This is a genomic window from Sphingomicrobium arenosum (assembly GCF_026157085.1).
GTDB classification, from domain to species: Bacteria; Pseudomonadota; Alphaproteobacteria; order Sphingomonadales; family Sphingomonadaceae; genus Sphingomicrobium; species Sphingomicrobium arenosum.
In genome coordinates, this window is record NZ_JANPVN010000001.1 from 1,789,699 (window position 1) to 1,846,314 (window position 56,616).

Annotated in this window: 52 protein-coding genes and 2 tRNA genes (2 of these 54 cut by a window edge); 28 read left to right on the top strand and 26 right to left on the bottom strand. The window is 64.2% G+C overall.

Annotated features, from left to right (window positions below; all coding sequences use genetic code 11):
* The 3 genes from NUW51_RS09000 to NUW51_RS09010 form a co-directional block, all read left to right on the top strand.
* On the top strand, positions 1 to 847 hold the 3' portion of the coding sequence (locus NUW51_RS09000; RefSeq protein WP_265587187.1) for an MFS transporter. The gene continues 383 nt to the left of window position 1, outside the view; 847 of the gene's 1,230 nt are visible here — the last part of the coding sequence; its start codon lies beyond the left edge, outside the window; it ends in the stop codon at positions 845 to 847.
* A gap of 126 nt (positions 848 to 973) precedes the next feature.
* Entirely contained in the window at positions 974 to 2,410 is a 1,437-nt protein-coding gene (locus NUW51_RS09005; protein ID WP_265587188.1) for a sugar MFS transporter, read from the top strand.
* Positions 2,411 to 2,531: 121 nt separating this feature from the next.
* Positions 2,532 to 3,476 (top strand): ketopantoate reductase family protein, encoded by a 945-nt coding sequence (locus tag NUW51_RS09010; RefSeq protein WP_265587189.1) that lies wholly within the window; start codon positions 2,532 to 2,534, stop codon positions 3,474 to 3,476.
* Here the strand turns inward: NUW51_RS09010 and NUW51_RS09015 are convergent.
* From NUW51_RS09015 to NUW51_RS09050, 8 genes are all read right to left on the bottom strand, one after another.
* On the bottom strand, positions 3,473 to 4,801 hold the full coding sequence (locus tag NUW51_RS09015; RefSeq protein WP_265587190.1) for an ABC1 kinase family protein: 1,329 nt from the start codon (positions 4,799 to 4,801) through the stop codon (positions 3,473 to 3,475). The two genes, NUW51_RS09010 and NUW51_RS09015, sit on opposite strands and share 4 nt — an antisense overlap.
* Before the next feature lie 58 nt (positions 4,802 to 4,859).
* Positions 4,860 to 6,614: a methyl-accepting chemotaxis protein gene (locus NUW51_RS09020; protein ID WP_265587191.1), complete on the bottom strand. Its 1,755-nt coding sequence runs from the start codon at positions 6,612 to 6,614 to the stop codon at positions 4,860 to 4,862.
* A 145-nt stretch (positions 6,615 to 6,759) separates the two neighbouring features.
* On the bottom strand, positions 6,760 to 7,227 hold the full coding sequence (locus tag NUW51_RS09025) for a DUF4126 domain-containing protein (RefSeq protein ID WP_265587192.1): 468 nt from the start codon (positions 7,225 to 7,227) through the stop codon (positions 6,760 to 6,762).
* Positions 7,224 to 8,522, bottom strand: coding sequence for a fumarylacetoacetase (gene fahA / locus NUW51_RS09030; protein WP_265587193.1), 1,299 nt, complete (start codon positions 8,520 to 8,522; stop codon positions 7,224 to 7,226). The genes NUW51_RS09025 and fahA overlap by 4 nt, the downstream gene beginning before the upstream one ends.
* Positions 8,512 to 9,795 carry a homogentisate 1,2-dioxygenase gene (hmgA, locus tag NUW51_RS09035; protein WP_265587194.1) on the bottom strand — a complete coding sequence of 428 codons (1,284 nt, stop codon included), beginning with the start codon at positions 9,793 to 9,795 and terminating at the stop codon, positions 8,512 to 8,514. Before hmgA ends, fahA begins: the two co-directional genes overlap by 11 nt.
* A gap of 70 nt (positions 9,796 to 9,865) precedes the next feature.
* Positions 9,866 to 10,036, bottom strand: coding sequence for a hypothetical protein (locus NUW51_RS09040; protein ID WP_265587195.1), 171 nt, complete (start codon positions 10,034 to 10,036; stop codon positions 9,866 to 9,868).
* Positions 10,033 to 10,233 (bottom strand): hypothetical protein, encoded by a 201-nt coding sequence (locus NUW51_RS09045; RefSeq protein WP_265587196.1) that lies wholly within the window; start codon positions 10,231 to 10,233, stop codon positions 10,033 to 10,035. Before NUW51_RS09045 ends, NUW51_RS09040 begins: the two co-directional genes overlap by 4 nt.
* Before the next feature lie 11 nt (positions 10,234 to 10,244).
* Positions 10,245 to 10,637, bottom strand: a complete 393-nt coding sequence (locus NUW51_RS09050; protein WP_265587197.1) for a DUF202 domain-containing protein — start codon at positions 10,635 to 10,637, stop codon at positions 10,245 to 10,247.
* Positions 10,638 to 10,749: 112 nt separating this feature from the next.
* Here NUW51_RS09050 and NUW51_RS09055 point away from each other — a divergent pair, with 112 nt between their 5' ends.
* The 5 genes from NUW51_RS09055 to NUW51_RS09075 all read left to right on the top strand — a co-directional run bounded on the left by NUW51_RS09055 (position 10,750) and on the right by NUW51_RS09075 (position 15,458).
* On the top strand, positions 10,750 to 11,241 hold the full coding sequence (locus NUW51_RS09055) for a hypothetical protein (protein ID WP_265587198.1): 492 nt from the start codon (positions 10,750 to 10,752) through the stop codon (positions 11,239 to 11,241).
* Positions 11,242 to 11,322: 81 nt separating this feature from the next.
* Complete coding sequence (locus NUW51_RS09060) at positions 11,323 to 13,080, top strand: copper resistance system multicopper oxidase (RefSeq protein WP_265587199.1); 1,758 nt, start codon at positions 11,323 to 11,325, stop codon at positions 13,078 to 13,080.
* A complete protein-coding gene (locus NUW51_RS09065; protein WP_265587200.1) occupies positions 13,077 to 14,129 on the top strand; it encodes a copper resistance protein B in 1,053 nt (350 codons plus the stop codon). Before NUW51_RS09060 ends, NUW51_RS09065 begins: the two co-directional genes overlap by 4 nt.
* Before the next feature lie 5 nt (positions 14,130 to 14,134).
* The gene (locus NUW51_RS09070; protein ID WP_265587201.1) at positions 14,135 to 14,752 is read left to right on the top strand and encodes a DUF2231 domain-containing protein; all 618 of its coding nucleotides are present in this window, start codon (positions 14,135 to 14,137) and stop codon (positions 14,750 to 14,752) included.
* Positions 14,753 to 14,819: 67 nt separating this feature from the next.
* A complete protein-coding gene (locus tag NUW51_RS09075; RefSeq protein WP_265587202.1) occupies positions 14,820 to 15,458 on the top strand; it encodes a DUF305 domain-containing protein in 639 nt (212 codons plus the stop codon).
* 27 nt (positions 15,459 to 15,485) lie between these two features.
* On the opposite strand, the gene NUW51_RS09080 is transcribed toward NUW51_RS09075, so the two are convergent.
* Positions 15,486 to 15,560 (bottom strand) — tRNA-Thr (locus NUW51_RS09080).
* Positions 15,561 to 15,652: 92 nt separating this feature from the next.
* Here NUW51_RS09080 and NUW51_RS09085 point away from each other — a divergent pair.
* A complete protein-coding gene (locus tag NUW51_RS09085; protein WP_265587203.1) occupies positions 15,653 to 15,793 on the top strand; it encodes a hypothetical protein in 141 nt (46 codons plus the stop codon).
* 7 nt (positions 15,794 to 15,800) lie between these two features.
* On the opposite strand, the gene NUW51_RS09090 is transcribed toward NUW51_RS09085, so the two are convergent.
* Complete coding sequence (locus NUW51_RS09090) at positions 15,801 to 17,591, bottom strand: aminopeptidase P family protein (RefSeq protein ID WP_265587204.1); 1,791 nt, start codon at positions 17,589 to 17,591, stop codon at positions 15,801 to 15,803.
* A gap of 172 nt (positions 17,592 to 17,763) precedes the next feature.
* On the opposite strand from NUW51_RS09090, the gene NUW51_RS09095 reads away from it, so the two are divergent.
* From NUW51_RS09095 to NUW51_RS09120, 6 genes are read left to right on the top strand one after another with little or no spacing between them, the layout of a single operon-like run.
* Positions 17,764 to 19,845: a S9 family peptidase gene (locus NUW51_RS09095; RefSeq protein ID WP_265587963.1), complete on the top strand. Its 2,082-nt coding sequence runs from the start codon at positions 17,764 to 17,766 to the stop codon at positions 19,843 to 19,845.
* The gene (locus NUW51_RS09100; protein WP_265587205.1) at positions 19,842 to 21,266 is read left to right on the top strand and encodes a hypothetical protein; all 1,425 of its coding nucleotides are present in this window, start codon (positions 19,842 to 19,844) and stop codon (positions 21,264 to 21,266) included. The genes NUW51_RS09095 and NUW51_RS09100 overlap by 4 nt, the downstream gene beginning before the upstream one ends.
* A 45-nt stretch (positions 21,267 to 21,311) precedes the next feature.
* Positions 21,312 to 22,703, top strand: a complete 1,392-nt coding sequence (locus NUW51_RS09105; RefSeq protein ID WP_265587206.1) for a gluzincin family metallopeptidase — start codon at positions 21,312 to 21,314, stop codon at positions 22,701 to 22,703.
* Positions 22,673 to 23,077, top strand: a complete 405-nt coding sequence (locus tag NUW51_RS09110) for an acyl-CoA thioesterase (RefSeq protein ID WP_265587207.1) — start codon at positions 22,673 to 22,675, stop codon at positions 23,075 to 23,077. The genes NUW51_RS09105 and NUW51_RS09110 overlap by 31 nt, the downstream gene beginning before the upstream one ends.
* Before the next feature lie 32 nt (positions 23,078 to 23,109).
* Positions 23,110 to 23,751, top strand: a complete 642-nt coding sequence (gene maiA, locus NUW51_RS09115; RefSeq protein WP_265587208.1) for a maleylacetoacetate isomerase — start codon at positions 23,110 to 23,112, stop codon at positions 23,749 to 23,751.
* A gap of 26 nt (positions 23,752 to 23,777) precedes the next feature.
* A complete protein-coding gene (locus tag NUW51_RS09120) occupies positions 23,778 to 24,566 on the top strand; it encodes a class II aldolase/adducin family protein (RefSeq protein ID WP_265587964.1) in 789 nt (262 codons plus the stop codon).
* Here NUW51_RS09120 and NUW51_RS09125 read toward each other — a convergent pair.
* Positions 24,563 to 25,351 (bottom strand): hypothetical protein, encoded by a 789-nt coding sequence (locus NUW51_RS09125; protein ID WP_265587209.1) that lies wholly within the window; start codon positions 25,349 to 25,351, stop codon positions 24,563 to 24,565. The genes NUW51_RS09120 and NUW51_RS09125 overlap by 4 nt on opposite strands.
* On the opposite strand from NUW51_RS09125, the gene NUW51_RS09130 reads away from it, so the two are divergent.
* Positions 25,350 to 26,045: a type 1 glutamine amidotransferase domain-containing protein gene (locus tag NUW51_RS09130; protein WP_265587210.1), complete on the top strand. Its 696-nt coding sequence runs from the start codon at positions 25,350 to 25,352 to the stop codon at positions 26,043 to 26,045. The two genes, NUW51_RS09125 and NUW51_RS09130, sit on opposite strands and share 2 nt — an antisense overlap.
* A 243-nt stretch (positions 26,046 to 26,288) precedes the next feature.
* On the opposite strand, the gene NUW51_RS09135 is transcribed toward NUW51_RS09130, so the two are convergent.
* Together NUW51_RS09135 and NUW51_RS09140 are read right to left on the bottom strand one after the other, a co-directional pair.
* Positions 26,289 to 26,876, bottom strand: a complete 588-nt coding sequence (locus NUW51_RS09135) for a hypothetical protein (protein ID WP_265587211.1) — start codon at positions 26,874 to 26,876, stop codon at positions 26,289 to 26,291.
* Entirely contained in the window at positions 26,876 to 27,334 is a 459-nt protein-coding gene (locus tag NUW51_RS09140; protein WP_265587212.1) for a hypothetical protein, read from the bottom strand. The genes NUW51_RS09135 and NUW51_RS09140 overlap by 1 nt, the downstream gene beginning before the upstream one ends.
* 436 nt (positions 27,335 to 27,770) lie before the next feature.
* Here NUW51_RS09140 and NUW51_RS09145 point away from each other — a divergent pair, with 436 nt between their 5' ends.
* The 4 genes from NUW51_RS09145 (at position 27,771) to NUW51_RS09160 (ending at position 33,432) form a co-directional block, all read left to right on the top strand.
* On the top strand, positions 27,771 to 29,276 hold the full coding sequence (locus NUW51_RS09145) for a plasmid recombination protein (RefSeq protein WP_265587213.1): 1,506 nt from the start codon (positions 27,771 to 27,773) through the stop codon (positions 29,274 to 29,276).
* Between the two features lie 180 nt (positions 29,277 to 29,456).
* Positions 29,457 to 29,912, top strand: coding sequence for a very short patch repair endonuclease (locus NUW51_RS09150; protein WP_265587965.1), 456 nt, complete (start codon positions 29,457 to 29,459; stop codon positions 29,910 to 29,912).
* Between the two features lie 46 nt (positions 29,913 to 29,958).
* On the top strand, positions 29,959 to 31,749 hold the full coding sequence (locus NUW51_RS09155) for an McrB family protein (protein ID WP_265587214.1): 1,791 nt from the start codon (positions 29,959 to 29,961) through the stop codon (positions 31,747 to 31,749).
* Positions 31,750 to 33,432 (top strand): DUF2357 domain-containing protein, encoded by a 1,683-nt coding sequence (locus NUW51_RS09160; protein WP_265587215.1) that lies wholly within the window; start codon positions 31,750 to 31,752, stop codon positions 33,430 to 33,432.
* 1 nt (position 33,433) lies between these two features.
* Here the strand turns inward: NUW51_RS09160 and NUW51_RS09165 are convergent, their stop codons facing one another.
* The 6 genes from NUW51_RS09165 to NUW51_RS09190 all read right to left on the bottom strand — a co-directional run bounded on the left by NUW51_RS09165 (position 33,434) and on the right by NUW51_RS09190 (position 39,921).
* Complete coding sequence (locus NUW51_RS09165) at positions 33,434 to 34,606, bottom strand: DNA cytosine methyltransferase (protein WP_265587216.1); 1,173 nt, start codon at positions 34,604 to 34,606, stop codon at positions 33,434 to 33,436.
* The gene (locus tag NUW51_RS09170) at positions 34,606 to 35,904 is read right to left on the bottom strand and encodes a DNA cytosine methyltransferase (RefSeq protein WP_265587217.1); all 1,299 of its coding nucleotides are present in this window, start codon (positions 35,902 to 35,904) and stop codon (positions 34,606 to 34,608) included. The genes NUW51_RS09165 and NUW51_RS09170 overlap by 1 nt, the downstream gene beginning before the upstream one ends.
* A gap of 79 nt (positions 35,905 to 35,983) precedes the next feature.
* A complete protein-coding gene (locus tag NUW51_RS09175) occupies positions 35,984 to 37,978 on the bottom strand; it encodes a site-specific integrase (protein ID WP_265587218.1) in 1,995 nt (664 codons plus the stop codon).
* 96 nt (positions 37,979 to 38,074) lie between these two features.
* Positions 38,075 to 38,151, bottom strand: a tRNA-Pro gene (locus tag NUW51_RS09180).
* 81 nt (positions 38,152 to 38,232) lie between these two features.
* Complete coding sequence (locus NUW51_RS09185) at positions 38,233 to 39,543, bottom strand: FAD-dependent oxidoreductase (RefSeq protein ID WP_265587219.1); 1,311 nt, start codon at positions 39,541 to 39,543, stop codon at positions 38,233 to 38,235.
* A 54-nt stretch (positions 39,544 to 39,597) separates the two neighbouring features.
* The gene (locus NUW51_RS09190) at positions 39,598 to 39,921 is read right to left on the bottom strand and encodes a polyhydroxyalkanoic acid system family protein (protein ID WP_265587220.1); all 324 of its coding nucleotides are present in this window, start codon (positions 39,919 to 39,921) and stop codon (positions 39,598 to 39,600) included.
* Positions 39,922 to 39,989: 68 nt separating this feature from the next.
* Here NUW51_RS09190 and NUW51_RS09195 point away from each other — a divergent pair, with 68 nt between their 5' ends.
* Together NUW51_RS09195 and clpB are read left to right on the top strand one after the other, a co-directional pair.
* Complete coding sequence (locus NUW51_RS09195) at positions 39,990 to 40,649, top strand: hypothetical protein (RefSeq protein WP_265587221.1); 660 nt, start codon at positions 39,990 to 39,992, stop codon at positions 40,647 to 40,649.
* A gap of 106 nt (positions 40,650 to 40,755) precedes the next feature.
* On the top strand, positions 40,756 to 43,332 hold the full coding sequence (gene clpB / locus NUW51_RS09200) for an ATP-dependent chaperone ClpB (protein WP_265587222.1): 2,577 nt from the start codon (positions 40,756 to 40,758) through the stop codon (positions 43,330 to 43,332).
* A 136-nt stretch (positions 43,333 to 43,468) separates the two neighbouring features.
* Here clpB and NUW51_RS09205 read toward each other — a convergent pair whose 3' ends face one another.
* The 3 genes from NUW51_RS09205 to xseA all read right to left on the bottom strand — a co-directional run bounded on the left by NUW51_RS09205 (position 43,469) and on the right by xseA (position 48,563).
* Positions 43,469 to 46,492 carry a TonB-dependent receptor domain-containing protein gene (locus NUW51_RS09205; RefSeq protein WP_265587223.1) on the bottom strand — a complete coding sequence of 1,008 codons (3,024 nt, stop codon included), beginning with the start codon at positions 46,490 to 46,492 and terminating at the stop codon, positions 43,469 to 43,471.
* Positions 46,493 to 46,692: 200 nt separating this feature from the next.
* Positions 46,693 to 46,914 carry a DUF2093 domain-containing protein gene (locus NUW51_RS09210; RefSeq protein WP_407696355.1) on the bottom strand — a complete coding sequence of 74 codons (222 nt, stop codon included), beginning with the start codon at positions 46,912 to 46,914 and terminating at the stop codon, positions 46,693 to 46,695.
* Positions 46,911 to 48,563, bottom strand: a complete 1,653-nt coding sequence (xseA, locus tag NUW51_RS09215) for an exodeoxyribonuclease VII large subunit (RefSeq protein ID WP_407696356.1) — start codon at positions 48,561 to 48,563, stop codon at positions 46,911 to 46,913. Before xseA ends, NUW51_RS09210 begins: the two co-directional genes overlap by 4 nt.
* Between xseA and purD the strand changes: the two genes are divergently transcribed.
* From purD to NUW51_RS09235, 4 genes are read left to right on the top strand one after another with little or no spacing between them, the layout of a single operon-like run.
* Complete coding sequence (gene purD, locus NUW51_RS09220; RefSeq protein WP_265587967.1) at positions 48,562 to 49,833, top strand: phosphoribosylamine--glycine ligase; 1,272 nt, start codon at positions 48,562 to 48,564, stop codon at positions 49,831 to 49,833. The two genes, xseA and purD, sit on opposite strands and share 2 nt — an antisense overlap.
* 54 nt (positions 49,834 to 49,887) lie before the next feature.
* On the top strand, positions 49,888 to 51,645 hold the full coding sequence (locus NUW51_RS09225) for a vWA domain-containing protein (RefSeq protein WP_265587225.1): 1,758 nt from the start codon (positions 49,888 to 49,890) through the stop codon (positions 51,643 to 51,645).
* Entirely contained in the window at positions 51,642 to 52,079 is a 438-nt protein-coding gene (locus NUW51_RS09230; RefSeq protein WP_265587226.1) for a hypothetical protein, read from the top strand. Before NUW51_RS09225 ends, NUW51_RS09230 begins: the two co-directional genes overlap by 4 nt.
* A gap of 11 nt (positions 52,080 to 52,090) precedes the next feature.
* Positions 52,091 to 52,615: a hypothetical protein gene (locus NUW51_RS09235; RefSeq protein ID WP_265587227.1), complete on the top strand. Its 525-nt coding sequence runs from the start codon at positions 52,091 to 52,093 to the stop codon at positions 52,613 to 52,615.
* A 12-nt stretch (positions 52,616 to 52,627) separates the two neighbouring features.
* Here the strand turns inward: NUW51_RS09235 and NUW51_RS09240 are convergent, their stop codons facing one another.
* Positions 52,628 to 53,962 carry a hemolysin family protein gene (locus NUW51_RS09240; RefSeq protein WP_265587228.1) on the bottom strand — a complete coding sequence of 445 codons (1,335 nt, stop codon included), beginning with the start codon at positions 53,960 to 53,962 and terminating at the stop codon, positions 52,628 to 52,630.
* A gap of 157 nt (positions 53,963 to 54,119) precedes the next feature.
* Here NUW51_RS09240 and NUW51_RS09245 point away from each other — a divergent pair, with 157 nt between their 5' ends.
* A complete protein-coding gene (locus tag NUW51_RS09245) occupies positions 54,120 to 54,812 on the top strand; it encodes an OmpA family protein (RefSeq protein ID WP_265587229.1) in 693 nt (230 codons plus the stop codon).
* A gap of 103 nt (positions 54,813 to 54,915) precedes the next feature.
* Here the strand turns inward: NUW51_RS09245 and NUW51_RS09250 are convergent, their stop codons facing one another.
* Both NUW51_RS09250 and NUW51_RS09255 read right to left on the bottom strand, forming a co-directional pair.
* Positions 54,916 to 55,374, bottom strand: coding sequence for a nucleoside deaminase (locus NUW51_RS09250; protein ID WP_265587230.1), 459 nt, complete (start codon positions 55,372 to 55,374; stop codon positions 54,916 to 54,918).
* A 55-nt stretch (positions 55,375 to 55,429) separates the two neighbouring features.
* Positions 55,430 to 55,717 carry a hypothetical protein gene (locus tag NUW51_RS09255; protein WP_265587231.1) on the bottom strand — a complete coding sequence of 96 codons (288 nt, stop codon included), beginning with the start codon at positions 55,715 to 55,717 and terminating at the stop codon, positions 55,430 to 55,432.
* 170 nt (positions 55,718 to 55,887) lie between these two features.
* Between NUW51_RS09255 and rpmB the strand changes: the two genes are divergently transcribed.
* Positions 55,888 to 56,178: a 50S ribosomal protein L28 gene (gene rpmB / locus NUW51_RS09260; protein ID WP_265587232.1), complete on the top strand. Its 291-nt coding sequence runs from the start codon at positions 55,888 to 55,890 to the stop codon at positions 56,176 to 56,178.
* A 16-nt stretch (positions 56,179 to 56,194) separates the two neighbouring features.
* On the opposite strand, the gene NUW51_RS09265 is transcribed toward rpmB, so the two are convergent.
* On the bottom strand, positions 56,195 to 56,616 hold the final stretch of the coding sequence (locus tag NUW51_RS09265) for an esterase-like activity of phytase family protein (protein WP_265587233.1). Its footprint extends 514 nt past the window's final position; 422 of the gene's 936 nt are visible here — the last part of the coding sequence; its start codon lies off the right edge, out of view — the gene reads right to left on this strand; the stop codon is at positions 56,195 to 56,197.

A 56,616-nucleotide genomic window follows, 5' to 3' on the forward strand; every position in this document is an offset into this window, starting at 1 on the left:
CGCGCTGCTCGCAGACTATGTCGAGGATGCGCGCAAGGGCGTGGTCGCGGGCCTTCAAGGCGGGATGCTCCCGCTCGCCGGTTTCACCGTCAGCCTCGTCGGCTGGCTGTCGGTGCGCGATGCCGCCTGGCCCTTTGGACTCACCGCCGCCTTCGTCGGTCTGGCCATTGCCCCGCTGCTCCTCTTCTGGACGCGCCAGCCCGTGCTCGCCCACCCGCCGATCGGGGCCGAACAGGGCGCGGCGGCGTGGAAGCTCCTGCGCGGCGATTTCGCCCGCGCCTGGATCGCGCGGCTCCTCGTCCAGCTGGGCGCGGTTAGCGTGATTTCCTACCTCTTCCTTTATGTCGAGGCGATCGCCAGCGGCGCCGCCGGTTTCGGCACCCGCAGCCCCTCGGGCGCGGTCGCGCTGCTCACGCTCGTGTCCAACCTCTTCGCCATCGCCGCCGGTCTCGCGGCGGGGCGATGGAGCGACCGGCTGGGCGCGCGCAAGCCCGTGCTTGTCGTCACCGCCCTGCTCATGGCCGCCATGCTCGCGCTGCTCGCCTTCGCCCCGCACTGGCTGCTCGTCATCGCGGCGCACGCCATCTTCACCGCCGCGCTCACCGCCTTCCTGTCGGTAGACAGCGCCATGGTCGCCAGCCTCGTCGCGGGCCGCCGCCGCCGCGGCGCGCTCCTCGGCATGATGAACCTCACCAACACCCTGCCCTCGATCATCGCGCCCGCCATCGCCCTCGGATTGAGCCAGGCTGCGCTCGGCGGGCAGGCGCTGTTCACCCTCCTCCTGCTCGCTGCAGGTGCCACCCTGCTCGCCGCGCTCGCCGTGACCCGCATCCGCTCGATCGCCTGAGGCTCTTCCCAAGTCGCTCCATTCGCTGCACAAAGAGGATGGACGCCTTCTCTGTGATCGTTCACAGTCTCGGCTCTTTTCCCGGCAGGCCCCTGTCGGGGCATTCTCTTTGGGGGAGGATTTTTCATGGTTTCAGTGTCGCCCGACGCGGCCAGCAGCACCGACAGCCGGCCCGTCATCGACGACGATGCCGGCGTCCACGCGCCCGGCCTCAACTATTTCGTCTTCGCGCTTTTCTTCATCTTCGGCGGGATCACGTCCTTGAACGACGTCATCATCCCCAAGCTGAAGGAGCTGTTCACGCTCAGCTACACCGAAGCGATGCTGGTGCAATTCTGCTTCTTCACCGCTTATCTGCTGATCGGCATCCCGGGCGCCAAGCTCGTCAAGAAGATCGGTTACATGCGCGGCGCGGTGGCGGGTCTTGTCACCATGATGGCGGGCTGCCTGCTCTTCATCCCGGCCAGCCAGACAGCGACCTATCCGGTCTTCCTGCTCGCGCTGTTTGTCCTCGCCTCGGGCGTGGTGATCGTCCAGGTCGTCGCCAACCCCCTGATCAGCCTTCTAGGTCCGCAAAAGACGGCGCACAGCCGCCTTACCTTCGCGCAGGCCTTCAATTCGCTCGGCACTACGGTCTTCCCGATCGTCGGCACGATCGTCATCCTCGGCAGTCTCGCCACGGTGACCGCCGACCAGCTCTCGGGGCTCGAACTGCAGCAGTATCGTCAGGAAGAAAGCGCCGCGATCTGGAAGGGCTATCTCGGCCTTACCGTGCTCATCGGCATCGTCGCGCTGGCGGTCTGGGCGTTCCGCAACCGCTTGCCGCATGACGCCAAGAGCATGGGCGAGAACCGCCTCGTCTCGTGGAGCCGCTATGCCATCGGCATCGCGATCGTCGTCGTCGGCGGGCTCGTCGCTCTGAACGTCAGCCAGATCCTTGGCCTCGTGATCATTCTCGGTGCGCCCATCCTGTGGCTCTACGACAACGATCTCCTGAAGCGCACGCGCTTCGGCTATGGCGCCTTGAGCATTTTCCTTTACGTCGGCGCCGAAGTCGCGATCGGTTCGATCATCGTCAACTATCTCATGCAGGAAAGCGTCCTCGGCCTGCCCGAGAGCGAAGCGGGCAAGCTGATCGCCGTCTATTGGGGCGGTGCGATGGTCGGCCGATTCATTGGCTCGGGCCTGTTGCGCATCTTCTCGCCGGGCAAGATCCTCGCCTTCAACGCGCTCGGCGCGATCGCGCTCATCGCCATCTCGATGGCGTCGACGGGCGAAGTCGCGGCCTATTCGCTGCTGGCGGTCGGTCTCATGAACTCGATCATGTTCCCGACGATCTTCAGCCTCGCCTGCGAGAAGCTGGGGCCGCGCGCGGCCGACGGGTCGGGCATCATCAACATCGCCATCTTCGGCGGTGCGGTGGTCCCCGTCGTCTTCGGCATGGTCGCCGATGCCACCGGCTCGCTCAGCACCGCGCTCATCCTGCCGATCATCTGCTATGCGATCATCGCCGGCTTCGGCATTTTCGCGCGTCGCCCGGCGCAGGATGCAGTGACCGCCTGAGGCGTGGCTGCCGACTGAAAAAGGGCGTCGCGGGCCATCCCGCGGCGCCCTTTTCTTTTCTCCTCGCAGGAACCCGCGCCCGCCTCTTGGCGCTTGATGCACAAATGTTAGACGGGTGGATATGAGTAAGAAAACCTTCATCGCGATCATCGGTGCCGGCTCGATCGGCTGCTGGCTCGGCGGGCGGCTAAAGGATGCGGGCCACGAGGTCGCCATCCTTCGCGAGGAAAAGCGCATCGAGCGCGAAAATGAAATCATCGTCCTCAAGGAGGGCGAGGAGGAAACCCGCGTCGAACTGCCGGTCTGGGAGGCGCTCGATCCCAAGCCCGACATCATCCTCCTTGGCGTCAAGGCGATGTTCCTGCCGCAGGTCGCCCCGCTCATCGCCGCGAACATGAAGGACGACACGCTCGTCTTGCCCCTGCAGAATGGCGTGCCCTTCTGGTTCGGCGACGAGACCGTGATCGATGTCGATCCGGTAGGCTCGGTCCGCGCCGCGATGCCGATCGGCAATGTCATCGGCACCGTCGTCCACGCCTCGGCCAGTCGCAAGGGCGACTGGATCACCATCGGCAAGGCGGATAAACTTCTGCTCGGCGAACCCTCGGGCTCGCACAGCTCGCGCGTGGCCGACCTGGTGAAGCTGTTCCGCGACGCCGGCGTCCCCGCCGAGCAATCCGATCGTATCGGGCGCGACATCTGGTATAAATTGTGGGGCAATCTCACCATCAACCCGCTGTCGGCGCTGACCCGCCAGACGGTCGACCGCCTGCTCGACGACGAGGACGTCCTGTCCTTCATTCGCGCCGGGATGGAAGAATGCGCCGCCATCGGCGAGGCGATCGACTGCGCCATCACCGACAGCGTCGATGACCGCCTCGACGTCACCCGCACCCTGGGCGTGTTCAAGCCCTCGATGCTTCAGGATGTCGAAGCCGGGCGCCCGCTCGAATGGCGTGCGCTCGTCGCCGCGCCGCGCGCCATCGCCCGCCAGCACGGCATCGACACCCCCGCCATCGACGCCCTTCTCGGCATGATCCGCCAGCTGGACGGCGGCTTGGCCTAGCCGAGCGCCGCGTCGATCAGCGGCCTGAGCTCCACGCGCGCTTTCAAATTCGCCGCGAGCAGCGCGGTCCCCGAAATCTTGCGCTGGACGAACAGCGTCTCGGCGGGCGGCAGATGCCAGGCGGCGCGATCCTCGGCGATCCGCATGCCCTGTTCGCGTAAGCCAGCGACGAACCCCCGGTCGCCGAAGTCGAACGGCCCGGGCCGCGCAAATTCGGTGACGATCACGTCGATCATGCCGTCGATGAGTTCGCGATGCCGATCTGCCGCGACCGGGCTCACGAATCCTGCCGCCACTGCCGCCTCGCGCACGCCGTCCCGATCTTCCGCTCGCACGGCGGCAAGGATGCTGCGATAGGCCGCGACAACGTCGGGATCGAGCGCCCGCGCCGCACCGAAATCGAGCAGCACCAGCCGCCCCGTCTCGGGCTGGTAGCGATAATTGGCGAAATTGGGATCGGTCTGCATGACCCCGAAATCGAACAATTCGGCGAGCACCAGTTCGATCAACTCGCCCATCACCCGGTCGCGCACCTCTTGCGGCTCGCCTGACAGCGTCTCGATCGGCACGCCATGGACGAAATCCATCGCGAGGATGTTGGGGGTCGTGAAGTCCGCCACCAGCTCCGGCACGACATAGCGATCATCGCCCGCGAGCCGCGCCTTATAGGCGCTGAGCTGTGCGCCCTCGCGCTCGTAATCGGCTTCCTCGGCCAGCTGCACCTTGGCCGCCTCCAGAAGCGGCGCGATGTCCAGTTCCTTGGGCAACAGCCCCGACACGCGCAGCAGCGTCGCGACATTGTCGACATCGCTGTCGATCGAGGTGGCGACACCCGGATATTGGATCTTCACCGCAAGCTCGCGCCCGTCGGGCAGGGTCGCGCGATGCACCTGGCCGATCGAAGCCGCCGCCATCGGCGTGGGCTCGAACCGCTTGAAGCGGCGCCGCCAGTCCGCGCCCCATTCGGCCTTCAACAGCGTATTCAGCTGCTGCGGCGGCATCCGATGCGCTTGGTCGCGCAACCGCGCGAGGATCGCGGCCAGCTCGGGCGGCAGCAGGTCGCCCGCGTCCATCGAGATCATCTGCCCCAGCTTCATGGCCGCGCCGCGCAGGTGGCTCAATCGGTCGGTCACCCGTGCGATATTGGCGGGGGTCAGCATCAGGTCGCGCGCGCGCACCCCCTCGCCGCGGGCCAGTCGGCGGGCGCCCTCGCCGACCATGCCGCCGACGACGCCCAGACCCATGCGGGTGAATTGCCCGACCCGCGCCGCGCGCCCGGCGGGCACGGCACGTTCAGGCGGCGGCTTGTCGTCGGGGCTGTCCATGCGCCCTAGATGGGCGGTCGCCCGGCCGAACCCAACCCCCGCCCTTGTCCCGGGGCCCTCAGGCGGCGCGCAGATGCTCGAGGAATTCGCCGAGCTGATATTTCAGCTCTTCCGACTGATCCTGCAGCCCGCTGGCGGCGCCGAGCAATTGCTGCGCCGTCGCCCCTGAGGCCTGCGCGGCTTCGCCGACCTGGCTGATATTGTCGCTGACGAGCTGCGTCCCCCGCGCCGCCTCGTCGATCGAGCGCGCCACTTCCGAGGAGGCCAGCGATTGCTGTTCGACCGCGCTGGTGACGGCGAGGCTGACTTCCTCCAGATGGCCGACCTTCGTGGCGATCGCGCCCAGCGCCTCGGCGCTCTCGCCCGAGCCCGAGCGGATACTGCCCAGCAGCGCCGCGATCTCGCTCGTCGCGTCCCGCGTCTGGCCCGCCAGCGCCTTCACTTCGGCGGCGACCACCGAAAAGCCCTTGCCCGCCTCCCCTGCGCGCGCCGCCTCGATGGTGGCGTTCAGGGCCAGCATGTTGGTACGCGAGGCGATCGAGCCGATGAGGGTGATGATGTCGTCGATGCGCGCGACCGAATTGGCCAGCTCCTCGATCCGCACATCTGCCGCGCGCACGTCGTTCACGACCTCGCGGGTGATATTCGCCGCGCCCGCCATCTGGCGGTTAATCTCGCCGATCGATTCGTTGAGCTCGTCACCCGCCGAGGCGACCGTCATCACGTTGGACGAGGCCTGGTGCGAGGCGCTACCGACCAGCTGCGCCTGGTTCATCGTCTGCTCGGCACTGCTCGCCATGCCTTGCGCGGCGGCATGCACATCGCTCGATGCCTCGCTGACCTGCCGCGCCACGCGCCCGACATATTGTTCGAAGCGCGCCGCCAGTTCGAGCATTTCGAGACGGCGCTGTTCGTCGGCCGCGGCCTTCTCTTCTTCGCGCTGCTTCTGCTGCTCGACCTCGCGTTGTGCCGCCTCGGCGGCCTCGCGCTGCAGTTCCTCCATCTCGGCGGCATTGGCCTTGAAGACCTCCATCGCCCGCGCCATGTCGCCGACCTCGTCCCAGCGCTCCTGCTCGGGCACCTCGACGCCCTTGTCGCCGCGTGCGAGACGCAGCACTGCGTCGGTGAGGCGGCGCACCGCTCTCGACAGGTCGGCGGACGTGCTGAACGCCGCGCCCGCGCCGATCAGCATGACGATCGCCACCATGATCGAGATGCCCCATTCGGTCTGCGTCGCCAGCGTCTGCGTATGCTCGTGCAGCGCGGCTTCTTCTCGAGCCGCGATTTCCTCGACCTCGGCGATGTCGGCGGTGATCTTGGCGGCATCTGCCTCGACCCGCCCGAGCAGCGCCAGGGTCTCGGCGTCGATCTCGACCTCTTCCACGTCCATGGCCCCGAAGTGCGTCTGGGCCTCGTCCACTATGGCACCGAGATCATCGAGGCGGAGGCGGACGTCGGCGAGATCCTTTCGTTCGACCGCGTTATCCGCGAGCCCGAGCGCCTCGTCGACCAGCTGATAGGCGTGTCCCATCGACGCCAGCGCCTTTTCGCGGTCGGCGTCATGATGCGCCTCGAGATAGGCGGTGGTAAATCCGGTCGCGCGCGCGGCCTCGGTTTCGAGCCGCGAGGTGGTCAGCGCAAAATTGGCGGTCCTTGCATAGGCTTCGGCATCCGCATTGATCGAGATGACGCTGACACAGCTGGAGATGCCGAGAATGGCGGTGAGTCCGAGGACCGCACCGAAGCCGCTCCTCAGCTTGACGTTGATCGCCTGCCGCTCATACCAGCCAGACAGGACGGGAATCTTAAACATGATTTACAAATCCGCTACTAAACTACTGACGCGGAGTTAGCCCCCCTTGGCTCCCTCTTGGCCAAGGGGAAGTGATCACCGATGCTTAAAGCGCGGTAAATGTGAACGCTCCCGTACCGACTTTTGAAGGTAGTGGCGCGTTTTTTCAGGTGGCGAGGGCCACGATCCCGACGATGCCCGCAATGACGATCGCATCCTCGATTAGCGCGGCGGGCAAGTCGCGTCCGAATCGCTTGGCCAGCGCGAGCCGGAGCGGCAGGGTGGCGTAGGTGCCGATGACCGCGCCGGTCGCCCCCAAGGCCGCACCGAGCCAGCCCGAAGCCGGGTCGCTCGCCCCCAGCGCGATCGCCCCGCCGACCAGCGCGCCCATGGCGGCGCGGCCGATGACCGCCGGGACCCAGGTCCGCGAGCGTGTCGTGACCTTGTCACCATAAAGCTCGCCCAGCGCCAGCAGGGTGAGCAGCGCGGCGGGCGCGGGTGCGCCGAGCCAGCCGAGCCCGGTGCCCGCGATGTCGAGCCAACCGAAGGCCGCGCTCCACGCCACCAGTGCCACCGGCGCGAAGGTGCGCGGTCCGTTGAGGAAGCCCGCGATAAAGGCGAGCAGGAGGGTCATCCGCGGTTCGCCACGACGCGCCCGACGGACTCGCCCAGCGCAATACCGGGTTGGCCCTCGGCGATCGCCCGCGCGCGCAGCGTCACTTCATCGCCATCCTCGAGGAAGGTGCGGGTTTCGCCATTGGGCAGGCTGATCGGCGCCTTGCCGCCGTCCGACAGTTCCATCATCGAGCCGTAACCGCTTTCTTCGGCGGTCGAGAGCGTGCCAGTCCCGATGAGGTCGCCGGGCTGCAGGTTGCAGCCATTGCTGGCATGGTGGGTGACGATCTGCGCGGCCGACCAATACATCGCCGCCGCCGCATCGCCCTCGCTCAATCGATAGGGGGACTCGCCCGCATCGCGCATCTTCTGGGTCGACAGGAGCACTTCGAGCCGAATGCCGAGCGCCGCCTTGTCGGGTCCGCCCTTGAGATAATCGAGCGGCTCGGGGTCGCCCTCGGGACGCGGCGGCATGGCCTGCATATAGGGGCCGAGCGCCTGCGGGGTGATCACCCAGGGACTGACCGTGGTGAGGAAGCTTTTGGCGAGGAACGGGCCCAGCGGCTGATATTCCCACGCCTGCAAGTCGCGCGCGGACCAGTCGTTCAAGAGGCAATAGCCCGCGATGTGGTTCTCGGCCTCGCCGATCGGGATCGGTTCGCCAAGCGCATTGCCTTCGCCCACCCAGATGCCCATTTCGAGCTCGTAATCGAGCCGCGCGGAAGCGCTGCGCACCGGCGCCGCGCCCTCTTCGGCGGGGCGCTTCTGACCCGACGGGCGCACCACCGGATGGCCCGACACGCGCACGGAACTGGCCCGGCCATGATAGCCGATGGGCACATATTTATAGTTGGGCAGGAGCGGATTGTCGGGGCGGAACAGCTTGCCGATATTGGTGGCGTGATGGATGCCGACATAGAAGTCGGTATAATCGCCGACCAGCGCGGGCAGCTCCATCTCCACCTTGTCCATGCCGATGAGATGCTGGCCGATCGCGGCGCGATAATCGCTATCGGTGAGCAGCTCGGACAGGCGCATGCGCAGGGCCTGCATCGCCTCGGCCCCTAGCGCGAACAAGGCGTTAAGCATCGGCTGCTGCAGTGCCTCGCGCACATCCTCGTCCTCGATCAACTCGCCCTGCGCCAGCGCATCGAGGTCGAGGACATAATCGCCGATCGCGGTGCCGATCCGCGGCAGCCCGTCGTCGGTCGAAAAGACGCCGAGCGGCAAATTCTGGACGGGCCAGTCGGCATGGCCGTTGGCGCCATCGACCCAGCAGTCGAGATCGGGCGAATTGGTGGAATCAGTCTGCATCGGGTACCTCTGCCTTGGGGAAGCCCTGCCAGGCCTCGTCATAGTCGGGTTGCGCGCTCTGACACGCGAAGTCGGTCGGGCGATAGGGCCAGCAGGTCTCGACCATGAAGGCGAGCGTGCCGTCCATCTTCTGGGGCTTCAACGCCGCCTCGCTCGCTTTTTTCCATGTCTCGACGTCGGGACCATGCCCGCTCATGATATTGTGCAAGCTGATCCCGCCGGGCGAAAAGCCCTCGGCCTTGGCGTCATATTCGCCGAGGATGAGGCCCATCGCCTCGCTCATCACGTTGCGATGGAACCATGGCGGGCGGAACGTGTCCTCGGCCACCATCCAGCGCGGCGGAAAGATGACGAAATCGGCATTGGCGCGCCCCGGCACCTCCGACGGGCTGGTCAGCACGGTGAAGATGCTGGGATCGGGATGGTCGAAGCTGACCGTGTTCATCACGTTGAAGCGCGACAAATCGTAGCGCATCGGCGCGACATTGCCGTGCCAGGCGACGACGTCGAGCGGGCTATGATCGAGCGTGGTCGTCCACAGCCTCCCGCCATGCTTCTGGATCAGCTTATGGTCGCCGTCCTTATCCTCATAGGACGCCACCGGCATCTCGAAATCGCGCGGATTGGCGAGCCCGTTGGCGCCGATGGGCCCCAAATCGGGCAGGCGGAAGGGCGCGCCGTAATTTTCGGCGACATAGCCGCCCGCGCCCCCGTCAGGCACCTCGACACGAAAACGGATGCCACGCGGAATGAGCGCGATGTGCCCGGGTGGCACGTCGAGCCGCCCCATCTCGGTGACGAGATGCAGCGCGCCCCGCTGCGGGATGAAGAGCAGTTCGCCATCGCTGTTCATGAAGCTGCGATCCGCCATCGACACATCGGCGGAAAAAACATGCAGCGCCACGCCGCTGAGATCGGCGGGATCGCGCGTCGCCAGCATGGTCGCGAGACTGTCGACGAAATCCTGCCCCTCGGCCAGCGCGGGCGGGTCCCAGCGCAGCCGATTTGGCGCCAGCGGCTGCTCGCTGCCTATGGCGGTCAGCAGCGCATTGCCCTCATAGGGCGCATAAGGCGGATGATCGGCGGTGGGACGCAGGCGATAGAGCCAGCTGCGCAAATTTTCGGGCCGCGCCATGGTGAAGGCGCTCGCGGAAAACTGCTCGGCATAGAGCCCGAAGGCCGGCCGCTGCGGGCTGTTGCGCCCGATCGGCAGCGCGCCCTTCACGGCTTCACTTTCGACATGACTGCCAAAGCCCGTCAGATAGTCACCCATGACTGCTCCCTCCTGAGCGCGAACGGGTGGCGGCTGCGCACCCTCCTGTCAATCGCCGCGCTTGGCCGCGCTATGGCCGCGCCTCGCCCGATGGCACGAGCAACCCCGAGCTGTTCGCCTTCTGCTCTTCGTCAGCGATGAAATGATACCAGAGGAGAAAGACCCCGCAGAGCGTCAGGAGCGTGATCCACGCGCGCCTGGTGGTCAGGGGCTCGCCGTCATGCCAGCCCCAGTTGCTCACGCCACCCGCCCTTGCGCGGCGGAATAGGCGCCCGCCGGCACCTCGGTCGGCGCCTCGATCTCCACCTCGGGGACGACGATTCCCAATTCGACGCGGAACAGGAAGAGGAGCAGGAGCAGAAGGCAGGCGGCGGCAATGATCAGCGCGATCATCGAGCGCTCCGACCCTTCGACGTGGAGGCTATTGTCTTCGGTCATAGCAGCAAGCTCTAGCCGAAAAAGAGCCAGATGCCGACACCCACCATCACCGCGCCCGCCGAAATACCGGTGGCGACGACTTCCATGCCCTTGGTCGAGGGCTCCTTGACGAAATTGGCGTGCATCCGGTTGATCGCCCCGCACATGCGACGCTTGGCGCCCTGCACGACGACGATGGCGAGGATCATGAAGAAAGTCGCCATCAGCTTGGGCACCCATGAAGGCTCGAAGGCGCCGAACAGCGCGCGCAGGCCGAGCCCGAGACCGATCAGCCCCATGCCCGAGCCCATCCAGCTCGCCATCGTCCGCTCCACCGCCATGATCGTGCGATCCTCGGCGAGATCGGTGCGATCCTCCGCCAATTCCTGATTGTCGCGCTCGTGGCTCGAGACGCCGCCTACCATGTCCTTCTCCGCTGCTGTCCTTCCCTAACGGCCGGGCGCCGCGATCGTTTCGCCTCCGCCAGCACCGCAGGCTGCGATGGAACGGGCACCCGGCGGCCCTCGTTACGGCCCCATGCGTTATTGTCCCTGGTCCATCGCCGCTTTCTTTGCCTTCGTCCTGCTCGGCGGCGCCGCGCGTTGGGCGATCGGCAGCGTCTATTCCTCGGGCGAGGCGATCCAGTTGATGGACACGCTCGCCTCGTCGGGGCTCTATCTCGGCTCGGCGGCGGCCACTGCCTCGGCGACCATCCTCGCGCTGATGCTGACGCTGACCGGCATGATCAAGCGGCTCGATCGCGACTGGGACGCGCCGGTGTGGAAGACGATCGATCGCGTCAGCCAATTCTCCACCATATCGCTGCTCGCCAGCCTGACCCTGCTCCTCGCGCTGGTCTTTCCCATTGGCGAATTCGACAAGCTGCCGGCAGGCTGGTTCGCGACCCTTTACAATCTCCTGTTCGGCTGGACCGTGCTGGTGATCGCGCTGCTCGCCACCACCGTGACCATGCTCTATCGCACCATCCGCACGGTGATCGCCTCGATCACCCCGCACGAGGATGTGTGAGCCAATCGACCGAAGGACCGTCTTGAACCCGGGGACGGCGGCGACTAGCTCGGCGGGAACGATAAGGATTAGAGCTCCAGCATGACCGACCTCACCCGCCGCCACCTCCTGCGCGCCAGCCTCGCTGGCGGGGCGTTGACAGCGGCGCTCCCCGCCTGGGCGCGCGGACAGGACGTGTCGCACCATGGCAGCGTCATGGCGCGGCGCGGCTTCGACGAGGCGTCGGGTGAGCGCATCGACCTCACCGTCGGGCGCTCGATGTTCTCGACCGGCGGACGCACGGGCCATGCCGTCACCGTCAACGGCAGCGTCCCCGGCCCGCTGCTCCGCCTCAAGGAAGGCGAGGAGGTCTCGCTCAACGTCCACAACCATCTCGACGAGGACACGTCGATCCATTGGCACGGGCTGCTCCTCCCCTTTCACCTCGATGGCGTCCCCGGCGTCAGTTTCCCCGGCATCGCGCCCGGCGACAGTTTCGAGGCGCGCTTTCCCGTCCGCCAGTCGGGCACCTATTGGTGGCACAGCCATTCGGGTCTTCAGGAACAGATGGGGCACTACGGCCCGATCATCGTCGATCCCGCCGGCTCCGACCCGGTGCAGGCCGATCGCGACTATGTCGTGCTCCTGTCCGAATTCAGCCCGCTCCACCCGCACGACATCTTCAAGAAGCTCAAGCAGGGCGAGGGCTATTTCAATTTCCAACAGCGCACGCTGACCGACGATTATCCGCTGAGCGCGCAGGAGCGTCGGATGTGGGCGCGGATGCGGATGATGCCGACCGATATCCTCGACGTCACCGCCTCGACCTACACCTATCTGCTGAACGGCCATGGCCCCGCCGACGGGCTTGAATATGCCTTCCGCCCCGGCGAGCGGGTGCGCCTGCGCTTCATCAACGGCAGCGCGATGACCTTCTTCAACATCCGCATCCCGGGCCTGCCGATGACCATCGTGCAGGCCGACGGACAGAATGTCCGCCCCGTCGAGGTCGACGAATTCCAGATCGGCGTCGCGGAGACCTACGACGTGATCGTCGAACCGACGGGCGACGCGCATGCGCTCGTCGCCGAGAGCATGGACCGGTCGGGCATGGGGCTTGCCCATCTCGCCAGCCGCCCCGGCGCCCGCGCGCCCGTGCCGCCGTTGCGCGACCCCCCGCTGCTGACCATGAAGGACATGGGACATGGCGGGATGGACCATGGCGGCATGGATCATGGCGCGATGAATCACGGCGGCGAGACCACGGGCATGGGCGACATGGACATGGGCGCGATGGACATGCGCGACACCTCGCTCCTGCCCGATCATGTGAAGGTCGGGCCCGGGATCGACATGGTCGCGATGAACCCCGTGGACCGCATGGGCGACCCCGGCATCGGCTTGGACGACGTCGACCACCGTGTCCTGCGCTACACCGATCTTCGCGCGCTCAACCCCGACCATTCGGCCCGCGCGCCGACCCGCGCGATGGAGATCCATCTCACCGGCAACATGGAGCGCTACATGTGGTCGTTCGACGGCAAGAAATTCGCCGCCGTTGCCGATGCGCCCATCCGCTTCGCCTATAACGAGCGCGTGCGTGTCAAGCTCGTCAACGACACGATGATGGCGCACCCCATCCACCTGCACGGCCATTTCTTCGAACTGGTCAACGGCGCGGGCCATGGCGAACAGCCCTTGAAGCACACGCTCGTCGTCCAGCCCGGTGGCAGCGCGGTCTTCGACCTCACCGCCGACGAGCCGGGCGACTGGGCCTTCCACTGCCACCTCCTCTATCACATGCACGCCGGCATGTTTCAGATCGTCACCGTGGCCAATCCCGACGGGGGCGAGGCATGAGCATGATCGCCCTCGCCGCCGTGCTCCTCGCGCAGGACGCGCACCAGCACCACGCGCCGCCGCCGCCGCCGCCGCCGCCGCCGTCCGTTCAGCCGAAGCAGCAGCAGCAGCAGCAGCAGCAGCATGCCCATGACCATCATCAGCATGCCCCGACGGAGCCCGAGCCGGAGGTCGAGGTCGAGGCGCATCACGACCACCAGGCCATGGATCACAGCCAGATGGATCACGGCACGATGGATCACGGCCAGATGGACCACGCCGCCATGGGCCACGGCACCGACAGCGCCGACAAGCTCGCCGGCATCCCCAAGGGCCCGCCCCCGCGCAGCGCGGGCAACGGCCCCGCCCGCGCCGCCGAACGCCTCTTCGGCGAAGCCGCGATGCAGCGCGCCCGCGCCGCGCTCATCCATGAAACCGGCAACCAGGCCTTTTTCTGGTTCCAGGCCGACCGGCTCGAGGCGCGCTTAGGTGGCGAGGATGTGGGCTTTCTGTGGGACGCGCAGGCAAGCTACGGCGGCGACCTCGACAAGCTGTGGATCGAGAGCGAGGGCGAAGGCGATGTTGGCGAAGGCGTGGAAGACGCCGACATCGAGGCGACGTGGAGCCATGCCATCGCGCCTTATTGGGATCTGCAGCTTGGCGCGCGGCAGGATCTCGCGGGCTCCTCGCGCACCTACGCCACCGTGGGCGTGCAGGGCCTCGCGCCCTATCTCTTCGAAGTGGACGCCGCCGCCTATCTGTCGAGCGAGGGCGAAGTGACGGCCGAGATCGAGGCCGAACTCGACCAGCGCATCACCCAGCGCCTCATCCTCCAGCCACGCGGCGAACTCGTCTTGGCGGCGCAGGATATCCCGGACCTCGCGCTGGGCGCCGGGCTCGCCAAGGCCGAACTGGGCGTTCGCCTGCGCTACGAGTTTTCTCGCGAATTCGCTCCCTATGTCGGCATCGCGCAGGAATGGCGCCTCGGTTCAAGCCGCGACCTCGCCCGCGCCCAAGGCGAGGACGTGAGCGCCACCCGCTTCGTTGCCGGCGTGCGCTTCTGGTTCTGAGCCTCATGCGCTTGCTGCTTCTGTTCCTGTGCGGCCTCTTCATGGCAGCAGCCCCGCCAGCACATGCCCACAAGGGCGAGAAGCATGGTGGAGTGGCGCCCCTCGACGCGCCGATGGAACAGGCAAGTAGCCCCGATGCTCGCGCGACACATGCCACCGACAGCGCGCCCGCACCGACCTTCACGCCCGCCTCCCCCGGTGCCGCCGAACGCACGCTCGACTGGCTCGGGCGCTTGCATCCCGCGCTGGTGCATTTCCCCCTCGCGCTCTTCCCGATGGCGCTGCTCGCCGCCTTGCTCTCGCGCCGCCGTATGGCGCTTCGCGAGACCGCGCGCTTTCTGCTTGTCGCCGGCGCCATCAGCGCGCCGGTCGCCGCCCTCGTCGGCTGGCTCGGCGCCGTCCCCACCTGGTGGGACCTCGATCCCGTCGTCGCTTGGCACCGCTGGCTCGGCACCGCGATTGCGCTCATCGCCCTCCCACTGGGCTGGCTGGCATGGCGCCGCCCCGACCGGATCGCCGCCACGCCGATGCTCTGCTTCCTCGCAGCCTTTTGCGTGCTGCTCCTGGTCCAAGGCTGGCTCGGCGGTTCGATGATCCACGGCCTCGACCATCTCGCCTGGTAGGCTCCGCGCCCGGAACGATCCCCCTTTGCCACGCTTTTTCAGCGGTACAGCAACAAGGGAGAACGCCATGGCGAGCGACGCGCACGAGCAGCATCACAAGCAGGGCCATCACGGCAAGTGGACGACCTTCTTTGTGATGATCGCGACCTCGATCATGACCATGTTCGTCCTCAAATATTCCAACGTCTACGAGCCCAGCCACGTCTTCTTCTCGCAAACGCGGATGTGGATGGCGCTGATGATGGGCATGGCGATGATCGTCATCATGCTCGGCTTCATGTGGAACATGTACAGGACGCTGGCGACCAAGATCCTCGTCATGGTCGGCGCCATCCTCGGCTTCCTGCTTTTCCTCTGGCTCGCGCGCAGCCAGGCGACGGTCGAGGACGAAAGCTGGATGAAGGCGATGATCCCCCACCATTCGATCGCGGTCCTGACCAGCCGCCGCGCCGAAATTTCCGATCCGCGCGTACGCAAGCTCGCCGATGCGATCATCGAGGCGCAGGTCAAGGAGATCGCGCAGATGGAGTTGTTGCTCGAGGATATCGAGGCCAATGGCGAAATGGGCAACGGCACGCCCATTGCACCGCGCACGGCCAAGCTCACGCCCGAACTCTACGCCAAGGCAAAGGAGGCGGTGAAGCGCGACCTCACGGCCGATGCACGCGAGGAAGTCACCGTCGAAGCGGCGGGCGATACCCAATAAAGTAACGGACGATCCGCGAGCCGGTGATGGTGCTGCCGGAGAGATTTGAACTCTCGACCTCTCCCTTACCAAGGGAGTGCTCTACCCCTGAGCTACGGCAGCATCTCTAGCGGGAACGGCGCGGCCTATCGCCAAAGCGCTCCCACCTGTCAAGCGTCTTGGCGCGGCAGGCTTGCTGTTTTATCGAGCGCGCCATGACCCACGACAAGGACGACAAGGCCAAACGCCTCGCCGAGGCGCTGCGCGCCAACCTCCGCCGCCGCAAGGGCCAAGGGAAGGAGATGGCGAAGGAGCAACGCAGCGAATCGGAAAAGCCTCGCGAATCAGGCGACTAGCCCGCGCTTAAAGCGGCGCGCACTGCGCCTCGAGCCACGCCTTGTCCTCGCCATCGAGCTGCGAGCCGATCTTCTCCATCACCTGGGCGTGATAACGGTCGACCCACGCGAGCTCGGCATTGCTCAGCATGTCCTTGTCGATGAGGCGGCGATCCAAGGGCGCGAAGGTCAGCGTCTCGAAACCGAGCACGCGGCGGCCCTCGACCTCATGCGCGACGACGAGCACGAGATTCTCGATCCGCATGCCATATTCGCCTTCCTTGTAGAAGCCGGGCTCGTTCGACAGGATCATGCCCTCGCGCAGCGGCTCGTCGGCCCCCGCATAGGCACCGCCCGGGGGCGAGATGCGCTGCGGGCCTTCGTGCACCGCAAGGAAGGCGCCGACGCCGTGCCCGGTGCCATGGCCGAAGTCCTCGCCGATCTCCCACAGATATTGGCGCGCGAAGCTGTCGATGCGCCCACCCGAAATGCCTTCGGGGAACCGCGCCCGCGCAATCGCGATATGGCCCTTGAGCACCCGCGTGTAGCGGTCGATCATTTCCGCCGTCGGCGTGCCGATGACGACCGTGCGGGTGATGTCGGTGGTACCGTCGAGATACTGCCCGCCCGAATCGACAAGATAGATCGAATTCATCTCGAGCTTGGCATTGGATTTCTCGTCGACACGATAATGCGGCAGCGCGCCATTGGCGCCAGCGCCCGAAATCGTGTCGAAGGACAGGTCCTTCAATTCGCCCGTCGCCTCGCGCAATTCATAGAGCTTGGCCGCGACCGACAGTTCGTCCTGACCGCCCTTGGGCGCCTCTTCCTCGATCCAGCGGAGGAATTTGGCGATGACCGCCCCGTCGCGCGCCTGCGCGGCGCGGTGTCCCGCGACTTCGGCCTCGTTCTTGATCGCCTTGGGCAGCACCGCGGGATCCCTCCGCGCGATAACCTTCGCCCCGCCGCGCTCCAGCGCCATTTCGATCGCCGCGACCGACCGCTCGGGATCGACCGCGACGGTCTTGCCCGCGAAATTACCCTCGAGATGCGCCTCGAAATCCGACCGCTCGTGAATGCGCACGTCCTGCCCAAGATGATTGCGCAGGCCATCGTCGACCTTTTCGCCGTCGAGGAACAGGTCGGCGCTGCCATCGGCATGGACGATGAGGAAGGCGAGCGCGACCGGCGTGTGGACGATGTCCTTGCCGCGCACATTGAGTACCCAGGCAATCGAGTCGAGCGCCGCGATGACGCTCGCGTCCGCCTTCATGCCCTTCAATGTCTCGGCGATTTCGGCGCGCTTGCTCTCGCTTGAGCGCCCGGCGAGATTTTGCGAATAGGGTTCGAGATGCGCATCGGACGGCGCGGGCTGGTCGATCCACACCTGGTCGACCGGATTGCGCTCCACCGCGACCAGCTCGGCACCATTGTCGGCCAGCGCCTTGGTCGCCGCCTTCACCCAGGCGCGCGTGTGCAGCCACGGATCGTATCCGATCCGCCCGCCCTGCGGTGCATGCTCGCCGAGCCAGGCCGCCACGCTCGTCTGCGGCACGTCCTCATAGGCGAACAGGTCGCCATCGACCTGCTGGCGCACCTGGATGGTGTAGCGTCCGTCGGTGAAGATCGCCGCCTGTTCGGGCAGCACCGCCGCCGCGCCTGCCGAGCCGTCGAAGCCCGTCAGCCACGCCAGCCGCGCCGCATAGCTGCCGACATATTCGCTCATATGCTCGTCGGTCAGCGGCACGACAAATCCGTCGAGCGCGTCGTCCTTCAGCTGGGTCCTGAGCGCGGCAAGGCGGTCGGCATGGGTCGACATGAATATACTCCTCTGCCCGGCATCGGGCGAAATCAGATGTTGCAGCTTCTCTCATAGCACCTAGTGTCGCGGCAACGAATGTGAAGGAGCTTTTCCGATGAAACGCCATATCCTGACGGCCAGCATCGCGCTCGCCGCCCTCGCCGCCCCCGCTCTTGCCCAGAAAGACAGCATGACCGACCTGCCCGAACCGCCGATCGCCGAACAGCGCGCCTACAGCTTCGAACGCCACGGCATCACCGTCGAGGATCCCTATCACTGGCTCAAGGACCAGAGCTACCCGACCATCGATGACGAGGACGTGCTCGACTATCTCAAGGAAGAGAACGCCTATTTTGAAGCGTGGAAGGCCCCGCAGGCTGACACGATCGAAGCGCTCTTCGAGGAGATGAAGGCGCGCATCAAGGAGGACGACAAGGGCGTTCCCGTCAAGAATGGCGACTATGTCTACTGGTCCGAATTCGCGCCCGGCACGCAATATCGCCTGTGGTATCGCAAACCCGCCGATGGCACGGCGAGCGACATCACCCCCGACAATGGCACGCTCATCTACGACGAAAATGCGCAGGCCGAGGGCGGCGACTATTATCGCCTTGGCGGTTTCGAGGTCAGCCCCGATGGCACGCAAGCCATCGTGCTCTCCGACCGCAACGGCTCGGAACGCTACACCATCGAGGTGATCGACATCGCCTCGGGCGAGGTTCTCGAGACGGTGAGCGACAGCGCGCTCGGCGCGCCCGAATGGGACAAGGCGGGCACCGGCTTCTTCTATACCGTCGCCAACGAGAATTGGCGCACCTACGAGGCCTATTATCACGCGCTTGGTACCGACGCGAAGGACGACCGCCTCGTCCTCAAGGAAACCGAAAACCCCGCCTTTACGGTCAACCTGTCGAAGTCGACCGATGAAAATTACATCTTCCTCCTGTCGGGGGAGAACAGCTCGGGCGAATGGTATTTCATTCCCGCCGACGACCCCACTGCCGAGCCGCAGCTGATCATGCGCCGCCGACCCGACATCCAATATTCGGTCGACGCCGCGCACGGAAAATTCTGGATCGTCACCAACGACAATCACGTCAATTTCCGCTTGGCCCAGGCCGACCCCGCCGACCCGATGAAGTGGCACACGGTCATCGCCGGCTCGGACGACTTCTATCTCGAGGGCGTCGATGCCTATCGCGATCACCTGCTCGTCGAGGGCCGGTTGAACGGTCTCGACCAGCTCTACCTGCGTGATTACGACAGTGGCGACATGACCCGTCTGCCCTTCGAGGAAGCGGCCTATACCGCGGGCTTCACCGGCATGGCCGAATATGCCCCCGACAAATACCGCCTCTATTACAGCTCCATGGTCACTCCCGGCACGGTGATGGACTATGACGCCGCCTCAGGCGAGTTTACGACGCTGAAGGTGCAGGAGGTGCCCTCGGGCCATGATCCCGACAAATATGTCGTCGACCGTCTGATGATCGAGGCGCGCGACGGGGCGATGGTTCCGGTTTCGGTGCTGCGCTCCAAGGACTTCGAGCTGGACGGCACGGGCCGCGTCTTCATGACCGGCTATGGAGCCTATGGTTCGGCCTATCCGGCCAGCTTCTCGACCAGCCGCTACAGCCTCGTCGATCGCGGCTATGCCTTCGCCATCGCGCACATCCGCGGCGGCGACGAGATGGGCTACCAGTGGTTCCTCGACGGCAAGCTCAAGAAGCGCACCAACACCTTCAACGACTTCGTCGATGTGACCCGCGGCCTCATCGAGGCGGGCTATGCGCCGGCCGGCAATATCGCCGCGCAGGGCGGCTCGGCAGGCGGCGAGCTGATGGGGGCCATCGCCAACCAGGCGCCCGAGCTTTACGGCGCCATCGTCGCCGACGTGCCCTTCGTCGATGTCTTGAACACCATGCTCGACGACACGCTCCCGCTCACCCCGGGCGAATGGAACGAGTGGGGCAATCCGATCACCGATCCGGAGGCGTTCAAATATATCCTGTCCTACAGCCCCTATGACCAGGTCAGCGCGCAGGACTATCCCGCCATGCTGATCACCGGCGGCCTCAACGACCCGCGCGTCACTTATTGGGAGCCGGCCAAATATGCCGCCAAGCTGCGCGCCACCAAGACCGACGACAATCTCCTCCTGTTGAAGATCAACATGGGGGCGGGTCACGGCGGCAAGTCGGGGCGCTGGAATTCGCTCTACGAGCAGGCCGAGAAATATGCCTTCGTCCTCGACCAGCTGGGGCAGGAATGAGGCGCGGCCTCGCCTTTCTGACCACAGTCCTGTTGGGGGCGGCGCCGCTCGGCGCTGCCCCCAATCCGTATGAGGCCGCGCGCGCCGGCACGCCGATCATGCAAGCGACCGTCACGGCGGCCGCGCATGATGATTATCGCCTCGAACTCGCGCTGGGCGCCGACGCTCCCGTCTGGATCTTCCTGCGCTCGGGCACCGCGCGCGACACCGGCGCCAGTTGGCGCGCGACCAGTTGGCACGTCCTGACGGACGGCGTCACGCTCACTCGCATCGGTCACCACGAAGCGCTCGTCGCCGACGATGGCGGCGCGCTCCCGCGTGAGATCGAGATCGCCTTCACCCCCTATGAAGGACTGATCCACGCCGACTACCAGCCCGCCATCCGCCTCGGCGAGGACGTCACCGCCCTCTTCTCCGACCATTTCACGCTGCGCCCCGCCGCCTCGATCGCCGCCGTCCAGGCCTTGGGCGCCGACTGGACCATGCTGCCCGACTATCCCGGCGGCCATCCGCTGGTGCGCTTCGAGGGCGAGGACTTCAACAGCGGCACCCGCCACGGCGACTTCGCCTTGCAAAACGCCGCCTATGTCTTCCACGGCACCCCCAAGCCGCGCACCAGCGATCAGCTCGTCATGCAGGTCCATCCCGACCTTCCTTTATGGCTCGCCGACCAGCTCGCCGCCGACATTCCCGATATTCTCGCCCTCTATGCCGCCCGCCTCGGCCCGCACGAGGACGAGCGTCCCGAGCTGATCGTCGGCTGGGGCGGCCCGACACGCGGCACCGTCAGCCTCGGCGGCAGCGTCATTGCCCATCAGATCGTCATGCGGCTGGAAGGCGAGATGCTCGTCTCCCCCTCGCCCGCCGCCGCCGCACAGGCGCGCCAATTCATTGCTCACGAAGCTGCCCATTTCTGGCTCGGCAACCTCGTCGACTATGGCCCGCCGGGCGAAGCCTGGACGATGGAAGGCGGCGCCGACCTCATGGCCCTTCGCGCCGCGCAGGCGGTCGATCCCGCCATGGCCGCGCGCCTCGAGACCCGCACCTTGCGCGCCAGCGAGCGTGAATGCCGCCGCCTCGGCGCGGGCGGCCCGCTCGTCACCGCGCCCGAACGCGGTGCCGCCCAGGCCTTTTACGGCTGCGGCCTTCTCTTCAGCCTCCTCGCCGAAGCCGCCGCCGTGGACGCGGGCGGCGACTTCTTCACCTTCTGGTCGGGCCTCATCGCCCGCCATGGCGGCGACGGCACGGTGAGCGTCGAGGAATGGCTCGACCATTATCGCGCCATCGGCGGCGACCCCGCCACCGCCGCGCGCATCCACGACCTCGCCTTCAACCGCGGCGTGGACGGCCCTCTCCTCGACGCGCTCTTCGCGGCCAGCAAACCCGCCCGCCCTGCGTCGAACGGCGAAGCAGCTTCGTAGAAGCTTAGCTATCCGGGGCAAGCACCGCGCTTGAAGATGCTGGCCATGTCGATCCTGCTTGCCGCCTTGCTCCTTGCCGAGCCCAACGCACCCGTCATGTCCGCTCGGATCGAGCGCGAGGAGAATCGCCTCGTCGCCACTCTATCGCTTGATGAACCCTCCAACGTCTGGCTGTTCGAGCGATCCGCCATCGACTGGGACGAGGAGCAGCCTTGGCGCCCGCGCAGCTTCGAGGTGCTGACGCCCGATGTCGAATTGCGCCATGTGGGTCATCACGACGTCCTCCTGTCGACCGACGGCGGACCCGTTCCGTCCGAAGTGCGCATCGCCGTCACGCCTTTCACCGCCGATCTCCAGCGCGACTACACCCCGGTCCTTGCCTTCACCGACGGCACCATGGCGGTCTACAGCCACCACTTCGTTCTCGCGCCCGTAGCCGATGTCGATACCGTCGCCGCCATGACGATGGACCGCGATTCCGGCCCACCGCTCAGGCGCCCCTACCCCACTGTCACCTTCTGCGACGCGGACGGCGTTCTCGTCGAGGGAGTGCGCCAGCGCTGTACGAGCGTCAATGAGGGGCGCTACGCCCTGTTCGGCGCTGGCGAGCCGGTCCGCGCAGGTCCCCTCACCGCCTTGATCGACGAAGGGTTGCCCGCTTGGATGGCCGATTCCAGCCGCGACACCCTCCTTGCCGCGATCGACTATTACACCGAGCGTTTCGGCACACCCGTCCTCGGCAATCCGACGGCCCTGATCGTCTGGGGCGGTGCCACGCCCGACCGCACCGGCTTCGGTGGCAGCAGCCTGGACGATATGCTGCTGCTGCGTTTCGAGGGGGCAGCACTGCAATCGCCCGAACCGCGCTGGCGCCGTGCGCTGACCCGTCACCTTCTCCACGAAACCGCTCACTATTGGATCGGTCAGCAGGTCGAATATGCTGCGTCCTCGGAAGCCTGGATCACCGAAGGCGGCGCTGAATATGCCGCCATCCGCGCCATCGGCGACCTCGTCTCGCCCGGTGCCATGCAAGCCGAACTCGCCGGGATCTGGCAGCGCTGCGGTGAATGGCTCGAACGCGGCCCCTTGTCGACCGCGCGCCAGCGCGGGGATGGACGCGCCTATTACGATTGCGGCGCCGTGGTCCACCACCTGCTCGATCACGCCGATAGCGGGGATCGCTATTTCGCCTTCTGGGCTGAACAACTCGCGGCAATGCCCGCCCCAACCCCCTATCCGCTCGCGCGCTTCACCACCAATCTCGAGACCGAGGGCCTTGCGACCGCCGCCTCGATCATTCGCTGGATGAATGAAGGTCCCATCGAGGACCCGCAGCGCCTACTCGCCGGGCTTGCCGCCAGCGCGGGGCTGGACGTGCCGGTCGCGCCGGGCGATAGCCTGTCGGCATGGATCGCCCCGTCTTCACCCACACCCTGACCGCCGCGCCCGAACACATTGACGAGCTCGGCCATGTCAACAATGCCGTCTGGGTGCAGTGGATTCAGGAAGTGGCGATCGGTCATTGGGAGGCCGCCGCCCCTACCGAATTGAAGGAAGAGGTCTTCTGGGTCGTGACGCGTCACGAGATCGACTATCTGCGCCCCCTGCACGCGGGCGAGAGCGTGACCGCGCGCACCTGGATCGACGCGGAAGTGAAGGGCGCGCGCTCGGTCCGCCACATGGAATTCGTGGCCGACGGCAAGGTCCATGTCCGCGCCGCGACCGCCTGGGCGATGATCGACAAGGGATCGAGTCGCCCCGCGCGGGTTCGCGAACGCCACATCGCCCCTTTCCGCGCCGCACACGATTGACGCGCCGTTAAGGAACGCGCAGTCTCCCGCCAATGACGCGCCCCATTCTTCATGATTATTACCGCAGCTCGGCTAGCTATCGGGTCCGCATCGGGCTCAACCTGAAGGGCATAGACTATCATAGCGAGAAGGTCGACCTCGCCGGCGGTGCGCAAAAGGAGGAGGCCTACAAGGCCAAGAACCCGCAAGGCTTCGTGCCCATGCTCGAGATCGATGGCCAACGCCTGACCCAGAGCCTCGCCATTCTCGACTATCTCGATGCCACTCGGCCCGAGCCCCCCTTCATGCCTGAGAACAATGCCGATCGCGCCCATGTCCTCGCGCTGTCCACGCTGATCGCCTGCGACATCCATCCGCTGAACAATTTGCGCATCCTCAAATATCTCAAGCAGGAACTGCGCTGCGAAGAAGCGGCCAAGGACGATTGGTATCGCCATTGGGTGCGCGAGGGGTTCGATGCCCTCGAAAAGCTCGCCGCGCCGCGCGCGGGCGCCTTCCTCTTCGGCGACACGCCCACGCTGGCCGACATCTGCCTCGTGCCCCAGCTTTATAACGCGCGCCGCTTCTCGGTGCCCATCCACGACTATCCGCACCTCAGGCGCGCCGATGAAAGTGCGAGCGCGCACCCCGCCTTCGCCGCCGCCCATCCCGACAAGCAGGGAGGTCACCCATGAACCGTGCCGACAAGCTGACCGAGGCCATGCGGGGTGCGACCCCGATCGACAGCGCCGACATCCCCAGCCTCGAGGGCAAGGTGTCGCCCGAGGAGTGGGCGGTGCGCGTCGAGCTGGCCGCCGCCTATCGGCTGGTCCATCATTTCGGCTGGGACGACCTCATCTTCACGCATTTGTCGGCGCGCGTGCCCGGGCCCGAGCACCACTTCCTGCTCAATCCCTATAACCTCATGTTCGACGAGGTGACGGCCAGTTCGCTGATCAAGGTCGACGAGAACGGCCATGCGGTCGGCGACACGCCTTTCATGACCAACCCCGCGGGCTTCGTCATCCATTCGGCGCTCCACATGAACCGCGAGGATGCGGCCTCGGTGATGCACCTCCACACCCCGCACGGCCAGGCCGTCAGCGCGCACAAGGACGGGCTCCTGCCCCTTACCCAGACCGCCATGCTGGTCCTCGGCGACCTCGCCTTCCACGATTATGAAGGCGTCGCCGTCGATACCGACGAGCGCGCCCGCCTCGTCGAGCATCTTGGCGAGAAATCGATGATGCTGCTCAGGAACCACGGCACGCTCGCCACCGGCGCGTCGGTCGGCGAATGCTTCATCCGCCTCTACTATCTCGAACGCGCCTGCCAGGCACAGGTGATGGCGCTGTCGGCGGGCGAGGCCAATCTCAACCACCCGCCGCAGGGCGCCCCCGAGATCACCGCGCAGCAGGGTGGTGCCGGCCTTCCCATCGTCGCCAAGATGCTCGCCTGGCCCGCGCTGATGCGCCTCGCCTACCGCCTCGATCCCGGCTTCGCGACCTAGGTCGGCAGGCCAGCGTCCATCCGGATCCATAGCGCGCGCGCCATGCCGATGGCGCGGCCTTCCATGTCGTGAATGACGCTGCCCGAATGCAACTTGCGCCCGTCGGCCTCGATCGGCCAACCGGTCACCGTCAGCCGCTCGCCCGGCGCGGGCCGGCGCTCCACCCGGGCGGCCATCCCCGCCAGCAACGCGGGCGTGTCGGTCAGCCCGGTGGCGAAATAGCTCGGGCAATCGAGCGCGGCCCAGACATAGCGCGTCGCTACCAGGCCATCGTCGCCTGCAAGGTCGGCGCGCGGCACCCACTGGTCCGCCGCCACCCGTGCCTTGGCGTCATAGCCGGTCAGGAGATGCAGCGCCTCCTCGGGATCGCGCAGCGGCCCGCACACGAAACAGCGCGGCGCCATATGCACCTCGGGCGCGGGAAAAGCCGCCTTCGCCGCCGCGATTGCCGCTGCTGCTGGTGGCGCGGGCATGGGATCGAGGTCGAGCGGCTTGCCCAGCAGCTCGCCCTCCACCAGCAGCGTCTCGCCATCGACCAGCCGCGCGCCCACATCGCCGCGCACCAGCCTGATCTCGCGGTCGAGCGGCGTCGGCGCGTGGAGACGCACCTTCGTCGCATTGCCGCCCACCGCCTCGGCGACGAGACCCGAGACATAGCCGCCATTGCCCATTCCATCGGGTCCGCGGAACCGGCTGTCGATGATGATCGGATCACTGTGGGTCATGGGCGCGTTGTAGGGGGGAAGAGGCGTGCCGTCACCCTCACCGACAGGAGCATCACCCATGAACATTCTCATCGTCCTCACCAGCCATGACGAACTCGGCGACACCGGCGAAAAAACGGGCTTCTGGCTCGAGGAACTGGCCGCGCCTTACTATGTCCTCAAGGACGCGGGTCACCGCCTCGCGCTGGCCAGCCCCAAGGGCGGCAAGCCGCCGCTCGATCCGCGCTCGGACAGCGAGGACAGCCAGACCGAGGACACCAAGCGCTTCAAGAACGACCCCGAGGCGCAGCAAGCGCTCGCCACCACCAAGCTCCTGTCCGAGATGAACCCCGCCGATTTCGATGCCGTCTTCTATCCCGGCGGCCACGGCCCGCTGTGGGATCTCGCGAGCAGCGAGGACAGCAAGCGGATCGTCGAGGGTACGCTGCGCTCGGGCAAGCCGGTCGCGCTCGTCTGCCACGCTCCCGCCGTGCTCAAAATCGTCGAGAATGAGGAAGGCAAGCCGATCGTGGAGGGCCGCAAGGTCACCGGCTTCACCAACGAGGAAGAGGAACAGGTCGGCCTCACCGACGTCGTCCCCTTCCTTCTCGAGGATTGCCTGAAACAGCAGGGCGCCGAGTGGAGCCAGGGCGGCGTCTTCGCCGAGCATGTCGTCGCCGACGGCCTCCTCATCACCGGCCAGAACCCGCCCTCAAGCGGCCCGACCGCGCAAGCGCTGTGCAAGGCGCTGGCGGCGAAGGGGGAATATGCCTGATTAGGCGAACCTGACGTCGTGCAGCCCTGCACGACATCCGTCGGATTTTCAAAGCACAAGCCGGCCGCCCGTCCACTGGACGAGCGGCTTTTTTCCGGCTTGGACTTTGAAAATGGTCGGGGAGAGAGGATACCCGACCAATTATTCTCAGACGCTAAGTCCTTGAAAACTTGTGATATCGAATAGCGCGCTGTGCAGAATTGTACAACGAATGGTACAATAAGCTGCACAGCGCGCCGTCCGTCATCGATTTGCGAGAGTCGACAACCAGGACGCGCGGGCGGCCTCTCGATCACGATCAGCGCCGAGCTGCCGGTCAACCTTCCCCCAGCCGAACCGGGTAAGGCGACGCGGCAGGATCATGGCGTGCGCATGGGGCGGGTTGTCGCTGCCCATCCGGAATGGCGCATGCAGCACCAGGATGAGCGGGAGCCCCCTGTTCTCGACATATTCATGGCGCGCCCACGCCCTCGCCTTCTCGTACGGGCCATGCAGGTTCGGCGCATCCTTGAACCGCAGAGTGACCTGCGCGAGCGCAAGGCTCTCGTCGGCCGGATAAGCTTCCTCGAAGTTATGCACGAGGAAATCCACGTCGGCGTAGAGCTGAGGCGCATGAGCAGGCAGGAGAACCTCGACGCGCTCTGCGGTATCGATCTTGCCCTCCTTCGCGGCTGGGCGGCGCTTGGCGAGGATTTTGGGCGCGATAGACTGGCGCACCCCCTTGCCTGCTTCCCAGTTGTGGCGAGCGAACGTGAAGGCATCATCAGGTTCACCGTCCCAGAACGACTTGAGCGCGATGGTCTTCGGCGTTTTAATCGTCGGCTTCGGCATCAGAACCACCCCGCGACGGCAATGCCGAGAATCTCGGCGCCGAATTCGAGGCCACGATACTTGTCGGCCCAGTCCAGATAGGGAGGGTCTTCCTCGATCTTCAGCCCGTCTTGCTCGAGACGGATGCACGGACCTTCGCCGGCCGATGGGATCAGCCATGCAGTGCCAGTCGGACGCGAGATCCAGACCCGATAGGCCAGGAACAGGCGATCATCGCCCTGAAGTTTGGCGTCGAAGGTCGCGTGGCCGGGCTTGTCTGACGCGCGACTAATGACCAGGTCGCATGTGACCGCATTGGCCACGGCCAAGCCCTCGCGGATGAGGAGTGGCCGCTGACAGCTGGTGCCGAGAACGACGACGTTTGCCTCGGCCAGCATCACGCTGTGCTTCAGGTATGGATGGAACGTCTCGGGTTTCTGATCGACCACCCCGTCGATCAGCATGCCGATGGCGAGCATCAGCCGCTTCACTTGGTCTCGCGGTTCGGGGATCGGGTCGAGTGGCAGTCGGTCGATCGGGCTTGGTATTTGTTGCATCTGCGATGCTTCCTTTTGTCTGGCTGCTTATCGCAACGACCAAGCCGTGTTGTTGCGAGCAGCTTTCATTGGATTGGCTTGATCAATCCTCACCCTCTCCTTTCATTCCGAGCTTGCTCGGCCTGCCCACGAGCCCTCGTGCCCCATATGGGGAGATTTGGTTCCTTGACGATCATGACATTTCACGGGGTTCACCCCGCCCGAGGGCGCGTCCAAGTGCCCGGGGGTTTATTACGCCACCGCGTAAAAACCCTTCACGGGTGAAATGTTATTATCGTCTCTCTGCTAACATTTTTTGGCGGGCCTCTTTCGCCCGCCTCCCCTGACCTGATACTATTTCAGGAAAGGGGGACGGTCGATGAAACGGCGTAAACGCCGCACAGATGATGAGGACGATATCGGTCCGATTGGCAAGCGGAAGCCGAAGCGCAACTTTGATCTCGAAAAGAGATTGGTCGGAGGTGTCGGGCGCTTCCCGCCGCGAGCCGACGGTTCGCCAGCTCTGGGGTTTGCGACCCTTGGTCACAACAATCTGAAGACTTGGAACCAGGTAGCGAAGGCTCAAGGCCACAACGAGCGTCACATCGACGTTCCGAACGTCGAAGACGAGCGGCCGGAACCGATCGAGCTACTGCAAGGCGCCGAAGGCACCTACAAGGAGCGCATCAAGGACATTTTCGATGCTAAGGGCGTCCCACACAAGATCAGGAAAAACTGCGGCGCCATCGCCGTAGAGGATGTCTACGGCGCCTCCCCTGAATACTGGAATCGCGATGGAGACTGGCGCGAGAAGCCCCTTGAGGAACTGCTTCGCGATCCCGTCATTGTGCGGGCGTTCGAGTTTGCGCGGAAGGAGCATGGCGACCTGCTGGCCTCCGTATCGCTCCATATCGACGAGAGGTCGCCCCACATCCACGTCGTATCGGTGCCGCTGACCCATAAATGGGTTCGCCCACGAGGCCCCAAGCCGAAGAGCCTAGAGAAGGTCGACGGCCACGTCGTCGACACCCGGGGGGAGATGAAATGGTCCCTCGACGTCTCGTCGACTCGCTGGGCGCCAGAGGCACTTGCTAAACGCCACGACCGCTGGGCCGCGGTGTGCGAGGATCTCGGGCTTGTTCGAGGAATCGACGGGCGCGACCTTTCGCCAAACGAAAAGCGCGATCGACGGCACACGCATACTGGCAAGGCCAGCCAAGCCGGCGAGAAAGTCCGGAGAGCTCGTGAGGATAGGCTTAAGGAGGCCGACGCGAAGGCGGCCGCCATCGTCAAGGAGGCGGAAATCACTGCCGCGCGGATCAAGGCCGAGGCTCGCCAGTCCACGGCCAAGTTGGAGAATGAGCTTTCCGAAAGGATCAGCGATGCCGAATTCACATCGAAGCAAGCGGAAAGAGAGAAAGACGACCTCCGCAGCGCGATGAATTCTCTAGCTCGCTTTCTGCGACATGATGCTGACGATGGCTTGAGCCTTACCCCAGAGATGTTCTCTCACCCGAATAAAATGCCGAAGGAAGTCCTCGACTTCGCCCATGTCGAGCCGAGCCTCACTACCGCCTGTTTCGACCTTCTCGAGCTCGTCGCCAAGTTCAATCAGCGCAATGTGGAGCTGAAAGCGAAAGAGAAGGACTTTTCGAGACGAAATGCGCGGCTCAACGAAGCGACGAAGAGCTTTAACGATAAGGTAGTCGACCTCCGAAAGATCATGGCTAAGGCGGCCGAATTCGAGGAGGTGTTCGCTAAGATTCCCGAGGATGAACGAGCACCTCGAGTGAAGCAAGCGCTCCACAAGGCGGAGGGGCTGACTATCGACGATATCCCTCCCGGGTGGCCAGTTCCAGGGAAGGGTGGCTACGGCCGTGACTAAGAAGGCAAAAATCGGAAAACCGGGCGAGTAAATACTCTTCTCCCGGCTACGCCGATGGGACAATCAAGCTGGTCGACGACATCGGTAGAGTTGCTTGAAGGTGCCGAATAATGTGTGACAAAACAAAGCTCTGGAGAAGGCACCTCGACGAACCGCGCTTTCGACCCCATATCGAACCGCATGGACTTGCCTCGCGTATCCTCGGACACAAGTCATACTGACAAAGCTGCACCGGTTACGCCCGCGCGCTCGCGTCTCATGGCCCGCGTTCGAAGCCGAAACACCAAGCCCGAACTCCGGGTGAGGCAAGCGCTTCACGCCCTTGGCTATCGGTTTCGCCTTCACCGACGTGATTTGCCGGGGACACCCGATATTGTTCTGCCGCGCTATCGCACAGCCATTTTCGTCCATGGCTGCTTCTGGCATCGGCACGAAGGCTGCCGCAAGACAACGATGCCGAAGACGCGTGCTTCCTATTGGCGAGATAAGTTCGCAGCCAACGTGGCTCGTGATCGCCGGAAGCAAGATGCTCTAGAGCACGCGGGCTGGCGCTGCGTCACGGTATGGGAGTGCGAGACGGAAAACGAAGTCAGCTTGCGCGACCGTTTGATCTCGCTTTTCGGCTCTGGCAAGTAATTCGGCAGGCTGCCGACGGCGGTACAACTATAGTGGGGGGAGCGTAGTGCCCGATGTAAGCGAAGATACGGCGGAACAGGTTCCGACCGCGACAGATGAAGATGCGGTGGAACAGGTTCCGACCGCGACAGAAAAGGTACAAGATCTCTTTGAAGGGTTGCTAGAAAAAACGCCGAAGGGGTTTGCCGCCTCAAGCATGGGTAAGTTTAACGAGTTTCGCGCTTGGTTCGCGGAGACCCTCAACCTCGGTGACTGGAAGCAAAACACGTACGCGGTTGGATCGGCAGGCACCGCCCATAACTTTTCGGCTCGCTGGGCACAAAACAACATGATCGCGGGACGCCATGTCTCGATTGGCCTCGCCTTTCTTTCAGTGCCCGCGGGGGTAGACCCTGACGATCTTGCCAGAACGGCTATGAATACAAACAAGACATTCGTGTCGGGAGAGAAGCCGACTTCCTACGAAACGATCATGTTATTCATCCAGCGCTATGGAAGTACACAGCTGGAGCCCTATTCAATTATGTCGAGACCCGGCAGTCCGGTCGCGACAGCTCTATCTAAGCTCTTTCCGGGCGTGCAGCTTGAAACCGTCCCTTGGACACGCAGCAAACCTCCAGTCCTCGCAACTATACCAGCTGCGAAGACCGAAACGCAGGATGCGAAACCACTGGATCCGGAGTTAGCCGTAGAACTAGAAGCGGCATTGGCCACCGCCGCCTATCGGGCCGAGCCGGGTTTGCCCAAACGGTTTATCGCTTCACTCGCTGCAAAGCCCTTCTTGATCCTCGCCGGGCTGTCGGGCTCTGGTAAGACGCTACTCGGCATGCTCGCTTCGTATTGGCTCAGTGCGAACTCTGAGCAGGTTGCAGTCGTCGCCGTTGGCGCCGACTGGACTAGCAAGCATCATCTGCTTGGGTATTCAGATGCGCTCGATGCCGAAGCTTTCGTTTGCACGCCGACGCTTGAGCTTCTTTTGCGCGCTGTAGATGATCCCGCGAACCCTTATTTCTTGATTCTTGACGAAATGAATCTCTCACACGTAGAGCGATACTTCTCCGACTTTCTTTCGGCAATCGAGAGCGGACAGCCCTTATATTTGCATGGCGGTGAAACCACTCGAAACAACGTTCCACCAAGCGTTCCTTTCCCGCGCAACCTCTTTGTGATCGGGACGATTAACGTCGACGAGACGACCTACACGTTTTCGCCCAAGGTTCTTGACCGTGCCAATGTTATCGAATTTGTCGTGTCTCGCGATGCTTTGCGTTCTTATCTTGAGGGCCAACGAGAGCTCGACGTGGATAGTCTCCGGGGAGGTGGCGCACACTACGGACCATCGCTTGTTGAGTTTGTGACCTCACCTGCTGAACTTGGCGCTTTGCCCGACGCCGAAGCCCTGGAAGTTCTTGAAGCGATCGACCTGCTATTTGCAGCGCTAGATAGCTCGGGCCTTCAGCTCGGTTTTCGGAGCGCTCGAGAAATGATCCGCTTTGTCGTAGCCAGCAAAACGCTTTTCGAGGGTGAGGGGACTGCAAAAGCTGCGCTCGATGCGCAGATATCACAACGGATTCTTCCGAAACTTAGCGGCGACGCAGCACGTCTTGAACCGGTGTTAATAGCGCTACTCGCGTACTGCATCGCGGCATCGAAAAATTTTCCGCCGACAGAAGCCGAGTTTGATCAAACGAAGGAGCGGTTGAGCCAACTCGCATCGAATGAGCTAAGCTCGGACCTCGAGGCAGCAGGCGATGGCTTCCCAATTTCATCGGAAAAGATCGGTCGACTTCTTTCGCGGTTAGCAGCACATGGGTTCGCAACGGCCATCGAGGCCTAGTTGACTGCGACTTCGACCATAACCTTTCCTTGCCGGATGCCAGACGGCACTTGGCTTGGAGAGCTGCAAATAGCTGACCAGCGCGGTAAAGCCACTCTCGAGCGCGACGCTACTACTGCGCGCGCTTGGATTGGCGAGCTCGATGATTATATCGTGCTACTTCGCGACGCCTCACCAGCTGTATCTGGCTTTACCGCGCCAGTTTCCGCCGGACGTATAGAAAACGATGGTGCGTTATTCGGATTTCTTCCTAGCCAAGCTGGCCTTGGATCCGTGCGCATCGGGCTTGCCGGCCCTAGTGGTGAGCCACTCTGGCACCAATCGGTTTCCATTCGCCCTGCCAAGTTTCGGGACACAATTGAGTTCGAGACGATGGTATCTGAGATCTGTGACTGGCGAACAGCGCTGACGCTCGATCTACGCGCATCATCCTCGGCTCCTTGGACACTCGATCGTAATCTTGTCGCCATACCCGCGGAGGAAAGGCTTGCGGTCCTGCGCGCTGCTGCTGGCGAAACCGCATTCGTTGAGGCGCTTCGCCATATTGAAAACAACGCAACATCCAAATTAGAACGAGAGACAACCTTGGTGCGGCTCGGCGAGAGCGGCATCGATACTCACTCTTTAGGGCAACACCTCTCAAGCGCCGTGCGACGAAGGGCGGTACCGTCATCGCATCGATTGGGAAGTCGACTTTCGGCAATTCCGACGGAAATGCCATCGGTACGGCGTTACGACAGCACCGACACCCCCGATAATCGTTTCGCAAAATTTGTCGGGGAAGGGTTTAGGAGGCGGATTGTCGAAGCCATTGGTGGCGGTATTGATCTGAGAACGCCTCTCGGTGCGTGGGGCATGCGTACTGCGTCGATGCTTGACCGAATTCTAGGGTCCCGTTTCTACCGTGGTGTCGGCAATCTCACACGGCTCGAGCTCGGTAGCCCGGGGCTACAGCGCCGTCGCGGATATCGTAAGGTGCTGGAGGCGTTTCTCGCAGGTCAGGCAGGTCTGGCGGTCAAGTGGGACGACCTCGACGCTTTGGTACACGCCGAAACTCGCGACGTTCCGAGCCTTTACGAAATCTGGTGTCTTGTGCGCCTGCGCGATGAAATTGAGAAAACGTACGGCATCGCTCTGTCGCAAGACCATATCTCGCTTAGCTTAGGACGTTTGAAACTGAGGCGCGGAACGGCGGCGACGGCCAGCAATTTGGTAAAGATCGCAGATCAGCCTTTTGCGATGAAACTTTGGTACAATCGCAGCTTCTCGCCGGCGCCGTCTCCCGCGGTGAACGGGTTTTGGAAGACGAGTCCGCTGTCGACGGGAACCTGGACCAAAACGATGATGCCTGATTTCACTATCGAGCTAAGGCCAAAGGATGGGCCCGGCGAGCTGCTTGTTCATCTCGACGCGAAATACAAGCTGAAGTCGATCAGAAATTCTCAAAACCCTCCGCCCGACCGAACGCATAAGGCCGACGACGTTGATAAAATGCATGCCTATCTTTTCGGCATCAACAACAGCGTTGGAGCCTACATTCTCTACCCGGGTGACACGACCTCCTATTTTAGAAGGAGCGATCTGCGATCGACGATCGGCGCGATCCCAGTTGTGCCAGGAGAGAGTCAAAATCTCGGTGATTGTCTCAAAGAAATCTTGGAAGCTGCTGTACGCGACGCTTAATTCAGGCGCTTGCCTCGATGGCTGCGCGGCCCTCAATGTAAACAGACAATGATTCGAGAAAAGCGTCCGACCAAGCTATCTCTTTTGATTGTCGCGCGCGGGAGAGAAAGCCGGTTGCCGCACGCACTGACAGCGGCTTGAGCGGCGATTCCATAAAGCTCTCTAGCGCCGGAGTGGTTTCAGCCGCGAACGGCCATTCGGATATATCGACCATGAAGCGTTTACCGTGCTCGCCCCAAGCGGCACGCGGCCATTTGCCTGGCGGCATTTGACGATTGCGTTCAGGGTCAAAATGGCCAGGAGTGACGAGACGCTTGCCCACCCAATCTGCCATAGGCGGGCAGACGGCATTGCCGACGAGGCGCCAACGTGCTGTCGGCCGAAGGCCGGGCGTCTCAAGTACGGGCTCGGTCCAGCCAGCGGCAAAACCCTGCAACCGTTCGGCATCTTCTATTTGAGGAGTGCCTACAAAGTCGTTTGATGACAGCCAAATCGCTGGCGGCGACGGAATGCCGAGTCCCGATCCGCCCTTAATCGGAGGAGTTGCCTCGCGCGCCCAGCCGGCTCCCATCTTCCCCATGGTCCAATAGAAGCCATACGCTGGACCGATCTCGACGCGACTTGGCCGATCCTCGGTGGGGTTAGGAGCCCCCTCGTCGACAAATAGGACGTCACGTGGATCTTCTGTGCGCGATGCAAGTAGCAAGACTCGTTGACGACGCTGCGGCAGGCCAAAGCTGCGTGCATCAACCACCCGGTAAGCCCAACGATAACCTTCCGCTTCAAGCGTATCGACCAAGGATGCCATGCCGGCTCCTCGTTTGAGGATCAGCATGTAAGGGACATTTTCGAACAGTAGCCAGCTAGGTTTACGCTCAGCGTCGCGCAGAAGACGAAAGACTTCATTGACGAGCCCTGATCGAAGGCCACCCAGACCTGCTTTGCCGCCAGCAAGACTTAAATCTTGGCATGGGAAGCCCGCTGTCAGGACGTCGCACGATGGAATAGAGCGCAGCGCTTTCACGTCATCATGTAATTCGACCTCAGAAAAGCGAGCGCCCAACACGGCGGCCGCAGCCGGGTCGACGTCGCAAAAAAGCTCGGTTTCAAAGCCGTGGCGCTTGAGACCAATCTCGAGCCCGCCAATACCAGAAAAAAGACTGACTACGCTCATCAGCGGAGGAGGGCTACTGCAAGCGCGGCCATTGCGAGTGGTGGCACCGAATTTCCAATCATCTTCTGAAGCTGCGTTCGTCCGGCATCGCCGAAACTAAAAAAGTCGGGGTATGTCTGCAAACGCGCGGCCTCGTGCGGCGTCACAGTGCGCGGGCAAGTAGGATGGACGAAACGCCCCTGCCCTGTCGAACCGAAACCGGTGGTAATTGTCGGCGCCGGGGAGTTCCAGTCCATCCTGCCGTACACTCCGTTGTAGCTGTGCTTCTTGAGCCTATGACAGTCTGGGCGTTCTGCGTCAGGTAACGTGTAAAGGTCGTGCTCAAACAAATAGCGGATACGTTTTTCATTTGCGGCGGCGTGCCGGGCAGGGCTGTCGAAGACGGTATCCTGCGGGATATCCAATAAATCGTCGAGCGCCCAGCCTACGCTTCGAGGTGAGAGATCGAGCCCCGTGAAATCGGCCAGCGCGGCGTCGGAGGCTTTCTTCGTTGCTACAAGCATGTAACGACGGCGCGATTGCGGAACACCAAGTCGGAGACAAGGTACTAGCAACTCATCTACATTATAACCGAGTTCGCGAAGGCCTTCGGCAGCCTTTGTGGCGGCACGCCGTCGGTCGTGACGGATGCCTTGGACATTCTCCACAATGACTATCTCAGGTTCGACAAGCTCGGCGAAACGAACCATGCGATCGACAAGATTATTGCGAGGATCATCGCGTCGGGTGTGATTGTTGAGGTCTGAGTGGCCCTGACAGGGCGGACCGCCGAGAAGAACGTCAATCGGTTTAAGTCGGTTGAGCAGTGAACGCTCTGAAAGCGTAGTCGTCGACCCTACTGCTCCATCAACAAGCTGCTCAATTTCGCCGACATGCATTTGGGAAGGAGCGAGGTTTGCTGAGTAAACGCCCGCCTTCACCGCGTCCATTTCGCACGCAAATTCAAACTCGCAAGCGAGCCCTGCCGCACGAGCGCCTTCGACAAGTCCGAGTGACATACCGCCGCAGCCAGCGAAGATGTCGGCCGCGCGAATCGATTTGGCGGGCGAGCTAACAGATGGCGCGCGGGTCGCACGCATCCACGACAGGTCGAAATCGCGCGCTAGGTCGCCATCGGTGGCCCGAAGCGAAACGCTCGATGTAGCGATAGCGCCTGAACGAAGGCGAACATGACGGTGAAGCTTACTCGAATCCACACTGTAAGAAATCCATGGGTAGTCATTGGACGTCGCCGCGTCATCGCCGATCACATTTGTATGCGGCGCAACCGCCATATTATTTATCTCCGTTTCACCCACCCGTCACGCTCGCAACCATACTGAATCATGTTCGACCTCTGTTCAACCTCCGTTCCTGTGAAAAAGTCGGCCTTCTTTTTTAGATCACTTTGGTTGGCCTTCCGCGTCGTGCACCAAAACGCTGCCTTTCTCGCGGGCGCAAACACAGCGGTTTCGTGCAGAGATGCTCCGTCAAAGGGGTAACCAGATGAAGGGCTTTCAGCTTCTCCTCCAAAGCGGCCTCTTCATCATAAACCCGTTGGGTGGTGTCATCGCCTTCATGTCCGAGGATATCTAACCGGACCGAATCTTGAACCTTTCCTTTCATCAGGTTGGTAGCAACGCCTCGGAAGGAGTGAACATCCTTATCGACAGTGGCGCCTCGCTCAACATGTTGCCATTCCGTCCCCTCCGGAAAAGCCCATTCGCGCCAAGGCTTGAATATCGATCGATAAAATGTCCTTGAGAATGTCTGGCTCGGGGAATGGAGCTCGGGAAAAAGAAGGGTGTTTTTCAGCTTTCGCATGGCCGCGACAAATTCCAAAAAGCCTAAGCGGATCAGCTCAGGATGGATGGGAAGTTTCCGGACCGACTGGACGTTCTTCAAACGCCGAAGATCATGATAATCGACTTGAAAATAGGGAATTTCCGCACCTTCGTGGACATCTCTCAGAGGGAGCCCTGCGAGCTCTGCGCTACGACCGCCATAGAGAACGTACATAATAGGTAACCAGTACCACCCGTCATGGATGACCTCCTGGCCCTGCTTGAACCGATCATCGATTCCCGCACAACCATGCAGCGGCGGAGCATCGAGAAGCCGAGCGATTTCCTGCTTGGTCCAATTTGCGCGGAGATCTCTTGATCGCTTTGATTTCGCTTCGGCTTTAGCTGCAAGCGAATATTTCTTTGGCTTTAGACGCAGCGAGTTTTGCGGACGCACGCCATCGTCTGAACCATCGTCATCAACGAGATCTAAGACCTCCCCGATCCACGTGATGTGCTTCGCGATAGTCTTAGGTCCAAGACCGACACGATGGTCCTCTCCTCGCGCCTTCAGCTCCTCCGCGTAGGTCAAGCTTGCCTTCAATCCGTGTTTGATCTCGGCTTTCGTTTTCCCCCACCGGTTGGGTAGATTCTTGCAGAGCTCATAGAATTTCGTCACATGGTCCTGCTCTAGGTCTTCGACGCATATGCCCTCACCACACGCAAAGTCGAATAATCGGATAGCAGTTCGTACCTGCTTGATCGTATCGTCTGACCAGTCGCCCGCATCGATGTGAGCTTCGATACAGAGTTCAGCGGCATCCACGAGGCGAAGACCCGAGGGCACCTCCGCGTCGAAAACCGACGGTTCCTCGATTGGGTCCACGGCTTCACCGTCGGTTGATCGATCCCCCGACTCCTTATCCTGATGAGAGCCGACTTGCCCTGCCTCAAATGCAAAACCGGTTTCATCGAGGCATTCTGTCGCCCAGTTTTCTGGATCCAGGTCACCGGCAAGAAGGCGGCGCGTCGCTTCGTCATTCGCGTTCGCACGCGCCAATAGGATCGTTCGCTGCAGAATCTTCCTGTTCTCATATGTGAGCTCGACACCGAAGGCGTCGCGATAGGCTTCCAATTGCCTTCCGCTCACAAGCCGCCGACCAATATGTTTTTCAATTTCGATATCCAGGCGATCGATCAGGCCCTCGGACCAACCTTCATCGCGGAGGAAATCCTTATCTCGCTCAGACAGCTCGCCTTTCTCTGCAGCGAAATGCCGCCACAGCTCGCCGTAGACCTTGTTGGCAGGAAGATGCTCATTGCCGTGCAACGGACTAGCCATCTGATCGGACATGATCCGGCCGAGCTGCCAACGCATCGCGTCACTGAATACATTTTTGAGAGTCTCGCGGTCGATCGCCGCGCCGAGTTCACCATAAGCCATACGCAAATCATTAACTATGCTGGAAAGATGAGTTCCAACATAAGAGGCATGGTTAAAATTTCCGGTTCTCAGTGAGATCGCCAGCGAAATTGTGTGCACGCCGACGGTAATCTGCCGACGCCACCAGTAGGTGCTGCCGCGCAAAGTGAGGTTGGTGCGAGCCATCCTTGTACGCTCCCTTGCACAACGGCTCGTACAATCTCGGGGAGAGATTTACCCGAGCCGGGTGAGTGTTAGCGTTTTCAAGGACTTAGCAGAAAATGGTCGGGGAGAGAGGATTCGAACCTCCGGCCCCTGCCTCCCGAAGACAGTGCTCTACCAGGCTGAGCTACTCCCCGACTGCTGCTCGTGAAACCCGAACAAGGGGGCAAGGGCGAAGCGCTCCCTAGCCGCCCCTCAGGCGTGATGCAAGCAGCATCTTACTTGTGACCGAGCAGCCGCAGCATCTCGCTCGTCGACACCATCTTTTCGCGCGGGGCTCCCTCACGCGCGGCGGCTTCTTCGGCCGCCTCGATCCGTCGCCAGTCGGAAAAGCCCGTCGCCAGCACGTCGCGCGAATCGAGCAGGGCATCGAGCCCCCCTCCCCCCGCCTTGCCGCCGTCCGAGCCGACCGGCATCGCCGCCTCGATCGACGCGGCAACCTCATAGCCGTCGGGACGGTTCGTGCCGATCGTTCCCGTCGGCCCGCGCCGCGCCCAGCCGACCGCATAAAGCCCGTCCTCGATCACCCCGCCCTCATTGGCGAACCGCCCGCCACGATGGTCGTAGGGCACGCCCTCGATGGGCGGCGATGAATAGCCGATACAGCTGACCACGAGGCTGGCAGGCAGGACATATTCCTCCCCAGTCCCCCGCGCACGTCCGTCGGCGTCGATATGCGTGCGCTCGACGATAACGCGCTCGGCGCGCCCGTCGCCTTCGATCCGCACCGGCCGGGCGTAAAAGTCGAAACGGATCGCCTTGTCCTTGTCGCATTCGAGCGCCGCATAATCGCGCAGCAACCCCACCGATTTCGCCAGCCCGCGATCCTCCAGCGCCGCATCCTCGTCGGCCGGGGGAAAGTCCGCCGCATCGACGATCGGACAAGCGATTTCCAGCTGCCCCAATTCGCCCAGCTCCTTGGGCGTCATCGCCACCTGGTGCGGCCCACGTCGCGCGAGGATGGTGATGTCGCGCACCTGGCTCTGGCCCAGCGCGCGATAGGCATGGTCGACGATGTCCGACCCGCCCAGTTCCTCCAAGGTCTTCGACAGGATGCGCGCGACGTCGAGCGCCACATTGCCCGCCCCGATCACCACCGCATGGGTGCCCTCCAGCGGCGGGCGGTGATCGGCATGGTCGGGATGGCCATTGTACCAGCCGACGAACTCGGCGGAGCCCATCACGCCGGGCAAGTCCTCCCCCTCGATCCCCAGCGCGCGGTCGTGCGGCGCCCCCGTCGCCATCACGACGGCGTCATAGAGGCCGCGCAGTTCGGCCACCGTCACCGCATCGCCGATCGACACATTGCCGATGAAGCGCACATTGTCCGCCTCGGCGACCTTGTCATATCGGATCGCGACCTTCTTGATCGACTGGTGATCGGGCGCCACCCCGAAGCGGATGAGGCCATAGGGCACGGGCAGGCGATCGATGATTTCGATCCGCGCCTCCTCGCCATAGGCCTTGGCCAGCGCCTCGGCAGTGTAGAAACCCGCCGGTCCCGAACCCACGATCGCGAAATGCCGCATGGCCGTGTCTCCCCGTTTTTCGGAAAACGACCATAGCAGCCACGCACAGCAGCGCTAGTCGAGCGAGCGATCCTCGAGCAGGAGGTCGCGCCCATGCGTTTTCATCGCATTCTCGATCGCGCCCTTGAACATGCCGAGCATGCCGGGAAGGTCGATGCGGCATTTGACCACCGTCTCCTCGACGATGATGCGCGCCTTCACCTCCTGCCCCATCGCGCCGACGGTGAGGTCGAGCTGATCGCCGTCCCAAGCCTCGTGGACCTCGGCCATGCCACCGGGGATGGCGTCCTTTAAGCGGTGGGTGTTGCCCGCGATCCGGCTTCTCGCTTCGGCTCGCCCCAGCTGGTGCGGCAATTCGACTTCCATGGGTGTCGTCATGCCCCTAAGGCTGGGCGCATGGGGGAGCCTTTGCAAGCCCCATGCGTCGATAGGATATGGCCACCGGCATGAGTTTCCTGACCGCGATGCTCCTCGCACTGGCGCCGATCGCCCCCATGCTGCCCGACACCGCCGCCGATTATATCGAGCCCGGACAGGACCATGCGGGTTATCAGGCGTGGCTGGCGGGCAATGAGCCGCTGCAGGCCGAGGTCGAAGCTTATTTCGCCTATCTCGACGCCGCGGGCGTTGGCGGGGTCGTGCCCAAATGGCAACTGCTTCGCACCGCGAGCGACTGGCGCAAATGCGGCCAGCCCGCCTATGAGGTCGCGCCGCGCGCCTTCTGGCCCGAGATCGTCAACACGCTGCGCTATGTCGAGGAAGCGGTGAAGCCAGCGGTCGGCGAAGTCGAGGTCCTCTCCTCCTACCGCAATCCCTATCTCAACAGCTGCGCGGGCGGCTCGGCACGCTCGGTGCATCGCTCGAACATCGCGCTCGACGTCGTGCCGCGCTACCCGTTCGAGCGCGCCGACCTGATGAGCCGCCTGTGCACCATCCACGCGCGCTACGGTCAGCGCTACGATGCGGGCTTCGGCTTCTATTCGGGCATTCGCTTTCACGTCGATGCGTGGAAATATCGCATCTGGGGCGTCACCGAGGCCGAGGGCGGGCGCCAATGCGGCATCGCGCTCGAACGGCGCGAGGCGGCAAGGATCGACCAGTTCTGAGCGTGTTAGTCGAAAAAGACACCGGGCCTCTTGTGTTGCGGCATTGCAACACTACATTCGAGACAAGAACAGACCTTTTCTCCGCTTTTTGCCCAGGGACAATCAGATGGATCTCGAGAAACTGACCGAACGCGCGCGTGGCTTCCTGCAAGCCGCCCAGACCATCGCGGCACGTGAAAATCACCAGCGCATCACGCCTGCGCACCTTGTAAAGGCGCTGCTGGACGACGACCAGGGCATGGCCGCCGGGCTCATCGCCAAGGCTGGCGGCGATGCCCGCGCCGCCCGCTCGAACGTGGACACGCTCGTCGCCAAGGAGCCCAGCGTCACCGGCGGCGGTGCGTCACAGGCGCCCGGGGTCGACGGCAATACGATGCGCCTGCTCGACAAGGCGCAGGAAGTCGCCGAGAAATCGGGCGACAGCTATGTCACCGTCGAGCGCATTCTGCTCGCGGCCACCCTCGGCTCGGACGATGTCGCCAGGGCGCTCAAGGACGCGGGCCTGTCGGCGCAGAGCCTTAACGGCGCGATCGAGAGCCTGCGCGGCGGCCGCACCGCCGATACGCAGAACGCCGAAGACCGCTATGACGCGCTCAAGAAATATGCTGTCGACCTCACCGAAAAGGCCCGCGCAGGCAAGCTCGACCCGGTCATCGGGCGCGACGAAGAAATTCGCCGCACCATCCAGGTCCTCGCCCGCCGCACCAAGAATAATCCCGTCCTCATCGGCGAACCCGGCGTCGGCAAGACCGCCATCGCCGAAGGCTTGGCCCTGCGCATCGCCAATGGCGACGTCCCCGACGGCCTCAAGGACCGCACGCTCGTGTCACTGGACATGGGCGCGCTGATCGCCGGCGCCAAATATCGCGGCGAGTTCGAAGAGCGCTTGAAGGGCGTCATCGACGAGGTGAAGGGCTCCGATGGACAGATCATCCTCTTCATCGACGAGATGCACCAGCTCGTCGGCGCGGGGAAAACCGACGGCGCGATGGACGCGGGCAATCTGTTGAAGCCTGCCCTCAGCCGCGGCGAATTGCACGTCATCGGCGCCACCACGCTCGATGAATATCGCACTTATGTCGAAAAGGACGCCGCGCTCGAACGCCGCTTCCAGCCCGTGATGATCGAGGAACCGACGGTGCCCGACACTATCTCGATCCTGCGCGGCCTCAAGGAGAAATATGAGCTCCACCACGGCGTGCGCATCACCGACGCCGCGCTGGTTGCCGCCGCCACGCTCTCGAACCGTTACATCACGGACCGTTTCCTGCCCGACAAGGCGATCGACCTCATGGACGAGGCGGCAAGCCGCCTGCGCATGGAGGTAGAATCCAAGCCCGAGGAAATCGAGAAGCTCGACCGCCGCATCATCCAATTGAAGATCGAGCGCGAGGCCTTGAAGAAGGAAAGCGACGCGGGCTCGAAGGACCGGCTCGAACGGCTCGAGAAGGAGCTTGCAGATCTCGAGCAGGAGAGCGCCGAACTGACCCAGCGCTGGCAGGCCGAAAAGGACAAGATCGACGCCGAGGGCGACCTCAAGGCCGCGCTCGACCAGGCCCGAATCGAGCTCGAACAGGCCCAGCGCGGCGGCGATCTCGCCAAGGCGGGCGAGCTCCAATATGGCCGGATTCCCGAGTTGGAGAAGAAGCTTGAGGCCGCAAGCGCCGCCACCGAGGGTGCCATGCTGCGCGAGGAAGTGACCGACGAGGATATCGCCTCCGTCGTCAGCCGCTGGACCGGCGTTCCCGTCGAGAAAATGATGGAAGGCGAACGCGAGAAACTCCTCCAGATGGAAGAACTGCTCGGGCGTCGCGTCATCGGCCAGAAGGAAGCGGTCGATGCCGTCGCCAAGGCGGTGCGCCGCAGCCGCGCGGGGTTACAGGATCCGGGCCGTCCGCTCGGCAGCTTCCTCTTTCTCGGCCCGACCGGCGTGGGCAAGACCGAACTCACCAAGGCGCTTGCCGAATTCCTGTTTGACGACCCCACCGCCATGGTGCGCATCGACATGAGCGAGTTCATGGAAAAGCACAGCGTCGCCCGCCTCGTCGGCGCCCCTCCGGGCTATGTCGGTTACGAGGAAGGTGGCAAGCTGACCGAGGCCGTGCGCCGCCGTCCCTATCAGGTCGTCCTGTTCGACGAAGTGGAGAAGGCCCATGCCGACGTCTTCAACATCCTGTTGCAGGTGCTCGACGACGGGCGCCTGACCGACGGCCAGGGTCGCACCGTCGACTTCACCAACACGATCATCATCCTCACCTCCAACCTCGGCAGCCAGTATCTGGCGAGCCAGGGCGAGGATACCGATCCCAAGGTGGTCGAGGACCAGGTGATGGAGGTCGTGCGCGGCCATTTCCGACCCGAATTCCTCAATCGCCTCGATGAGATCATCCTCTTCCACCGCCTCAGCCAGAGCCACATGGGCCCGATCGTCGATATCCAGCTGAAGCGCCTGCAGAAGCTCCTCGACGACAAGAAGATCAGCATCGAATTGTCCGAAGGCGCCCGCAACTGGCTTGGCCGCGTCGGTTACGATCCCGTCTATGGCGCCCGCCCGTTGAAGCGCGCGGTGCAGCGCTATCTTCAGGACCCGCTTGCCGACGAGATCCTCGCCGGGCGCGTACGCGACGGCATGACGGTCAAGGTCGAGGAAGGCGATGGGCAGCTCGAACTGAGCCCCGCCTAGGTCCCACGATCCACCAGCAGCAAGAGGGGACGGTGCCGCGCGGCGCCGCCCCCTTTCCTTTTGCCCGGTCGGGGCGGCGCAAAAAGAAAGGGCCGGAGTATCCTCCGGCCCTTCCCTTTTGCCTTAGGCTGACGCCTTAGCCACGCTCGGGTTCAGGAGCGGGCGGGGGCGGCGGCGGGGGCGGAGGGGTTGCGGGGCAACCCGAGCTCGCCAGCGCCACATAGCCATTCGCGCAGGTGATCGTCGCCGGAGCGGTTTCGACCGGCACTTCGCGCACGACTTCGACTTCGCGAACGATCGGTTCCGGCATCGGGACCGCGCCGCCACCCAGGCCGAGGCGAACGCCGGCATAGTAGGTGCGACCGAAGACGTCGTAGAGCGACGGATCGGTGTTGGCGTCGGGGCCGTTCGAACCCAGCAGCGGCGGATCGCGATCAAGCAGATTGCGAACGCCGGCCGTGAAGCCGATCCGGTCGGTCAGGTCGTAGGTGAAGGCCGTATCCCAGTAGAAGACGGTACCCGTGTCCTGAACGAACGCACCCGCATCGGTGTTGGTCGAGTTGCCGATCAGCTGGAACTGGTTGAACCAGCCAAGCGAACCGAAGTCGAGGTCGACCGACGTGGTGGTGGCCCATTTCGGCGAGATGAAGTCGCCGAGACCGGTGCAGTTTTCACCGAACTTGCCGTTACAATCGATGACGTCGGCACCTTCGAGCGGCGTGAACTCGTTCACGAAGGTGTAGTTGCCGATGTGACGCAGGGCCACGCCGACACCGCCGAACGCGTCCTGATCGAAGGTGTAACCCAGCGACCAGTCGATGCCTTCGCGCTTCTCGTTCGCGACGTTGGCGGTCGGCGCTTCGATGCGCGCGACAACACCGTTGGTCGGGTCACGAGTGATGCGCTGACAGAACTGGTCGGCAGTGCTGAGCGCACGGGCGCACAGCGTGCCGATGTTGTTCGCGCTGAGCGACACGATCGCATCGTCGATGGTGATGTTGTAGTAATCGATCGTCGCGGTGAAGCCCGGAAGCGAGACCGGATCGAGCACGACACCGAGGGTGATCGTGTCGGCCTTTTCCTCGGTCAGGTCGGGGTTGCCGCCGAACACCGTGGTGGCCTGTTCCGAAAGGTCGCCTTCGAAGCCGTCGAGCTCGCTCTGCGGCACGCCCGAGGCGACGCAGAACGCTTCGATGGTCGGGGTACGACGATCGCTGTCGATACAGAAGTCGGTGAAGTCGTCCGCACCAGCCGAATCGCCGAGGAAAAGCTCGGAGATGTTGGGAGCGCGGATGGCGCGCTGATACAGGCCGCGGAAGCGGATCCCGTCAACGACTTCCCACTGCGCGCCAGCCTTCCAGGTGAAGACGCCGCCAACGGTCGAGTAGTCGGAGTAACGTGCCGCGCCTTCGAGCTCGAGGCCCGCCATGAGCGGAACGACGAGTTCGCCGAAGACTTCCGAAACGTTGTAGCCACCGACGGTGGGCTGTTCATCGTTACCCGGGCCAAGCTCGCCCGAACGAACAACCGCGTCGGGAGCGGTTTCGGCGCTCTCTTCACGATATTCCACACCGGCCGCGAAGCCGGCGCCACCCCAACCGAGGTCGAACAGCGACGAGTTCGACACGACGCCCGACAGGACGAGCTGGTCGACGCGGCGGTTCACCAGGCCGGTCGGCGAGATGAATTCGGCGCCTTCGGGGCTGATGCCACCGTCACCGAACAGACGGATCGGCACACAGCCGCCCGACTGGTCCTGACAGACCACGCTGCCGTCTTCGAGGACGTCGACGAGGAGCGCCTGCTGGATGCGAAGATCCGACGTGTAATAGAGCAGCTCTTCCGAACGCTCGTTACGGCCGTAGGACGCATAGGCGTCATAGTACCAGCCGCTGTCGGCGATATCGCCGCGGAAGCCACCCACACCACGATAGGTGTTGCTGTCGAAGTAGGTCTCGCGCGGACCGACTTCGAGCATGCGACGACGGAACTGCGGGATGCTGGCGACGCCATCGCCGTCCGCATCGAAGTTTTCGCTCAGATAGGTCTGGAGCGCTTCGTTGTAGAGCGGGTTCGCGATGGTGGCGAGCAGCTGTGCGGGCGGCTCGGGGATGTCGTTGGCGTCAGGCGCAAGCTGCTGCGCGATCTGCTGGTTGGCGTAGAGCAACTCAGCGTAGAATTCGACGCTGTCCGAGATCTCGTAATTCGTGAAGCCGGCGAGAACGTAACGGTCCTGCGGCGTCTGAATATAGTTCGTCGGGTTGAAGTTGAACGCTTCGCCATCGCGATCGATCGGCGTGCCGTCGGGGGTGAACTTCGTGTTGCCGACCACGGTGCCGTCGGGCAGGGTCGATTCGACGAGGATCACGCCGCCCGGGATGCGCGAGCTACCCAGCGGGAAGAGGCTGTCGCCGACATCGAGCAGATAGTCGACCGAGAAGTCGCGGTCGCCCTGGAGAAGCGATTCGCGCTTGGCGTAGTTGCCGAACAGCACCGCGTTACCGCGACCGTCGGCGAAGTTGCCGCCGACCGTGACGTCGAAGCTGTAGGTCTCGCCGTCACCACGTTCGGTGATCTCGTAGTTGGCACCGAATTCGACGCCTTCGAAGTCATCCTTCATGATGAAGTTGACGACGCCGGCAACCGCGTCCGAACCGTAAACGGCCGAGGCACCGCCGGTGACGATGTCGATGCGCTCGATAAGCGCGGCCGGAATGTTGTTGAGATCGACCCAGTTCGAATTGTTCGAACCGACCATGCGGCGGCCGTTCATCAGGACGAGGGTACGCGAGGCACCAAGGTCGCGAAGGTCGATGGTGGCGATACCACCGTCGGTGCCGTTGTTGGTCGAACCGTTCGCGCCCGGCGCGGTCTGCGGCAGCTCGTTGAGGATGTTCTCGATGTTGACTTCGCCCGAGTTCTCGATGAGCTCGGCACCGACAACCGCCACCGGGCTCGAGGCCTGGAGGTCGGGGCGCGCAACGCGCGAACCGGTGATGACGATCGTCTGATTGTCATCGACAGCATTTTCGACGGCCTCTTCGACGGCTTCTTCCGACGACTGGACCGGCACGGTCTGCGCGAAAGCAGGCGCGGCGAACAGGGCGACGCCCGCGATCACCGTGCTGCTGAGCAGCGCGTTCTTCTGGATCTTCTTCATGTTTTCCCCTCTCGTCGCCGGCCCCGGGCCGGCGCAAAAAGTCTTAGATGTAACGACGTTCATCGCCGCCATCCGAGGCAGGGTTAAGGGGAAGTCATGTATGGAAGCAACACACTCTGGCCGGTTTGAGACCAATTCGTTACGGGGTGTGTCCTAACCGACACAGGCGGAAAACTGCCGAAATCAGTTGTAAACGTTGGTTAACCGCCGATGGCACCGCCGCGGGCGCGGCATTCGGCCTCGAGGCTGGCGTGAGCATCCACATAGGCCTCCTGCCGCGCCACCGACCAATATTTGAGCTCGGTGAGCGGAATTCGAGTGCCCGTCACCGCGCACAGCACATGGTCGCCGTGGCTGATCAGGCGAAAGGTCGCATCGTCATATTGGATCCGCGCCTCGCGTCCGCCGCCCAGCAACATCAGGTCTCTCCGTCTTGGTCGGGATGGTCGAACAGGCCGCCCTGCTTGCCGTCATCCCGTGTCTTGGCGCCGCGATAGGCAATCCGCGCCGATTTCGCAACGGGACGAGCAGCCTTGTCACGCGCGTCGGCGCCATCGCCCGGCACCACGCCCAGCGCCGCGTCCTTGAACTTGAGCGTCAGCCGCGGCTCGGCGCGCGCGGCCGCTGCGCTCGTCACCACCTGCCCGTCGGCGCCGAACACCATCGCATAGCCCTTGTCGAGCAACCGCTCTGGGTGAACCAGCCGGGCCATGTCCCACAGGCGGTCGAGCCGCACCTGTTCATCGGCCAAGGCGCGGCGCACCGGCTCGGGCCGCAGTCGCGCGAACACGGAGGCGCTGAGCTCTTCTGCGCGGCGTACCCGCTGGCGCAGTGCGGGCAGCGCCCGCCCGCTCGCCATCTCGAGCCGCTCGGCGCCCCGGGCCCGGCCCTGGCGCAACCCCTGCACCAATCGCTGAGAAGCATTGTCGAGCCGGGTCGCCCCATCCCTCGCCTGCCGTTCGAGCAGCGCCGGCTGGTGCCGCGCCGCCACCGTGCCGAGCCGCGTCTCCGCCGCCTGCGCGCGCAGGCGGAGCCCCGAGCGCAGGCCCCGCACCGCCTCGCCCAGCCGCTGCGCCGGGCGTTCGACCAGTCGTGCGGGCTTGGGCAATCGCTCGCCCATCTCGTCCAGACGGTCACCGCGCTCGCGCACCGTCCGCGCCATCCGCTCGCGCGCGCGGCGATCCAATTCGCCAAGCCAGCCCTGCAGGTCGGCCAGCACCGGCACCGCCATCTCGGCCGCCGCCGTCGGGGTCGGCGCGCGCTTGTCGGCGGCATGGTCGATCAGCGTCACGTCGGTCTCGTGCCCGACCGCGCTGATCAGCGGGATCGAACAGTCGGCGGCGGCGCGCACCACCGCTTCCTCGTTGAAGGCCCACAGATCCTCGATCGACCCGCCCCCGCGCGCGACGATGAGGAGGTCGGGTCGCGGCACCGGCCCGCTGCCGTCCAGCGCATCGAATCCCCGGATCGCGGCGGCGACCTGTCCGGCCGCGCTCTCGCCCTGCACCTGTACCGGCCAGACGATGACATGCGTCGGACAGCGATCCTCGAGCCGGTGCAGGATGTCGCGGATTACCGCGCCGGTCGGGCTCGTCACCACCCCGATGACGCGCGGCAGATAAGGCAGCGACTTCTTGCGCTCGCGATCAAACAGCCCCTCGCCCGCCAGCTGTTTCTTGCGTTTTTCGAGAAGCGCCATCAGCGCGCCCTCGCCCGCCAATTCCATCGACCCCACGACGATCTGATATTTGGACCGCCCCGGATAGGTCGTCACTTTGCCCGAGGCGACGACCTCGGCGCCATCCTCGGGGGCGAAGGCGAGCCGCCCCGCCTGCCCCTTCCACAGGACGGCATCGATGCAGGCGTCCTCGTCCTTCAGGGTAAAATAGCAGTGCCCCGAGGCAGCGCGCTTCCAGCCGGAGATCTCGCCGCGCACCCTGACATGGCCGAACCGGTCCTCGACCGTGCGCTTCAATGCACGCGACAATTCGCCGACGCCCTGTGCTGGCGAATTGTCGCCGGGGCTTTCGGACGCTAACAGGCCGGAAACGGGTGGCTTGGAGGCGATGATGAAGATCCTGCTCTTGGGTTCGGGTGGACGCGAAGATGCGCTGGCGTGGCGACTTTCGCAATGCGGCTCTTGCGAGGAACTGCACGTCGCGCCGGGTAATCCCGGCATGGCGCGCTGGGCCGACGAGGTCCATGCGCTCGACCTTTCTGACCTCGCCGCCACCGTCCAGCTCGCCAAGGGCATCGACGCCGACCTCGTCGTCGTCGGCCCCGAAGCCCCGCTCGTGGCCGGGCTCGCCGATCTCCTGACCGAAGCCGGCATTCCCTGCTTCGGTCCCGGCAAGGGCGCCGCCATGCTCGAGGGCTCGAAAAGCTTCACCAAGCGCATCTGCGACGATGCTGGCATCCCCACCGCGTCCTATTGCGAGACCGCCAGCGTGGAGGCCGCCATGGCCGCGCTCGACCGCTTCGGCATCCCCGTCGTGATCAAGGCCGACGGCCTCGCGGCGGGCAAGGGCGTCACCGTCGCCATGACCCGCGAAGAGGCCGAGGAAGCGGTGCGCGAGGCGGGCGATGCCCCGCTCGTGATCGAGGAATTCCTCGACGGCGAGGAAGCCAGCCTGTTCGCCTTGTGCGACGGCAGCTCGGTGCAGTTCCTCGCCTCGGCACAGGATCACAAGCGCGTCGGCGAGGGCGACACCGGCCCCAACACCGGCGGCATGGGCGCCTACAGCCCCGCCCCCGTCCTCACCGACGCGCTCGCCGAGCAGGCGATGCGCGAGATCGTCGCGCCAACGGCGCAGTGGCTCGAGCAGCAGGGCATGGCCTATCGCGGAGTCCTCTATGCCGGACTCATGCTCACCGCCGAGGGTCCCAAGCTCATCGAATATAATGTCCGCTTCGGCGATCCCGAATGCCAGGCGATCATGCCGCGCATCGCGGGCGATCTCGCCGCGGCGTTGCTCGCTGTCGCCAAGGGCGATCTCGGCAGCGCGGAAGCGATCGAGCTCGAGGATGCCCATGTCATGACGATCGTGGTCGCCTCCAAGGGCTATCCCGCCAGCGCCACCAAGGGTGGCGCGATCCACGGAATCGAGGCGGCCGAAGAGGAGGGCGCGATCGTCTTCCAGGCCGGCACCTCGCGCAATGACGACGGTCAGCTCGTCGCCAATGGCGGCCGCGTCCTCAACGTCACCGCGGCGGGTGAAAGTCTCGCCGATGCGCGCGACGCGGCCTATGCCGCGCTCGGCCGCATCGAGTTTGCCGACGGCTTTTCGCGCCGAGACATCGGCTGGCGCGAACTTGGGCGGGACAGAACCGACCGGACTTGACGACAGCGCTTGTTACTGATGTAACACTATCACATCAGTAGAGGAGTTGCCGCCATGTCCGCTCGAACTCTCGCCCTTACCGTCGGCCTCTCGCTGGCGCTGAGCCCTTCATATGCCGTGCCGCCGCTCGCCATGGCGACAACCGCACAGGCGCAGGGCAAGCCTCAGGAGGCGAGCAGGCATCCCGACGTGGTGTGCGACCTCCACGAAACGCGGCGGCGGGAAGCGATGCGATCGCGACAAGGCCCCGTGTACGAATCGGCCTCGCCGGTGATGGTCATGCCCACTGCACCGACATCGCCCCCGCCGCCTCCGCCGCCCCCACCGCCCACCGCGAAAAGTTCGGCCGACGCGATCGCCATCTCCGGGTCGCGCGTCATCGCGCCCGCCCCTACCGACACCGAACGCTATGACGGCGAGGAAGTCTCGGGCGTCCAGCGCGTCGCCGACACCCCCGTCTCGACCTTCTCGGTCGACGTCGACACGGCGAGCTATTCCAACGCGCGGCGCTTCCTCAAAGACGGCGACCTGCCCCCCAGCGCCTCGGTCCGCACCGAGGAATTCCTCAATTATTTTCGCTACGATTATCCCGCCCCGACGGACCGCGCCCAGCCCTTCTCGGTCGCGATGGACGCCGCGCGAACCCCGTGGAACGCGAACAGCCGCCTGTTGCGTATCGGTATCCGCGGCTACGACCTGCCGCGCGAGGAGCGCCCCGTCGCCAACCTCACCTTCCTCGTCGACGTCTCGGGGTCGATGTCACGCGGCGACAAGATCGACCTCGTCCGCTATTCGCTGAAACAGGTCGCCGAGAATCTGCGCCCCGACGACCGCGTCTCGATCGTCGTCTATGCGGGCCGCACGGGGCTCGTCCTAAAGCCGACCGCCGACAAGGCCGCCGTCGCCGCCGCGCTCGACTGCATGCGCGCGGGCGGCTCGACCGCGGGGGCGGCGGGGCTCGAACTGGCCTATCGGACAGCGCGCTCCAGCTTCGTCGAGGGCGGCATCAACCGCGTCATCCTCGCCACCGACGGCGACTTCAATGTCGGCATCACCGACAAGGATCGGTTGAAGGACTTCATCGAACAACAGCGCGACAGCGGCATCACGCTCACTGTGCTCGGCTACGGTCGCGGCAACCTCAATGACGCGATGATGGAAACGCTGACCAACTACGGCAACGGCAACTATGGCTATGTCGACAGCGAGCTGGAGGCCGACAAGCTCTTGCGACAGGAACTCTCCTCCACCCTCTTCACCATTGCCAGCGACGTGAAGATCCAGGTCGAGTTCAACCCCGCCCATGTCGCCGAATATCGCCTCATCGGCTATGAGAACCGCGCCCTTCGCGAGGAGGATTTCGACAATGACACGGTCGATGCGGGCGACATCGGCGCGGGTCACCAGGTCACCGCGCTCTACGAGCTCGTCCTCGCCGGCGATCAAGGCTGGATGCCCGAGCGCCGCTATGCCACCGCCCCGACCACCAGCGGCGATCCCGGCCAGGAAGCCGCCTTCGTCAAGCTGCGCTACAAGCTGCCGGGCGAGGCGCGCTCTTCGCTCATCGAACGCCCCATCACAGTGCGCACGCTCGAACGCGCCCGCACGCCCGAGGGCGACTTCGCCTTCCAGGCCGCCGTCGCCGCCTTCGCCCAGAAATTGCGCGGCGACACGCTGCTCGGCAGCTACGACCATGGCGACATCGAAGCGCTGGCGGGCGACCAGCGCGGGGCCAGCGCGTGGCGCCGCGAATTCGTCGAGCTGGTGGGGCTTGCGAAAGCGCATGGAGGCGTGACAGAAGGCACGCGATGAAGCCGCGCCTCCTTTTCCTCCTTGCCGTCGCCCTCGTCGTTCTTGCCTCCGCGCTGTGGCACGGACCGGTCGGCAAGGCGGGCGCGCGCTATACCTTCGAGACCGAGGAACTGGCGCGGCTCAACCTCGATTATTACGAGATGCCCGAGATCACGCCCTTCGTCGAACGCGCGCCGCTGACGCGGCGGCTATGGCTGACCGGCGAGGCCGATGATTTCCAGCGCAAGGAACTGGCCCGCATCCTGTCGGGCCTGCCGCAGGTCGAGGCCGTCCATTGGTACGTGCCCCCCGGCGGCAACAGGGTGAAGAGCGCCCCGCTACTCCCCCTCATCGTCGAGGTCGAACTCACCGCGCTCGCCGCCTTCGGGCTCGGCCTGTTCGCCGCTTTCTTCCTGTTCGGTCGCCCCCGCGACCCCTATCGTTTCGAGATCTGAGGAGCCACTCAATGCAAACGCTCATCGAGGCCTATTGGCCGGTCATTGTCATCGCCCTGCTCATCGGGCTGGTCGCCGGTTTCTTCATCTTCCGCCCCAAGCAGCGCGTGACGTTGAGCGAAGACAGCGCACCCAAGCGCCCGCACATGCAGGCGAGCGAGACCAAGCCGATCGTCACCGACGCACGCTCCAAGGAAGGACGCGGGCTGGTCGACGAGGCTGCGGCGGGCCTGAGCGACGTCACCGGCCAGTTCATGCAGGCCGAAGTCCACGAGGAGCTCCCCGGCGCGACCGGCGAACCCGACGACCTGCGCAAGCTGAAGGGCGTCGGTCCCAAGCTCGCCACCGCGCTGAACGGCCTCGGCATCACCCGATACGACCAACTCGCCAAGCTGACCCCCGCACAGATCGAGAAGATCGACGAGAAATTGGGCAGCTTCAAGGGCCGTCTCGAGCGCGACCGCGTCGTCGAACAGGCCGACTATCTCGCGCGCGGCGATACGGACGGCTACCAGGCCAAGTTCGGCAACCTCTAGGCGAACGCCTGCCTAGGCAGAGGGCGTCGCGGGAACCTTCCTGCGGCGCTTTTTCTGACGCGAGGCGATGAGCTTGTCGATCTTGCGCGCGTCCATGTCGACGATCTCGAACACCCAGCCTTGGAACGCGAACTTCTCGCCCTCCTCGGGCAGCCGCCGCAGCACCGCCAGCGCGAGCCCCGCAGCGGTCGAATAGTCGCGGTCCTCGTCGAGCTTCAGTCCCAGCTTCTCGACGAGGATCTCGGCATTGGCCGTCCCTGAAACGAGCCACGACCCGTCCTCGCGCGCGCGCACCGGCTCTTCCTCGTCCTCGTCATTCTTGAAGCTGCCCGCCAGCGCGATGAGGATCGAGCCCGGCGTGACGATGCCGTCGAGATGGCCATATTCGTCATGCACCAGCGCCAGTGGCACCTCCGCCTCGCGGAGCACGTCCAGCGCGTCCATCGCATCCATCAGGTCGGGAATGATCGGCGCCGGTCGCGCCAGCGCGGTGAGGTCGAGTTGCTGCCCGTCGAGCATGGCGTCCAAGAGGTCGCGCGCCGAGACAATGCCGACGATATCGTCGACCGACCCATTGGCGACCGGCAGGCGGCTATGCGGGGTATTCGACAATTCTTCGCGAATGTCGGCAAGGCTCGCATCGGCGGCCAGCCAGTCGATCTCGGTGCGCGGTGTCATGATCTCGCGCACCGGCCTGTCGGCGAGCCGCACGACCGAGGAGATGATCGCGCGCTCCGATTCCTCGAGGACGCCGGCCGACTGCGCCTCGGCAACCACGAGGTGCAGTTCTTCGGCAGTCACCGCCTGGTCGTTCTCGCGGTTCAATCCGGCCAGCTTGAAGATGAGCGCCGAGGTCTTGTCGAGCACCCAGACGAGCGGCGCGGTGGCGCGACTGAGGAAGGCCATCGGACGCGACAGGATCGACGCGATCGGCTCGGGGTTTCGGAGCGCGATTTGCTTGGGCACCAGCTCGCCGATCACGAGGCTTACGTAAGTGGTCAGCAGGATGACAAGGCCCCAACCGATACTGTCGGCGGTGGTTTCGTCCATGCCCAGCAATTCGAGCCGTTGTGCCACCGGTTCGCCGAAGGTCGCCCCCGAATAGGCGCCCGCGAGGATGCCGATCAGCGTGATGCCGATCTGCACGGTCGACAGGAAGCGCCCCGGCTCGCTCGCCAGTTCGAGCGCCCGCGCCGCGCCGCTCGATCCCTGTTCGGCCAGCGAACGCAGTCGCGACGGGCGCGCCGAGACGATCGCCAGCTCGCTCATGGCGAGCACGCCATTGAGCCCGATGAGCGCGAGCAACACGAACAGGTCGAGGACGGGGAAGGGATCGGGGGATGTCATGGTCGTTATGTCTCGCCTTTTGCCGCCTTAACGACGATCCGACAAGCGCATGCGTTCAGTTGAGGTTCCGAAACGTTCCGACAGTGGCATGGATGGAACTATCGAGGACGAAGGCTCTTTCTTTGCCCGACAGATAAGTTTCCAAGGGAGTTTTCCAATGAAATTCACGCATAAGATGACCGCGCTTGCCGTGGTCGCGGGCCTCGGCACCGCCGCCTGCACCACCGATGCCGTCACCGGCGAGCGTCGCATCTCGACCGAGGCGGGCATCGGCACCGCCGCGGGCGCGGTGCTCGGCTATCTCGCCGGCGACATCCTCGGCGGCCGCAACGATCGTACTGCCAAGATCATCGGCGCCGGCGTCGGCGCGGTCGCGGGCGGCGCGGTCGGTGCCTATATGGACAAGCAGGAGCAGGACATGCGCCGTGCCACCGCCGGCACCGGCGTCGACGTCATCCGCGATGGCGACGAACTCCTGTTGCGCATGGACGAGGACGCGATCAACTTCGCCGTCAACCGCTACGACATCCAGCCGCAGCATCGCGAGACGCTCGACAAGATCGCCTCCACGCTGACGACCTATGATTCGACCTATATCGACATCATGGGCCACACCGATTCGAGCGGCACCGACAGCTACAACCAGACTCTTTCTGTCAATCGCGCCGTCGCGGTGCGCGACTATCTCGCCTCGCGCGGGGTGCAGTCGGCCCGCATGGCGACCGTCGGTTATGGCGAGACCCAGCCGATAGCCGACAATTCGACCGAATATGGCCGCGCGCAAAACCGCCGCGTGGAAATCAAGGTCGTCCCCGTCACCCAGAATGACGTCAACTCGGCAGGTTATTAAACCGCTCGACGCCACCAGGCACCAACCCCTCTTGCAGGGGTGGAAAAGGCTCTCGGTCCTTCAGGGATCGGGAGCCTTTTTCCGTGATCGGCCGGCCGGGCCCTTACCGCCGCGCGGCGAAAAAGTCCTTTAGCATGGCGCGCGCTTCCTCCTCGCCCGGCCCCGCCATCACCTCGGGGCGATGATGACAGGTCGGCTGCGCGAAGAAGCGCGGGCCGTGCGCGACCGCTCCCCCCTTCACATCCTCGGCCGCATAAACGAGCTTGTCGATCCGGGCATGGGCAATCGCTCCGGCGCACATGGCACAGGGCTCGAGACTGACGTACAGCTGGCACCCGACCAATCGCTCGCTCCCTAGCGCGTGCGAGGCGGCACGGATCGCGACCATTTCGGCATGGGCGGTCGGGTCGGCGTCGCGGCGCATGCGATTTTCGCCGCTGGCGATCACGCGCCCTTCGGCATCGGTCACCACCGCGCCCACTGGCACCTCGCCCGCCTCGCCCGCTTGGGCGGCGAGGTCGAGCGCTTGGCGAAGCGCAGGGGGCAGGGGAAAAACGGCCATCGCCGCAGCTAGCCCGGCAGGCCGCCCGCTGTCACCTTTTTCAATAAATGGCCGATCAGGAACCGGCGGCGACCGGCGTCGCTTTTTCGACCTCTTCGGCGGGCAGCTCTTCAGAAGCAGCGTCGTCGCGCTCGGCAACCATCGGTTGGCTTGCGCCCGGCTCCTGCGTTCCGGCCTCGACCTCGAAGGCCTCCCCATCCTCGCCGAGATCGACGATGACATCATTGGCGATGGTCGGCGTGGCGGCGCGTCCGCGCTCGCTCTGGGTGCCGATGACACCGAAGCCGAGTCCGATCACGGTGGCGATCAACAATAATAGGATAACGGCAATCAACGCTCGCACGGCGCTCTCCTTAGTGTCTGTGATTTACTGGAAAAACGCCAATTCCCTGCGTCGGGTTGCCGACATAGGACGGAGTCCGAGGCGAATCGGTTGACCTGCGCGACAGGTCGGGCTAGGTGGCAGCGCTTTCCGGGGCCTCGTCGGCCCCCAACCGACACAGGACGAAGATTATGTCGCGCGTCTGCGAACTGACCGGCAAGGGCCGGCAGGTGGGCAACAACGTTTCCCACGCCAACAACAAGACCAAGCGGGTTTTCCTTCCGAACCTGCAGAACGTCACGCTTCAGAGCGAGACCCTCGATCGCCGCGTCAAGCTGCGCGTGTCGACCCACGGTCTTCGCTCGGTCGAGCATAATGGCGGTCTCGACAACTGGCTCCTCAAGACCAACAGCGCCAAGCTGTCGGACAAGGCTGCCAAGCTGAAGCGCGAAATCGCCAAGGCGAAGGCCGCGCAGGCCTAAGCGCCCGCGCCCGTTCCTATTCGGAGCGCGCATCCTCGCCGAACGGCCAGCCATCGGGCGGGACATCGTAACGGACCAGCAGGGTCCGCTGCGGTGCCCGCCCGTTGTCGTCCGTGACGATCCAGACGTGATAGCCGCCACCGTCGCGCCGCGCGATCGCCAAGCCTTCGGGATTGTCGAGCAAGTTGAAACCGAGCGGTACCGGCGCACCGACGCTGAGCGCGTCACCCGCGACCGATAGCGTCGCGATCGTCGAGCGCAGGCCGAACGGCGTGATCGCCCGTTCGAGCAAGAGCCCGTCCTCGCGCCCCGGCCAGCGCGCCGCGCCCGTCGGCATCGAGCGGCTGCCGCCGATCTCCACCGGCTCGAACCGCGCCCCCATCCGCCGCGCCGCGCGATCCCCCGTCTCGCCGATCGTCCAGATCGCACCGTCGCGGC

Bases quoted from the DNA above. Each gene is read 5' to 3' on its own strand.
- NUW51_RS09095 (WP_265587963.1), top strand. From the start codon at position 17,764: ATGACCGACCTGCCCGAACCGCCGATCGCCGAACAGCGCGCCTACAGC.
- NUW51_RS09205 (WP_265587223.1), bottom strand. From the start codon at position 46,492: ATGAAGAAGATCCAGAAGAACGCGCTGCTCAGCAGCACGGTGATCGCG.
- NUW51_RS09005 (WP_265587188.1), top strand. From the start codon at position 974: ATGGTTTCAGTGTCGCCCGACGCGGCCAGCAGCACCGACAGCCGGCCC.
- purD (WP_265587967.1), top strand. From the start codon at position 48,562: ATGAAGATCCTGCTCTTGGGTTCGGGTGGACGCGAAGATGCGCTGGCG.
- NUW51_RS09100 (WP_265587205.1), top strand. From the start codon at position 19,842: ATGAGGCGCGGCCTCGCCTTTCTGACCACAGTCCTGTTGGGGGCGGCG.
- NUW51_RS09250 (WP_265587230.1), bottom strand. From the start codon at position 55,374: ATGGCCGTTTTTCCCCTGCCCCCTGCGCTTCGCCAAGCGCTCGACCTC.
- NUW51_RS09235 (WP_265587227.1), top strand. From the start codon at position 52,091: ATGCAAACGCTCATCGAGGCCTATTGGCCGGTCATTGTCATCGCCCTG.
- hmgA (WP_265587194.1), bottom strand. From the start codon at position 9,795: ATGGGTGACTATCTGACGGGCTTTGGCAGTCATGTCGAAAGTGAAGCC.
- NUW51_RS09240 (WP_265587228.1), bottom strand. From the start codon at position 53,962: ATGACATCCCCCGATCCCTTCCCCGTCCTCGACCTGTTCGTGTTGCTC.
- NUW51_RS09105 (WP_265587206.1), top strand. From the start codon at position 21,312: ATGTCGATCCTGCTTGCCGCCTTGCTCCTTGCCGAGCCCAACGCACCC.
- NUW51_RS09050 (WP_265587197.1), bottom strand. From the start codon at position 10,637: ATGGTAGGCGGCGTCTCGAGCCACGAGCGCGACAATCAGGAATTGGCG.
- NUW51_RS09110 (WP_265587207.1), top strand. From the start codon at position 22,673: ATGGATCGCCCCGTCTTCACCCACACCCTGACCGCCGCGCCCGAACAC.
- NUW51_RS09245 (WP_265587229.1), top strand. From the start codon at position 54,120: ATGAAATTCACGCATAAGATGACCGCGCTTGCCGTGGTCGCGGGCCTC.
- NUW51_RS09045 (WP_265587196.1), bottom strand. From the start codon at position 10,233: ATGACCGAAGACAATAGCCTCCACGTCGAAGGGTCGGAGCGCTCGATG.
- NUW51_RS09075 (WP_265587202.1), top strand. From the start codon at position 14,820: ATGGCGAGCGACGCGCACGAGCAGCATCACAAGCAGGGCCATCACGGC.
- NUW51_RS09010 (WP_265587189.1), top strand. From the start codon at position 2,532: ATGAGTAAGAAAACCTTCATCGCGATCATCGGTGCCGGCTCGATCGGC.
- NUW51_RS09165 (WP_265587216.1), bottom strand. From the start codon at position 34,606: ATGAGCGTAGTCAGTCTTTTTTCTGGTATTGGCGGGCTCGAGATTGGT.
- NUW51_RS09175 (WP_265587218.1), bottom strand. From the start codon at position 37,978: ATGGCTCGCACCAACCTCACTTTGCGCGGCAGCACCTACTGGTGGCGT.
- NUW51_RS09055 (WP_265587198.1), top strand. From the start codon at position 10,750: ATGCGTTATTGTCCCTGGTCCATCGCCGCTTTCTTTGCCTTCGTCCTG.
- NUW51_RS09125 (WP_265587209.1), bottom strand. From the start codon at position 25,351: ATGGGTGATGCTCCTGTCGGTGAGGGTGACGGCACGCCTCTTCCCCCC.
- NUW51_RS09090 (WP_265587204.1), bottom strand. From the start codon at position 17,591: ATGTCGACCCATGCCGACCGCCTTGCCGCGCTCAGGACCCAGCTGAAG.
- NUW51_RS09190 (WP_265587220.1), bottom strand. From the start codon at position 39,921: ATGACGACACCCATGGAAGTCGAATTGCCGCACCAGCTGGGGCGAGCC.
- NUW51_RS09015 (WP_265587190.1), bottom strand. From the start codon at position 4,801: ATGGACAGCCCCGACGACAAGCCGCCGCCTGAACGTGCCGTGCCCGCC.
- fahA (WP_265587193.1), bottom strand. From the start codon at position 8,522: ATGCAGACTGATTCCACCAATTCGCCCGATCTCGACTGCTGGGTCGAT.
- NUW51_RS09195 (WP_265587221.1), top strand. From the start codon at position 39,990: ATGAGTTTCCTGACCGCGATGCTCCTCGCACTGGCGCCGATCGCCCCC.
- NUW51_RS09135 (WP_265587211.1), bottom strand. From the start codon at position 26,876: ATGCCGAAGCCGACGATTAAAACGCCGAAGACCATCGCGCTCAAGTCG.
- NUW51_RS09070 (WP_265587201.1), top strand. From the start codon at position 14,135: ATGCGCTTGCTGCTTCTGTTCCTGTGCGGCCTCTTCATGGCAGCAGCC.
- clpB (WP_265587222.1), top strand. From the start codon at position 40,756: ATGGATCTCGAGAAACTGACCGAACGCGCGCGTGGCTTCCTGCAAGCC.
- NUW51_RS09120 (WP_265587964.1), top strand. From the start codon at position 23,778: ATGCGGGGTGCGACCCCGATCGACAGCGCCGACATCCCCAGCCTCGAG.
- NUW51_RS09150 (WP_265587965.1), top strand. From the start codon at position 29,457: ATGGACTTGCCTCGCGTATCCTCGGACACAAGTCATACTGACAAAGCT.
- NUW51_RS09065 (WP_265587200.1), top strand. From the start codon at position 13,077: ATGAGCATGATCGCCCTCGCCGCCGTGCTCCTCGCGCAGGACGCGCAC.
- rpmB (WP_265587232.1), top strand. From the start codon at position 55,888: ATGTCGCGCGTCTGCGAACTGACCGGCAAGGGCCGGCAGGTGGGCAAC.
- NUW51_RS09225 (WP_265587225.1), top strand. From the start codon at position 49,888: ATGTCCGCTCGAACTCTCGCCCTTACCGTCGGCCTCTCGCTGGCGCTG.
- NUW51_RS09060 (WP_265587199.1), top strand. From the start codon at position 11,323: ATGACCGACCTCACCCGCCGCCACCTCCTGCGCGCCAGCCTCGCTGGC.
- NUW51_RS09085 (WP_265587203.1), top strand. From the start codon at position 15,653: ATGACCCACGACAAGGACGACAAGGCCAAACGCCTCGCCGAGGCGCTG.
- maiA (WP_265587208.1), top strand. From the start codon at position 23,110: ATGACGCGCCCCATTCTTCATGATTATTACCGCAGCTCGGCTAGCTAT.
- NUW51_RS09140 (WP_265587212.1), bottom strand. From the start codon at position 27,334: ATGCTCGCCATCGGCATGCTGATCGACGGGGTGGTCGATCAGAAACCC.
- NUW51_RS09185 (WP_265587219.1), bottom strand. From the start codon at position 39,543: ATGCGGCATTTCGCGATCGTGGGTTCGGGACCGGCGGGTTTCTACACT.
- NUW51_RS09230 (WP_265587226.1), top strand. From the start codon at position 51,642: ATGAAGCCGCGCCTCCTTTTCCTCCTTGCCGTCGCCCTCGTCGTTCTT.
- NUW51_RS09025 (WP_265587192.1), bottom strand. From the start codon at position 7,227: ATGACCCTCCTGCTCGCCTTTATCGCGGGCTTCCTCAACGGACCGCGC.
- NUW51_RS09130 (WP_265587210.1), top strand. From the start codon at position 25,350: ATGAACATTCTCATCGTCCTCACCAGCCATGACGAACTCGGCGACACC.
- NUW51_RS09020 (WP_265587191.1), bottom strand. From the start codon at position 6,614: ATGTTTAAGATTCCCGTCCTGTCTGGCTGGTATGAGCGGCAGGCGATC.
- NUW51_RS09145 (WP_265587213.1), top strand. From the start codon at position 27,771: ATGAAACGGCGTAAACGCCGCACAGATGATGAGGACGATATCGGTCCG.